This window comes from Bacteroides sp. 14(A), assembly GCF_000526555.1.
In the GTDB taxonomy this organism is placed as follows: Bacteria; Bacteroidota; Bacteroidia; order Bacteroidales; family Bacteroidaceae; genus Bacteroides; species Bacteroides cellulosilyticus.
On the sequence record NZ_JAGH01000004.1, the window covers coordinates 115,344 to 173,014 of the forward strand.

Genomic DNA, 57,671 nt, shown 5'->3' on the forward strand with positions numbered 1-57,671 from the left:
AAGTAATCACTTCTATAGATAGATAAAGACGAGAGGGCACTTACTTGAAAGTGTCCTCTCTTTTTTTTATATTTGGGTAGAATCTTGGGGAATAAAGTGTGCTTTTTTATTTTATGATTATCTTTGCAGAATAGTGGTTGAATGTGGTGGCTCTGAATCTACCGCGTTCTGAATGGTATAAATAATTAAATGTAGATTTACTATGCGAAACATTATTAAGAATTTGGGAAGCATTATGTTGCTGATCTGTTTGTCTCTCATCTTGCTGACCGGATGCAGTCGGAAGTCTCAACTGAAATTAGCAATAGAAATGGCTAATAAGCAGTGTCCTATGAGTATAGGAACGACAGGCGAAATATCGAGTATTACTTTTGATGGAACGGATGTGATATACAGTCTGTTGATGAATGAAGACTATCTGGACTTGGATGCCTTGGGGAAGAATACCGATGCAATGAAGTCTGCTGTAATGGTTATGTTCAAGAATCCGAAAGGGGAAATAAAGTCAATGCTGAAAATGGTGGTGGATACTAAATCCGGTATTAGATTAATATATAAAGGAAAGTCTACCGGCAAAGAAGTGGAATGTAGACTGGACACTGAAGAACTGAAACGCATCTTGAACCAGAAGGGAACGGAAAAAGAGAGTGAGCGGCAGAAGTTGGAAGAACTGGTGAATGTTACCAATGTGTCATGTCCGATGACGATAGATGAGGCTACCATTCTTAATAAGTTAACGATAGAGGCGGATAAAGTGGTATACAATTATACGATTGATGAAGAAAAAGTAGCAATGGCTGCTTTAAAGAGTAATGAGGAGCAGATGAAACAGAATATAAAGGGGGCTTTGAATGTATCCGAACCTTCCTTAAAAATGTTCCTGGAAGCATGTGTGAAGGATAATAAAGGGATAGCATACCGATATGTAGGTGATACCTCTGGTGAAAATATAGAATACCTTTTTACTGTTGTTGAACTAAAAGAGCTTCTGTCCAAATAAATAAGGATTGTTCAGAATGTATTGCTAATGGAAAAGTTTGAATTACATATACTGGGCTGCGGTTCTGCGCTGCCTACTACCCGTCATTTTGCCACTTCGCAAGTGGTGAATGTGCGTGACAAACTTTATATGATAGACTGCGGAGAAGGATCGCAATTGCAATTCCGCAAGTCCCGACTGAAGTTTTCCCGCTTGAATCATATTTTTATTTCTCATCTGCATGGAGATCATTGCTTTGGTTTGTTGGGATTGATATCTACGCTCAATCTGCTGGGGCGTACGGCTGAGTTGCATATTCATTCACCGAAAGGATTGGAAACCCTATTGGCTCCGATGCTAAGTTTCTTTTGCCGGCAAATGACGTATAAGGTTCTTTTCCATGAGTTTGAGACGAAAGAACCCGGAATGATCTATGAAGACCGTTCTCTGACAGTGACTACCATTCCATTGCGTCATCGTATGCCTTGTTGTGGCTTTCTGTTTGCAGAGAAGCAGCGGCCCAATCATATCATTCGGGAGATGGTCGACTTTTATGAAGTGCCGGTATATGAGTTGAATAGGATAAAGAATGGAGAAGACTATGTGACTCCGGAAGGTAAAATCATTTCCAATTCTTTACTGACACGTCCGTCTGATCTACCGCGTAGTTATGCCTATTGTTCGGATACCATCTATATGCCTGAGATTGCAGAACAGATAAAAGGAGTAGATTTGCTATTCCATGAGGCCACTTTTGCAAATGCAGACTTGCCTCGTGCCAAAGAAACTTTTCATACTACTGCTGCTCAGGCGGGAGAGATAGCCAAGGCGGCAGGAGTGAAGAAATTGGTGATCGGGCATTTTTCTGCCCGCTATGAAGATGAGAATGTTTTGCTTAAAGAAACTTCGGATGTTTTCCCCGAAACAGTGCTGGCTAAGGAAACGCTGTGTTTGGAGGTATAAATGATAATCACTAACAAATTATCATTTAACCGTCTGTTTTTTGTTTTATCGAACCGAATGCCGTATATTTGTACGGAATAATCTGAAAACATAGGCTTATAGATGAGAAAGTTACTCTACTGTTTTTTCTTTTTGTTGACTTTTTCGTCGCAGTCCGTGGCATGGGCGCAGGACGGTCGGAAGCAGGAAACGGCTCAGAAAGAGCAGCCGTCTTCTACTATTGTGCTGACTGTTTCGGCAGAAAACCGGGTACGTGTGCAGAATGCAGAACCCGGCTCCCAGATGGAAGTCTACAATATTGTAGGCGTGAAACTTACCACGATACGCATTGACTCTACGGATGTCACCGTTCAGGTGAATTTGCCTAAAGGTTATTACATCTTTAAGATTGGGAATGTCGTGCGGAAAGTGGTAATCAAATAAACGAAACGGAATAGATACTTATGAATCCTTCCTATAATGAACGCGAAGTGTTGGAGCTTCTACAAGATGAAAGTACACAAAAGCGAGGGTTTGAGTTGATTGTTGCGCAATATAGCGAACAATTATACTGGCAGATCCGTCGTATGGTGCTTTTGCATGAAGATGCCAATGACTTACTTCAGAACACGTTCATTAAGGCATGGACCAATATCGATTATTTCCGTGGAGATGCGAAGCTTTCTACCTGGCTCTATCGCATCGCTTTGAATGAATGTTTGACTTTCCTAAATAAACAACGCGCTGTAACTACTGTTTCTATCGATGATGAAGATGCTTCTGTACTTCAGAAGCTGGAAAGCGATCCCTATTTCTCCGGTGACCGGGCACAGAAGTCGCTACAGAAAGCACTGCTTACACTGCCGGAAAAACAACGTATGGTATTCAACTTAAAGTATTACCAGGAAATGAAATACGAGGAGATGTCCGACATCTTCGGCACATCTGTCGGCGCTCTGAAAGCCTCTTATCATCATGCCGTGAAAAAAATCGAGAAGTTTTTGGAGGGAGAGGTTTAAACCTTTACCCCAAAACATAGTCTAACCTAACAGAGAGGAAAAAAGCTTATGAAAGAAGAAGATAACATATTGAAGAAGGTAGGGAAGGAAAATGTTTTCCGAGTTCCTGACGGATACTTTGAGAATCTTACTTCAGAGGTGATGAGCCGGCTTCCCGAAAAGGAAACACCTGCAATTATTAAGAGAGAACCTACGAAGTGGGAGAGAATAAAGCCATGGGTATATATGACTGCCATGTTTGCCGGCGCAGCATTGATTATCCGCGTTGCTTCTACTGACCGTACACCTGTTAACAACCGGATGGCGATGGACGAACCTGAAACCGAAGTTGTTTCTGATGAATATATCAGTGCTGTGCTGGATAATTCTATGCTGGATGATTATTCGCTGTATGTCTATCTCACAGACGCCGGTGCAGAGTGATGTGAGTAACAACTTAACTGTATGAGAAGAAAATGAAAAAGCTGATTGTTTTGTTTATTGTGATGTGCAGTTTCATCCCCTTGTCATGGGCTATGGACGGATGTAATCAACATTTGTCTCCTGACGAATTCCGCGCCAAGCAGAAAGCGTATATCACTGAGAAAGCCGGATTGACTAAGGAAGAAGCCGCTAAATTCTTTCCTGTTTATTTTGAATTACAGGACCGCAAAAAGCAACTGAATGACGAAGCATGGAACTTACTTCGAAAAGGAAGGGATGAAAAGACGACCGAAGCGCAATATAATGAGATTTTAGAAGGCGTATATGATGCCCGTATTGCTACCAACCGTCTGGAGAAAACTTACTATGAGAAGTTTAAGAAGATACTTTCGAACAAAAAGATATATTTAGTACAGCGTGCTGAAATGCGTTTTAACCGTGAGTTGCTGAAGGGGATGCATCATAAAGGTGGAGAACCTCAAAAACCGCAAGGAAAGAAAAAATAAAATAGGCATAAAAGGGAAGAAGTTGACAAGGGGACAAGGGCCATGCGGTATGATAATGCAAGCCCCTTGTCCCCTTGTTCTTTTGTTAATTTACCCTTTTCCCCCTTGTCAACTTCTTTCCTTGTCAACTTCTCTCTCCAGCTTTTTAGCTTCGTTCCAGATGGCGTCCATCTCCTCCAGAGTCATATCATGCAGGTTTTTGCCTTCCTTGATGGTATGTGCTTCCAGATAATTAAAACGGTTGATAAACTTCTGGTTGGTGCGTTCTAATGCATTATCCGGATTGATCTTGTAGAGGCGTGCGGCATTGATGAGGCTGAATAGTACATCCCCGAATTCGGCTTCTGCCTTGTCCTTATCCATGTTGGCCACTTCTGCCTGAAACTCCTGGATTTCCTCTTTTACCTTATCCCACACTTGTTCCCGTTCTTCCCAGTCGAAGCCGACGTTGCGGGCTTTGTCCTGAATACGGTAAGCTTTGATGAGTGAAGGAAGGGCGGCAGGAACACCACTCAACACACTCTTGTTTCCACCTTTCTCTCTTAACTTCAGTTGTTCCCAGTTTTCGGAAACTTGTCCGGCAGTATCGGCTTTTACGTCACCGAACACATGGGGATGGCGGAAGATTAATTTCTCGCAAAGGTGATCGCATACATCTTTCATGTCAAAATCGCCTTTCTCGGAACCTATCTTTGCGTAGAAAGCTACGTGTAGCAAGACGTCTCCCAGCTCTTTGCAGATATCATTTTTATCGTCACGTATCAGGGCGTCACAAAGTTCATAAGTTTCTTCAATGGTGTTGGGACGCAGACTTTCGTTAGTCTGCTTGCGGTCCCAGGGACATTTCTCGCGGAGTTCGTCGAGTATGTCCAGGAAGCGTCCGAAGGCTTCCATCTGTTCTTTTCTTGTATGTAACATATCTTTATAGGGTTATTTATTGCAATGTGTATAATAGGATATAAGCAATCCGACTACTTCGGAGTAGTTCTTGCGGCCACTTTGTATCTTGTTTCCTTTCAGGTACAGGTCGTATATCCAGTCTTGTATATCTCCGATGAGTGGACTGTATTTTTCCGTCCAGTATTCCTGATTACTTTTAGCCAGTTCAATGATTTCAGGGCGTATCCGGTTGAAGAGCTCTTTGTATTCTTCTTCATCCATCAGTCGGCGGGCATTGACAAGTACATGTCCCAGCACTGAAAAGTATCCGCAGAAACGGATACCTCGCGCTTGCGAACGGGTACAGACCTGATAAGCGTAGAAGTTAGCTTCCGCCTCGCTGGAGATGCCCAATAAATGTGCCAGTTCATGCGCATACGTGGCAGGATACTGTGAAGGGAGCAGATCTCCATTCAAGGTAAATTCGCAGAAGAAAGGTCCCATGCTACCGGTGACGCCCACCATGGAAATCAGCGGAGTGAAAAGCATTGTCTTCACCCGTGGTGACTTATGGAAAGGATGATGTACACCCAGCGTATCACTGATCTGATTGTATCCGCGAACAGTTTCCCGGCGGATAAGGTCCTTATTGATGGTAGTTACATCTACATACGATCCATTCAATTTGTCAACGTAATCATCAACAAAGTTCCGGAAGTTTTCGGGAGTATATGCAGTGTAAGGAATCTCTGTTCGCTGGTAGAAATTGGGCTGTGAATAATTAAGTCCCCAAGCCAGATAGAACCAGACGTATATCCATAACAGATATTCAATATCATTCAGCAAGATGCGTTTCCACTTTTTCTTCTGAAAGCGGCGGGCATAGGCAGGGTAGAGGAGTACGCCCGCAATGCTGAGGGCTATGAATAAGTCGCCTATGGCAAAGGGAATGAGGCGGGAGAAAGACGAAAGAATATAAGCTATGACAGGATATACGCTGTGTGCATATATTCTTCCCATAGCCGGAATGAGCTGTGTGGCCCAGACTACTAACAAGAGTGTGCATAGCACGATATAACGAATCTTCAGCTTATATTTCATCGCAAATTTATTTGAAAGGCAAAAATATACATTTATTAAATGTCACGTAGGAAATTAGCTTTATATTTGCAAAAAAACTATTAATAAGCAACTTAAGTAACGACATTAGACACTGTAATTATGACTGATCAAAATGACATTGAACGCTATTGCCGTAATTGCGTTTCACGCGATTTCGTGAATGGCAGAGGACTGGTTTGCAAGCGTACCGGGGCTATTCCTGCATTTGTAGGTGAATGTGAAAGCTATCAGAAAGATGAAGAGCTGGAGAAAATGGCTCCCACTCCTAAGCCTGAAGATTATTCGGGATATGTAGACAGGGAGAAACTGTTGGCTGAGGAGAATTTACCGAAAGCTGTATTGTTCGGAGTGCTGGCATGCATTGCAGGTGCTGTGGCTTGGGCTTTGATCTCTATTTCTACCGGATACCAGATGGGATATATGGCCATTGGTGTCGGTTTCCTGGTAGGATTTGCGATGCGCCAGGGGAAAGGAATACGCCCTATATTCGGCATTATTGGTGCTGCTTTGGCGTTGATAAGCTGTGTGATGGGAGATTTCTTCTCTATCGTAGGTCTGGTGGCCAAAGAATATGAAGTCTCTTTTATGGACGTCCTTTTCGATGCCAGTTATGGTGAAGTGATGTCTGTGGTAATAGAAAATATGGCTTCCATGACAATCGTATTTTATGGAATTGCTCTTTATGAAGGTTATAAATTGTCGTTCTCTGCACAGAAAGCGCCGGAGGGTGGCAAGATTTGAATTTAATTTAGTAATTTTGCGCCCGTTATTCGCGATAAAATAAATTATATACAGATTTAAAAGATATGGAATTAGCAAGTAAGTACAACCCTGCTGACGTAGAGGGAAAGTGGTACCAGTATTGGTTGGACCACAAATTATTCAGTTCAAAACCCGATGGTCGTGAGCCTTACACCATCGTCATTCCGCCCCCTAACGTCACCGGCGTGCTCCACATGGGACACATGCTTAATAATACCATTCAAGATATTCTGGTACGCCGTGCCCGTATGGAAGGTAAAAATGCCTGCTGGGTACCGGGTACTGACCACGCTTCTATCGCTACGGAAGCGAAGGTAGTAAATAAGCTGGCTGCACAAGGTATCAAGAAGACGGATCTTACCCGTGACGAATTCCTGAAGCATGCCTGGGAGTGGACAGATGAACATGGTGGCATCATCCTGAAGCAGTTGCGTAAACTCGGTGCTTCCTGTGATTGGGACCGCACCGCTTTCACTATGGATGAAAAGCGTAGCGAAAGTGTATTGAAAGTATTTGTAGACCTTTACAATAAGGGACTGATTTACCGTGGTGTACGTATGGTAAACTGGGACCCGAAGGCTTTGACTGCCCTTTCTGATGAAGAAGTTATCTACAAGGAAGAGCATGGCAAACTGTATTATCTGCGCTATAAAGTGGAAGGTGATGCGGAAGGACGCTATGCTGTGGTAGCTACTACCCGTCCTGAAACGATCATGGGTGATACCGCTATGTGTATCAATCCGAACGACCCGAAGAATGAATGGCTGAAAGGTAAGAAAGTAATCGTTCCTTTGGTAAATCGTGTGATTCCGGTAATCGAAGATGATTATGTAGATATTGAGTTCGGTACAGGTTGCCTGAAAGTAACTCCTGCGCATGATGTGAACGACTATATGCTGGGTGAAAAGTATAACTTGCCAAGCATCGATATCTTCAACGATAATGGTACATTGAGCGAGGCTGCCGGTCTTTATATCGGTATGGATCGCTTTGATGTTCGTAAACAGATTGAGAAAGACCTGGATGCTGCCGGCCTGTTGGATAAGGTGGAAGCCTATACCAATAAGGTAGGGTATTCCGAGCGTACCAACGTGGTTATAGAGCCGAAGCTTTCTATGCAGTGGTTCCTCAAGATGCAGCATTTTGCAGATATGGCATTGCCTCCTGTAATGAATGACGAACTGAAATTCTACCCTGCCAAGTATAAGAATACCTATCGCTACTGGATGGAGAACATCAAGGACTGGTGTATCAGCCGTCAGTTGTGGTGGGGACATCGCATTCCGGCATACTTCCTTCCGGAAGGTGGATATGTGGTAGCAGCTACTGAAGAAGAAGCTCTGAAACTGGCAAAAGAGAAGACCGGCAATCCGGCCCTGACTATGGAAGATCTTCGTCAGGATGAAGATTGTCTGGATACTTGGTTCTCTTCCTGGTTGTGGCCCATCTCTTTGTTTGATGGTATCAACAATCCGGGTAATGAGGAAATCGATTATTACTATCCGACAAGTGACCTGGTAACCGGTCCGGATATCATTTTCTTCTGGGTAGCCCGCATGATTATGGCAGGTTATGAATATGAAGGAAAGATGCCGTTCAAGAATGTGTACTTTACGGGTATCGTTCGCGATAAGTTGGGACGCAAGATGTCCAAGTCCCTTGGTAATTCTCCCGACCCGTTGGAACTGATTGAGAAGTTTGGTGCCGATGGTGTGCGTATGGGTATGATGCTTGCAGCTCCTGCCGGAAATGACATCTTGTTCGATGACGCTCTTTGCGAACAGGGACGTAACTTCTGTAACAAGATATGGAATGCTTACCGCTTGGTAAGTGGCTGGACAATTGATGATAACCAGCCTATTCCCGAAGCGGCTAAGCTGGCGATATCCTGGTTTGAATCCAAACAGAATGAAGTTACAGCCGAGGTAGCGGATTTATTCAGTAAATATCGCCTGAGTGAAGCTCTTATGGCTGTCTATAAATTGTTCTGGGATGAATTCTCTTCTTGGTTCCTTGAAATCATTAAGCCGGCTTACGGACAAGGCATTCACAGTACGGTTCGTAATGCCGCGATTTGCTATTTTGATAATTTGCTTCGTCTGCTTCACCCGTTCATGCCATTCATTACCGAAGAGCTCTGGCAACAGATGTATGAGCGTGAGGAGGGTGAGAGCATCATGGTATGTCCTTTGAGTATGGATACTCATGTAGACAGCGAGATGATTCAGCAATTCGAAGTGGTGAAGGAAGTTATCAGTAACGTTCGTTCCATTCGTTTGCAGAAAAACATAGCTCAGAAGGAAACACTGGAATTGCAGGTGGTTGGTGAGAATCCGGTTGATGCATTCAACTTGGTTATCATGAAGATGTGTAATCTCTCGGCAATTGATGTGGTAGATACTAAAACCGAAGGTGCTGCTTCATTCATGGTAGGAACTACGGAATATGCCGTACCTCTGGGGAATATGATTGATGTAGAAGCTGAAATAGCCCGTATGGAAGCAGAATTGAAACACAAAGAAGGTTTCCTGCAAGGCGTTATGAAGAAGCTGAGCAATGAGAAGTTTGTGAATAATGCTCCTGCCGCTGTCCTTGAACTGGAACGTAAGAAACAGGCGGATGCGGAAAGTATTATCAACTCTCTGAAAGAGAGTATTGCTGCGCTGAAGAAATGATTTATTTAAGTAGGTGAGCATAATTAGTTTATATGATGGTAAATGATAATTTAGCGGCGAGGGAATGGGTACGCGGACTACGCGGATAAGGCGGACGAACGCGGACTTTAATCTTTTAGACGCGGATGACACGGATGACGCGGATTTTTAAAGCTGCGCTATACATACCGGCATATCACACCGAAGGAAAAAAGAATCCGCGTCATCCGTGTCATCCGTGTCTGAAAGATTACTTGCACGCCGAAGGAGAACCTTGCTCCAGCGCTACGCTGGTAAATTATCATTTATAGAACAAGTTAATTTTGCATGAGTACTTATCCCTAATTACTTATCCCTAAAAAATAGCCCTTGCAATATCCGATTACTGCAAGGGCTAATTTATTTTTTATAAATCAAATGCTATTACTTTTCCAGCAGTTCTTTCAGAAAAGAATCCAACTCTTCATCCAGACCTTTCAGCAATTCTTCGTTCACAAGCAACGTATCATCATCCATCAGCAGTAACTCTGCAATTGTCTCCTTTTCATCATCCACTAATACGAAAGAGTAAGGTTTCAGAATCGTCAGTTTTTCAAAGTCACCTCCGTTCTTCATGTTGTGGAGTAAGGTAGAAAGAATACGTTCTACATTTTCGTAGAAATCATCTCCGTCATAAGTCATCCATTCCTCGATAGAGACACAAGCCAGATATTCGTCTTCGTCATCAAAGATGGACAATTCGCCGGAATTCTGGTTGGCTTGCAGATGGATGTCGGTCACAATGGTTTGCTCACAGCCGCAAGTGTATTTGGCGACTGCCTGTTTAATGGCCTTTTCAAGGAGTGATAATGATGCTTGGCTCAGTTTCATAATAGATATTCTTTCTTAATGGACGTTCAAAGGTATAAAAAAAATAATTACCTCTGCATCATTTCTCTAAAAATCATTTTTAAATCTTTCCATTTGGGCGTTCAGTCGGGTCATTCCCTCCTTTCGCTCCTGCAATTCGTTCAGGTAGCGGGTTATTGCGAAGTAATTGGGGATATCCATGAGGTCTACGCCTTCCTGAGTTTTCTTCTCGTCTATTTTGTCTACATCGTATGCTACTTTCTGCGCTTTCAAGGCCCATTCTTCTGCTGTATGAATGCTGTCCTGCATTTCGTATCCTAAGGCAATGTTATAGGCGGCATACATTTTCTGCTTTCCTTTTTTCTTTTTCTCATAGGTTTGCTTCCAGAGTTCAATGGCCTTGTCCCAGTTATCTTCGCGGACAAAGACCGCGGCATCACGCATGTTTACGGAACCGCCTGTAAAGAGATAGCGGGAAGCAGTTTTCCAATGTGGCAGCATATGGCTCACGGGGATAGTGCCGGCAAATTCGGAAGCCTCTCTCAGCATCTCTTTTTCACTGATGAGTCCTGCGCCTGCCTGTGCCATACTGGGAGCTGCATGATCCCAGAAGATGCTGTCGCTGGCATTGACTGTCACCATCGGACCGTTGCGTTGGGGCAGATACACCTTTACGGTAGGATATACTTTCAGGTCAAGCGTACCTGCATATACTCCCCATTCCGGTAAATATTCGATTTTACGGATGGAGCGCATCTGTACGTTCTCCAAGGCTATCAGGAAGTCCGCATCCAGACTTTGGGTGAGCTTTTCCACTTCCTCTTTGCTAAGGGTGCTTTCGCGCGGAATCATATCATGGGCACGCAAGGCAGAGTCGCAAATAATCACTTCATCGAAATAATTCTCGTTGGCAAGTGCCTCCGCCAGTGATTCCGTGGCGATTTTGCCATCCCCATTGAAATACTTTGTCTTGCGTGCTATCTCTGTCTCATCTTTTTTCTTCTCATCGTTTTCCTCCAGAATCAGCTTGTTATCCGGGATAGGAGGCATATTATTTACCACAGCTACGCGCCTGAGGGCGGACGGAAAGCTGACTTCTGCCGGCAACATATAGTCGATGGAGAGTTGCTCTATGCTTTGGCAACCGCTGAACAGCAGAACACAGCACACCAATAGTGAGTACGAATATTTAGTCATAAGCTTATTCTTTATCTAGGAATAACAAAAATACACTTTTGTATGGATATAGAAAAGCCTCCAACAGTTTTTAACCGTTGAAGGCTTTTATTAGTGATTAGTGATTAGCGATAAGTGGTTAGCATACTAATCACTAATCACTTATCACTAACCACTTATTACATATTTTTCCCGTGGCAATTCTTGTACTTCTTGCCACTTCCGCAAGGACAAGGATCATTACGTCCTACCGTCTTTTCCGCACGAATCGGTTCACGCTTCACTTGTTCGCGCGTGTCCTGTTGGGCAGCAGCCTGTTGGTTCGGATCGCTCAGATCTTGTTTCTGTTCGCGGTATTTGCTCATATCCTGCTTCTGTTCGGGAGCGGCCTGCTGAATTTCCTGCGGTTCCTGTACCGGGATTTGTCCGCGCATCAGGATAGAAACAGTCTGGTTATTGATCTTATCCACCATTGTATCGAACAGGTTTACAGACTCCAGCTTATAAATCAATAACGGGTCTTTCTGTTCGTAGCTTGCGTTCTGTACAGAGTGCTTCAGTTCATCCAGTTCACGGAGGTTCTCTTTCCATGCTTCGTCGATAACGTGCAGCAGGATAGACTTTTCAAACGCTTTTACCACTTCCTTACATTCGCTGTCGTAAGCGGCTTTCAGGCTGCAAGAGATGTTGTACATGCGTTTACCGTCCGTGATGGGGATCAGGATATTCTCGTACATGTGTCCTTGGGTTTCGTATACCTGCTTGATTACCGGATAAGCAACCTGTGCCATGCGGTCCGTCTTGCGCTTGAACTGTTCCATTGCCACATTGAAGGCTGCTTCAGCAAGCTTTTCCTTCTTTTCGTTACGGAACTGTTCTTCGTTGAAAGGCACTTCCATGGCAAGAGTCTGCAAGAAGTCCATTTTGCAGTTTTCGTAATCGGGAGCTTCAACGGCTGCGGCAACACGGTCCCAGATCATATTTACGATATCCATTCCGATACGTTCACCCATCAGGGCGTGGCGACGCTTGGTATAGACCACCGTACGTTGCTTATTCATCACGTCATCGTATTCCAGCAAACGCTTACGGATACCGAAGTTGTTTTCTTCCACCTTCTTCTGTGCACGCTCAATGGAGTTGGAGATCATCTTGTGCTCAATCATTTCACCTTCCTTGAAGCCGAGACGGTCCATTACACCGGCGATGCGGTCGGAAGAGAACAGACGCATCAGGTCGTCTTCCAGTGACACGAAGAATACGGAAGAACCCGGGTCACCCTGACGTCCGGCACGTCCGCGCAACTGGCGGTCTACACGACGGGATTCATGGCGTTCGGTACCGATGATGGCCAAACCGCCCGCAGCTTTTACTTCCGGGCTCAGCTTGATGTCCGTACCACGACCGGCCATGTTGGTAGCGATGGTCACTGTTCCTTTCAAACCGGCTTTGGCTACGATGTCTGCTTCCTTCTGGTGCAACTTGGCATTCAATACGCTGTGCTCGATCTTGCGCATGGTCAACATCTTGCTCAGCATTTCGGAGATTTCTACGGATGTGGTACCCACCAGGACAGGGCGTCCGGCTTGTACCAACTGTTCGATTTCTTCGATGACTGCTTTATATTTCTCGCGTTTCGTCTTGTAAACGCGGTCGTTCATGTCTTTACGGGCGATGGGGCGGTTGGTGGGGATCACCACTACATCCAGTTTGTAGATGTCCCAAAGTTCGCCTGCTTCCGTTTCGGCAGTACCGGTCATACCCGAGAGTTTGTGGTACATACGGAAGTAATTCTGCAACGTAATGGTGGCGAATGTCTGTGTGGCGGCTTCCACTTTTACGTTTTCCTTGGCTTCGATGGCCTGGTGCAGACCGTCGGAATAGCGGCGGCCTTCCATGATACGGCCTGTCTGCTCGTCCACAATCTTCACTTGACCGTCGATCACAACGTATTCGTCATCTTTCTCGAACATGGTGTAAGCCTTCAGCAACTGGTTGATGGTGTGTACACGTTCGGACTTGATGGCATAGTTGGTCATCAGTTCATCTTTCTTGGCCAGGCGTTGCTCGTCCGTCAGACTGGTTTCGTTTTCCAGTTCGGAAAGCTGTGCGGCGATGTCGGGCAATACGAAGAGGGTAGGATCTTCCGAGTTACCGGTGATCAGGTCCACACCTTTATCTGTCAGGTCTACACTGTTCAGCTTTTCTTCGATGACGAAGTACAACGGGTCGGTAGCTTCGTGCATACGCTTGTTGTTCTGCTCCATGTAGATCTCTTCGGTCTTCAGCATACCTGCCTTGATACCTTGTTCACTCAGATATTTAATCAATGCCTTGTTCTTGGGCAGTGCCTTGTGGCTGCGGAACAAAGCAAGGAAACCTTCTTCCTGATCTTTCTTGTCGCTGGAAGCAATCAGGCGCTTGGCATCGGCAAGATATTGGGTAGCCAGTTTCTTCTGTGCTTCCACCAGACGTTCTACGAGCGGACGCAATTGCTCGAACAACTGGTCCTCACCTTTGGGGACGGGACCGGAAATAATCAACGGAGTACGGGCATCGTCAATCAATACGGAGTCCACCTCATCGACGATGGCATAGTTGTGCTGGCGTTGTACGAGGTCTTTGGGGCTGATGGCCATATTATCACGCAAGTAGTCGAAACCGAATTCGTTGTTCGTACCGAAGGTGATGTCTGCCAGATAAGCCTGACGGCGTGCGTCGGAGTTGGGCTGATGTCTGTCGATGCAGTCCACACTTAAACCGTGGAACATATAGAGCGGGCCCATCCATTCGGAGTCACGTTTGGCCAGATAGTCGTTTACGGTCACCACATGTACACCGTTTCCGGTCAGTGCGTTGAGGAATACGGGGAGGGTAGCCACCAATGTCTTACCTTCACCCGTTGCCATTTCGGCAATCTTACCTTTATGCAATACGACGCCACCGAACAACTGTACATCGTAGTGTACCATGTTCCAGACAATTTCCGTACCGCCGGCTTGCCAGTGGTTTTGCCAGATGGCTTTGTCGCCTTCAATGCGTACGAAGTCTTTCGTGGCAGCCAGGTGACGGTCGAATTCGGTAGCCGTCACTACGATTTCCTCATTTTCGGATAAGCGTTTGGCAGTTTCTTTCACAATAGAGAAAGCTACCGGCAGTACTTCTTCAAGAGCTTTTTCGTAAGTTTCCAGTATATCCTTTTCTATCTTATCTATCTGTGCGAAAACTTCTTCACGGTTTTCCAGTTCGATTTCTTCGATACCAGCTTTGAGTTCTTCCACCTTGGCGCGTTGGTCGGCGGCAGAATTGCGGATATATTCTTTCAGTTCTTCTGTCTTGGCGCGTAAGGCGTCGTTATCGAGTTGGGCAACTTCCGGGTAAGCGGCTTTGATCTTGTCCACCCACGGCTGAATTTCTTTCATGTCGCGTGTGGATTTGTTGCCGAAAATCGAGCTTAAAAATTCATTAAATCCCATTTTATATCTATTTTTATTATTATTTACTAAGTTGATTGAGTGCGCAAAGTTACTGATTTTTATACAGATTACACATTTTTGCGCTGTTTATTTGATGTAGACTTTCACCACAGAGGGCACAGAGTTTCACTGAGTTTTCTTTCTTCAATTAATGAAGGAAGTCTATTGGCCATTAGAGGTATAAAAACTCTGTGAAACTCTGTGTGCTCTGTGGTGAGTAAACCTCAGAAATTCAGTGGAGTCTCTGTGCAAGCATTCGGAGCGCGGATGCGCATCACACTTGACAGGGTGGGGGCTACGCGGGTAATATTGACGGGAACCCGGATCGTTTCGGGCTTCACTCCACCGCCCAGGAAGATGAGCGGAGCAGGAACATTGGCATGACGTACCACGCGGTTATCGGTGGCATTTTCTTCCACGATAGTCCAGCCGGGCAATACGTCTATCAGTAAGTCGCCCGAACGTTTGCGATGAAAGCTGTTCCGGGCAAGTTCTATCTGGGGCGACCAGGGGCCCAGCAGCAGGCGGTGGGCTGAATACGCCTCGTTCACTCCGCTGAATTGTATCAGGAAGTCGGCGGACTTGTCTTGAATTTCCGCCAGATTCAGCTGCTTGTTCTCTATTAATTTATGGTTGAGATAAATTTGCTGGTTGTGATAAGTCTCTACGTACTGTCCTTCGCCATACGTGGCCATGAGATACATGTTCAGCAGGGTAGCGCAGCGGTTCAGGTAGAATTCTCCGCCGGGGATGCGGTACAGGCCGAGATCGGGAGCTTCCGGATCGGCATAGCCCGTAGAGGTGATGCAGAAGACGACGTTGTGCAGACCTACTTTGCGGTCGATGAGGTCGAGCAGTGCGGCAATGCTGCGGTCGAGGCGTACATACGTGTCCTGCATTTCCATGGCACATTCCTGCGTACTTTTATGGTTGTAGTTTCCGGCGTAATAGGTCAGTGCCAGCAGGTCGGGTATCTCATCTTTGGCGATGGTGCTCTTTTCCAGAAGTTCTTCTGTCAGCAGGTTCACTTCGTCGTTGATGAACGGGCTGGTGAGCAGTCGGCGGAATTTATTGCGTCGTTCGCTGTCGAACTTATATTTGAAGGGCTGGTCCCGCCATTCGGGCAGGAATGTATATTTGTTGATGGGGTGTGCTGGTTCCCATACCATGTCGCGGATGCGGAAGTCGGGTGATTTCCGTTCGTTGTACTGGCTTACCCACCACGGGAACTCGCTGTAATATGTAGTGCTGCACCATTTGCCTGTGTTCTCATTCAGCCAGAAAGCACCGTTTCCGGTATGTCCGGCAGCCAGTACGGCCGCGTCGCGCGAGGGGGCGATGGCATACACCAGGCCTTTGTTGCGGGTGGCTACTTTCAGTTCGTCGGCAATGGTAGAGGTCAGTAATTGGGAGGGAGAAGAGTTTTCGTCGGTGAAGTTGCCCATAAATGCGCCGTCGTCCACGCAATTCACGGGGCGCAGGGTGCTTGCATCCATCCAGTACTGGGATATGATGCCGTTCATCGAAGGCGTCGTGCCGCTGTAGATGGCAGCGATGGCAGAAGCGCGGTCTGTTCCGTTGAAAGGGAATTCGGTCTGGTAGAACACTTTCCCTTCGCGCATCAGTCTTTTGAAACCTTTCTCTCCGTAGAGGGTTGAGAATGCTTCCATATAGTCGGTGCGCAGTTGGTCAATCGTCAGCGTAACCACTAATTTAGGTGTGGCAGGCAACGGTTGTGCTTGCAGACCGGTGAAAGTAAGTGCGAGTATGGAAGTAATCAGTCCCTTTTTCATTTATCTCTTTTTCAATGTCAAAATAAGATTGCTTGCTGAACGTACCAGCAAACAAAGTGCCAAAGGTAATACAGCTAAGTCAATTCTTTGCGGTATTATCGCCCAAAGCAGTATAAAAAGTGTTAAAACAGCGCAATTCGTCCTCATGTACCAGCTTTTCTGCCGTTTTCTCACCTTATTTATCATCCACGGGAGGCAAAATAAGTGCAGGGGATGGAATACGAACAGCAGGTAATTGGGGCTTACTGCGGGGTGTTGGGAGAACAGGGCGAGGAAGGCGAGGATGCACCCGGCTATTCCGGCACAGAAGAACAGGATTAGGTCGAGTCCCCAGAGGGTTTTCCCGCGGCGGATGCCGTAGATGGTAGCGGCTGCCACCAGCACAAACAGCAGCAGGGCCGATTGCATCGGGGTGATTCCTCCGGAGCGGTGGTCGGCATCAGTCAGTCCGGTTACCACTATTTTCTCTTCGGAGGATACGAGGGGACGTGCCTGGCCTTCGTTGTCTACAATCCGGGCTGTGTTGAAGAAGTCCTGCACATAGAAGGGGACGAACATCATCAGTCGTCGGTTGATGGGTTGGTCGGCTTTGCTGCCCATGCACAGGTCCATGCCGAAGCGTGACCATGGATGACCTTCACTATATTTATGCAGCAAATCGCGGAAAGTGACTCCCGTGTCGGTATCGGTCATATTGTCAGCATACTGCAAGGTGCCGTCGATGGCGGCCTCTATCTGGTCGCGCGGACGGGTGGCGCAGTTGTCGTAGAAGAAGTTATAGCGATATATGCGGTTTTCGGGCCGGTAGTTTTCCTGAAGCAGGTTGAAGAGGTGTTCTTTTTCTGCTTGGGTGAGGTTCAGGGTCTGTTGCCAGACGTCCCGTCCCAGGTAGTTGTACTCGGAGGCGAAGTGCTCGTAATTGGTTACGCCTAGTTGATAGTCCGTCTCTCCCAGGGCGAAGCGGAAGATGAAGTTGGGGGCGTTGAAATTGAACATGCCGTAGTTGAAGACGGCGTCAATGCCCCGGGTGAAGTTTTCGTAACGGATGGCGGTATGGCCAAACAGGGAATAGATTTCCCCGCCCGAGGCGCAGGTCAGCAGGCTGATGCGGATGGAGTCGGGGGTAGCTTCTTGCGGCGTTTGCGGCTGGGCGGAGGCCGTGGACGGGCAGAGGAGGCGGAGGAGGAAATATATGAGAATGAGTAAGTTTCTTTTCATGCTGCAAAGTTATAAACTGGAAAATTCTGAATAGGTGAGAATTTGTATTGTAGTTTCCATATTCTTCTGCTTTTTAGTTTTCACAAAAGTACATTTTTTTAAGTTAGGGCGCAATGAAAAGATAGTTAATTATGCGAATCAGGGGGTGAGTTTGATTTATAACGGAAAAGAAAAGAACAAAAGTGATTAGTGTTTGGTGATAAGTGATTAGCGCCATTTGGTATATTATTTTTTAGACGCGGATGACACGGATAACGCGGATTTAAAAGGCTGCGCTATAAAAGTGGATAAAAAAAGATCCGCGTTATCCGTGTCATCCGCGTCTAAAAGATTATTTATCATTTAGTTCATAAAACTACAGATATGAATCAATTCAATTCCTGATTCGCATTAATTATCAATTTGAAAATAGACAAGAAATAAAACAAGCAATGTTCCGGCGATAAAGAAGCAATCTTATGATAGACAGCATTGCTTCTTATCTTCCGGAACATTGCTTCTGATCAGGGCGCTTCGAGAAAATCTATCAATAATTGCACTTGGCGCTTGCTGAAGGTCTGGTCATTTTTTCCTTCACGGCCGCCGTAGAGCTGGCGGTGCAGTTCGGGATTGACGGCGATCCACTTCCGCAGTTTTTTCAGTGCGGCTTCGGCCGAGAGGCAGGGGAAATAGAGCTGTGCGAACTCAGTCTTCAGGTATGCCTTGATTTCAAATTTATCTTCGGGAGTCTCTTTTTTATCTTCGGGAATCCTTTTCGTTTTTTCTGTTGTTTCCATGTTCTATGAATTTTAAGAATTTGTTGTTTTGAAGTTTTTAGTCTGAATTATTCGTGGAGGCTTATCGGGAAGTCCGGAACAATTGCAGACTAAGGTAGAATATTTACATAATGCAGCCATTTCCGGCCGCTTTTTTTGCCTGTGTCAGTGACAAAATGGTGACAGTGACACCTATACACCTATTTTGTGCTCTTTGTGTTGCACTTCTTATAGTTATCTCCTTCTTTTATAATAAGTTGGGCTTTGACGGCTTTTTGTATCCAGCGTTTTCCGGTTCGTGCGCAGGCTCCATTTTCCTGTACGGCCCGGACGAAATCCATGTAGGTAAAAACTCTTGGCATGGATGCAAGGGTGTCCTCAAGCTGGTGGAACTTGTGCATGCTCACGGGCGGCAGACTGGTGTCGGGCAGCGAGGTGCTGAGCAGAAGACTGTGTTCGAGCAGCGTGTGGGCGATGTCCATGGCTGTCCGGAAATCATCGTCCGTGCAGCAGTATTCCTTCGCGTAAGCGTAGTCGGTGTATTTCCGGAAAATGGTGAGAATGGCTGCCAGGCGCATGGCAAGCAGTCCGTTGCGGTAAACGATACCGCTTGAAGATTCGCGTCCTTCCAGCAGGGTGCGTCTCAGCAGGAGGCTGAAGTGGGCGGTATGTTGTTGCCACTGTTGGGGACTGAAGGTGACGAGGGTGGGCGACTGGAGCAGCAGCTTGTGCATTTCAAACAGTTCGCTTCCCAACCCGTAGAAGTAGCTGTGCAGGTCCACTTCCCCTTCCTGGGGTGCGCACGATTCCCACAACTGGCTTTGCTGGCGGGTGTAGATGCCGAAGCGGCTGTAGAGTCCCACTTCGAGCGAACGGAAGAAGTTGCGGAACTGTTCCTGCGTACCGGCGATGCTCAGTGCCAGGTGGGGGTGGCGAACAACGATGGGGTCGCCGTCTATCTTGTAAGAAGAGGAGACTTCTTCGTGATGGGCCGCCTTACAGAGGATGTCTTCGTATTTGCCGCAATCTTGTCCCAGCGAGGAGACCAGGGTGTTGATTTCGGTAGTAGTCATGCAGCAACCTATTTCGCCGGCAGCGGCAAGGCTCTGTATGAGCCGGCTCTTACTGGTGGTGGCTGAGATTTTGAGGTATTGCGCCTGGGGCTCTTCCGGTTTCAGGTCGAGGTTGGGCAGGCGTTTGGCGTGCCGGGCCTGCTGCTGTTCCTGCTCCCAGGCCAGTAGTTTCTGATCGTATTCCTTTTTCTGTTCGCGGCGCAGCCGGTCGTAGAACTCCTGCGTGGCGTCCAGCAGTATGGATGTGAACCCCAGCGCACCTTTTCCGGCTCCTGCGGGTGCTACGACGGCAAGATAGAAATGGGGCGAAAGCAGTGACTTCTTATAGAAGAAACTGACGTGGGGAAAGAGGGCGCTACAACTGTTCATGCTGCCCAGCAGCATGAGGTCGCGTTCGCGCTTGTCGGTGGCATGCGTGCAGCAGCGTTTCAGAAATTCGGGCAGGCGGGTGTAAACTTCCTCGGGGATGTATGGGGAAGCGGCCCGTAATTCGTTGTTTTTTTCTAACACTTCTTCGGGTGATTCCTCCTCGTTTGCAACCGAAAAAGGTGCATAGGTGTCACTGTCACCGAAATGGCACCGATTCGTCTCTTTTTCTTCCTTTTTCTTCTGAATAATGAACTGATAACCAGATACTACACGTTTTTGTATATCTTGCATCGTAAAATCGGTAGCGGCGTAATGCTGCGCGAAAAGTTCGGTGAGCTTTTTTGTTTCCTCCTGCGAAAATCCTTTACTTGCTGCCGCACGTCCCAACTTCAGGGCAAGGTCGTTCCGACTACCCCGGATGAAGGGGTTGCGGTGTTCGAATTCATCGAGGAAGTTGGCTATGAAGCCATTTTCCGATGGGGCGTTACCCGGGGCGATTGTTGCTTTCGTTTCTGCCTCTGTTACTTTCGTTACGCTTTCCGCAGGCATTTCGAAGGCGATTGCACCGGGATTGTAGTAGGCTTCGGGATGCCAGGAGTAGAAACAGGGCTGCGTCAGTATCTTGCATTTATCATCGTACGGGTGACCTACGTGTGCGCTGACCGCTCTGCCTACGGCTGCATAAAGCTGTTCGTAATTTTTCTGCACGTCTTCGGGACGGACGTGTATCAGCATTTTGTTTCCTTCTTCGGAGATGCTGATAAAGGAGGCGGCAACAAAGGGGAGCGATTGGGAGAGGAGGAAGATTTCCCGGGTGCGTCCGTTGCTGTGGTCGAGGTCGATGCAGAGCAGTTCGCTGTGTTGTTGCAGGTCTTTTACGGCGTGTCCGTTGCTGCATACGCCTGCGGGGATGATGCACGGCATACCGTCTTTCAGTTTTTGTGCTTCGGCTTCATGTCCGGGCAGGGCTTTCAGGCGACGGTAGTCCTGCACTACTTGCCTGAAGCGGTCGCTGCGTACCGTGTCAATAAAATCGTGGATGCTGATGGTGTGTGGTGCTTTGCTCCGCACGCTTGGGAATTCGGAAACCAGGGGTTCCCGATTTACTGTATTTTCCATATCTGTTTATGTTTTACAGTCGTGCATTGGCACTATTGCCTTTACACGCCTCGAAGGTATGGAAAACATTTTTTTAGATACTTTGCGCTTTTGTACACTTGCCTTTTTTAATGTTTTGATTATCAGTACGGAGGAACGGTTGAAGTGTACAAAATGCTTTTTTGGATAAATTTAACAGCTACAAGATACAACTGCTTTTAAGTAACGCTTAAAAAATAGGTTGGTACATAAGAAAGTGAGGCGAGTAAGTTTATAAATGATAATTTATCGGCGAGGGAATGGGTACGCGGACTACGCGGATAAGGCGGACGAACGCGGACTTTAATCTTTTAGACGCGGATGACACGGATGACGCGGATTTTTAAAGCTGCGCTATACATACCGGCATATCACACCGAAGGAAAAAAGAATCCGCGTCATCCGTGTCATCCGTGTCTGAAAGATTACTTGCACGCCGAAGGAGAACCTTGCTCCAGCGCTACGCTGGTAAATTATCATTTATGTACCAACTTGTTTTTAAGCGTTACCCAATTCTTTTCCTGCTTTTTTCTTTTTTGCAATCAGCGACGAACTTGTCTATTTCTTTGCTGAGTTGCTTCAGTTCCCTGCATGCCTGGTCGCTTAGTTCGTGTTCCCTGTTCAATTTTTCCGGGTATTCTTTTATTTGTCTGATGGCTTGCAGTTCGGCTTTACCGGTTGTCTCGCAGTGTTTGTAAAGGATGTCTTCCTGTGTGTCAGTAGTTAGCTGGCTGTTCTTTTTAAACTCATGGTTATGTGTATTTAAAATATTTGATTCTGCAAAGGTAAATAGATTTATGCAGGTTGGGGAATAATCCGGGGTAAAAGTAAAAATAAATAAGGTAAAGTACGGATAAGTTCGACCCGGTACGTCCCGGTACATCCCGTTTCGTCCTTTCGTTTTTGGTCTCTGAAGTACCTTTGTTGTGTCCTCAAAGTGGGGATCCTACGGAAGGTTTCGGGTAAGACGTCGCCTTGTATCAGTTTCCGTTCGAAACTATTTTCTTCTTTTTTAAACTCAAAAAAATTATGTCAGTAACATTTAAGAAAGTATTACGTAAAGACCCTTTCCATAAAGATGGTACGGGTAAATACTACCCTCAATTAATCGTTTGGGGAAAATCGGCGACACTGGAAAGTATTGCTGTTCAGATGAAAGAATCCAGTTCGCTCACTCTGGGTGATATACAGAGTGTGATAACCAACTTCGTTGGTGCTATGCGTCGTGAGCTTTTCAATGGCCGTTCGGTAAACATCGACAACTTCGGTGTATTCAGCCTTTCGGCTACTACCGAAGGTTCGGAGAAGAAGGACGACTGTCAATCTACCAAGATCAGATCCGTCCGTATCAACTTCCGTGCTTCCAGCAGTATTCGTCCGCAGGTGGCTGCCACGCGTGCCGAAGACCGTATGGACTTCGTGGATCTGGAGTCGCAGTTGAAGGCTGCCGGCAGTGGTTCGGGCAGTGGCGAAGGTGGCGGCAACGAAGGCGGTGACGGAGGATTGGACGAGAATCCGCTGGGATAGGCTCTGAAACCGTAGTCTTCGGAAATTAAAAATTAAACACTTATCACTAAGTTACATGAGAACAATCGATCACATCGTTATTCACTGTTCCGCCACACGCGAAGACCGTTCGCTGACTGTGGCCGAACTGGAGGAAAATCACCGTTGCCGTGGCTTCCGCGGTATCGGCTATCACTACTACATCCGTAAGGATGGCACGGTAATCAATACCCGTGCTTTGGAACTTGTCGGGGCGCATGCCAAGGGCCATAATTCTCACTCGATAGGCATCTGCTATGAGGGCGGTCTGGATGTCCGGGGGCGTGCCAAAGATACCCGTACACCTGAACAACGCTCTGCGCTCCGGCTGCTTGTGCATCAACTCCTGAAACGCTTTCGGAACAATGTCCGTATCTGCGGGCATCGTGACCTCAGTCCGGACCTGAACGGTGACGGAGTGATAGAGCCGGAAGAATGGATTAAGGAGTGTCCGTGCTTCGAAGTGAGCAGGGAACTGTGATTTCCACTCTGTGACAATCATTTTTTTTAATTGCGTGGAAAGGAGGTGTGGAATTATGGCAATCAAGAAATCTCTTTGGAGAATGATCTTGAAAGTAGCTGTCGCGGTGGTAACGGCGATAGCGGGTGTGCTGGGCGTAAATGCGATGACCTTGTAATGCGCTCTGATAATGACTTCTAATTTTCTGTAAACCGGCAATCCGGATGCTGGTTTGCAGAAAACGATATTAAACTACAAACAATAATGGATATGAAAAATATATATCGAATTATACTTATTATTATACTATGCACCGGTGTATTGCCGGTATGTGCACAAAGCAATTATTATGCTGCGATGCCTGATGTGACACCGCCTTCACCTACTTCCCGTGTATTTCAGAAGTTTCTGGGCTATCCCATTTCTCATGCGACGGGAACCATTGACATTAGTATCCCCCTATATACTGTGGAAGCTTACGGCTTGTCTCTCCCCTTGACTTTGAAGTATCATTCTTCGGGGGTAAGAGTGCAGGATCCTGTCGGTGTGGTGGGACGTAACTGGGCTTTGTTTCCGGGATTTAAGATATCACGGACGATTATGGGCAAACCGGATGAGGTGTATCCGGTGGCAGATGTCAGCGGAAATCTGACACGCGATGACTATATCTATATGTCTTCTCCTTATTCAAATGATTGTGATTGTTGGAATGAGCGCGGACATATTTATCCGTGTATGGACGGCCAGTATGATGTCTTTCAAATAAATATGCCTGGTATGGACGCTTCGTTCATATTACAACGTGTAAACGGGGTGGATGTAGTGAAACAGATATCGGATACTCCTTTAAAGATAACTCCTAAGTTGGATAATTCTACCAACTTTATCAGTACACGACTCTATGGTTTTGAAATTCTGGATGACAAAGGTATACGGTATGCCTTCGGGGAGAAGAATCCTGTACATGGTTTATCTAGTCCACAAAAATATGTTGAATATCAGCCTTATGGTTCTTGCTTTTGCGGTTGGATGCTTCGTGAAATCATTTTCCCCGGTAATGAAAAAATCTCGTTCACATACCAATCGGTAAGAGAAGATGTCCCAACTTTCAATCATACCTTATCGGTATTAGACAATGGGAAATCGATGTGGCTGGCTGGCTGTTTTCATAACGATATGATAGATAGCTCCACTGGCTCTGACAGTTCTTTTTGGCGTATACTTGGAGGTGATGGATACCAGATAAATGAAGGAAGAGACTCCCCTTATTCTTATATAAACAGGTCGTTGGTTCCTGATAGTATTATTATTCCAAACGGTTTGATTGATTTAAACTATTCAGAAGGTAAGTTGGCTTCTTTGAACGTGAAACAATCGTCAGGTATACAAGTGAGAAATGTACAGTTTACTTATGATACAACAACGGGTAACCTGCTGAAGAAAGTGAATATCAACGGTGAGGGCAATTATCTGTTTACCTACAAAAATGAAAGTTCTTTTAGTTATTTGCGTTCCGGTTTCGATTGGTGGGGTTTTTATAATGAAGCGGATTTCGGGGATGCTGACCTTCCCAATATAAATCTTGAAATACGGAAGACCACGGGTTCGTTGAATGTTCCTGTCAACCGAACTATCGGTAATCGTGCCAACAGGAAGCCTAATGCTGCGTATATGGACACATATTCATTGACAGAGATGCTCAGTCCGACAAAGGGAAAATTGAAAATTAGTTATGAACCACACCGCTTTACGGTAAAAAGAAAAGAGGAAATAGGTGGAGGGTTACGTGTGAAATCTACTGAGTTGTATGATCCGGTGTCAGGTAAGACAATCGTAAAAAACTATACTTATGAAGATGCGCATTTTATAGGTACGGATTATCCTGATGAGAAAAGTCTGATAACTACCAGATATATATGTCCTCTTGATGATGGTGGTTGCAGAGTACGCCAACGTACGCTTTCTGTATTTTCCGGTTTTCCAAATGTTCGGGGAAATACAAATCCTGTATGGTATGGCAAGATTACTGAAGTTGCCTCCGATTGGAAAAAAGTCTATCAATATGATTTTCGACCGGATGAATATGATAATGTTATTTTTGATGATTTATCCCCTGATTATTCATTGAATAATGAGTGTTTGCTTTCTGCAATGAATAGAATGTTATATCCGATTCCTTGGTTATTATCAGAAAACTTCTATAGGAAATCGGGAAATATTTATGAGAAAGTGCAATCGTTGACCAATATGTATGAGAAGTCTGAGATGAAAATGCCGGCAGCTATAGTAACCCCTTATCAATTCGGACTGAATGGCTACTCGAGCTGTCAGTTTATGGAAAAGCTGATAGCTTGCCCTAGTTATAATTATTGTGATGTATATGGATCTCCGGTAAAGTCTTTTCCGTATTATATAGCTACAGGCTATCATCGCTTGAAGTCCACTTGTAAAACCACTTATCAATCGAGTGACAGTATTGTTGAGAAGTCTGTTTTTGTCTATGATACGGAGCGTCCGTACAATATAATAAGTAAATCATCTTTGTGTAGCGGAGGTGCGGAGCAGGTGGAGAGAACCTATTACAGTAATAACACTATACCGGATAAAGAATCTCTGACAACATCCCAGCGAAGTGCCATTCAGCTATTGACTTCGCGAAATTATCTGACCACGCCTGTACAGCAGACTATGGAGAAAAAGGATAAACGGCTATACAGTGTATTGAGAGGATATAGCAGTAGCTTGTCTTCCGGGATGGTGGTGGAAGATCAGTATTACTGTAAAGGTACGGATAAGTACGAAAAACGAATCAGTTATAATAAATATGATATTTATGGTAACCCTGTATATATCAATAAGGATGGTGCTGAGAAGGTTGTATATTTGTGGGGATACAAGGGGCAATACCTGCTGGCTGAAATCAAGGGGGCAACTTACGAAGAAGTTAAAAAAGCGCTAACGATGGATCCAGCTTCCATGTCGTCGTGCATACTTCCTTCTATGCCTCTGTATCTGAATATGATAGATAATTTGTATAAAGCTTTGCCTTCTGCCCTGATTACCTCCTATACTTACCATCCCTTGATTGGGGCAAGTGGCATAATTTCTCCCAATAAAGCCAAAACGACTTTTGAATATAACAGCGATAGTCAGTTGATTCGCATAAAGGATACGGAAGGAAAGACAATGGAGGAATATCAATATCATTTCCGGCCATAAATGCAGTATGATCATATAAAAATAGTATTATGAAACGATTATATATTTTGATTTCATTTCTTTGCCTGATAGGTGCAGCTACAGCGCAAAATAGTAACCAGAATTATGTGGTTACGCGTACTATGCTGAATGAAAGCAGTAGTTCTTACTTAGATGTAGTGAAATATTATGATGGTTTGGGACGTTTGTGCCAAACCGTGCATAATCAGGTGACTCCACAGAAAAATAATCTGCTGGATCTTTCGGAGTATGATGAATCGGGGCGGGACGTTAAAGACTGGCTGCCCGTATATTCATCCTCTGCTTATTTGTCTGCGTCTGCTTTTTCCTCGACTGCTTCCGGTAATTATGGCTCAACGGCCCGTCCTTTCAATCAGTCGGTGTACGAGGCTTCTCCGTCCGATCGGCTTGTGGCGCAATATGGCCCGGGAGCGAAGTGGAGTGACAAACCGATGACCACTGATTATATGCTGAATGGCTCCTCTGAGGCATTAAGCTGTGTACACTATTCGGTAAATGGTAGCACCTTAGTGAATGGGGGAAGTTATGCCACCGGTGAATTGTATGTGGTCCGTACACAGGATGAAAACGGCAACACGGCCTCTCAATTTACGGATAAGCAAGGACATACCGTATTGGTTAGTCAGTTGAATGGAACTGTACGTCATGATACTTATTATGTGTATGATGACTATGACAATCTTTGCTATGTGCTGCCACCTGCAATGGATGGTAATATTTCTACGGCCAGTCTAAATCTTTATGCCTACCAGTATAAATATGACAGGCGCAATCGTTGTGTTTGGAAGAAGTTGCCCGGTGCGGATGCTGTGTCATACGTTTATGATTTGAATGATCGTCTTGTTTTTTCCCAGGACGGAAATCAGAAAAGTCGGGGAAAATGGATGTTCTATTTGTATGATGACTTAAGCCGCCTGGTTGTGCAAGGGGAATGTGCTAATACGAATACTTCTACAGCGTCCGCTCGTTCTGTTGCCTGTACTCGCGTCAATACGGCTACGGGTTTAGGAAACAGCGGATATTCATCCGATTTTGCTTTAACTGCTCCGGTTGTGTATTTGGTGAACTATTATGATAATTATGATTTCCGTACATTGCCGGGTTTTAATAACAGCTTTTTTTCTGCTGAAACAGTGAGTGCTAAAGGTTATTTGTCGGGGAGTGTCATTACTGTTTTAGGAAGTGATACGAAGTTATATTCAGCCAACTATTATGATAAGAAAGGGCGGGTAACAAAGACTGTTTCAAGCAATCTGTTGAGTGGCTATGAAACAACAACTACGATATATACTTTTACCGGTAAACCTGCAAGCGTGAAGCATGTACACATGGCGGCCGGAAAGACTACGCAGATGGAGATATATACCTATACTTATGACCATGCGGAACGACTGACGAAGGTTGAACATTCGTTGAATGGAGTGAAGGTTACGCTTGCTGCCAATACTTATGATGAACTGGGGCGATTGTCGGGCAAGTCATTGCATGGTTCGGCAAGTAATAAGTTGGCGTATGCATATAATATACGTAACTGGATAGAATCGATATCATCAGGTGGATTATTCAATATATCATTGTATTATGGCTATAATGGAAATGTATCCCGTATGGTGTGCCGATGTCCGGGGGATAACAAAACTTATGGATATAACTTCGCTTATGATAATTTGTCACGCCTCACCTCGGCACAAAGTCTGATTGGTGGCGTAATAACTCTGGGCTACGCGACCAACTATAGTTATGACAAGAATGGGAATTTATTGCATTTGCGGCGTGGCGGACAAACCGGATTATCCGGCACTGGAATCATTGATAATTTGTCTTTTACATTAAATGGTAACCAGCTTAAATCCGTCAATGATGACGCTACGGCTACGGCTTCTAACGGCTTCGAATTCAAGGATGGTGCCAAGCTTGCTACAGAATATATGTATGATGCCAATGGCAGCTTAATAAAAGATTTGAATAAGGGAATCGAAATTCAATATAATTTATTAAATTTGCCAAGTCAGGTCAAGTTCTCGGATGGAAGTACCATCACTTATACTTATGGTGCGGATGGAGTAAAGCTTCGCACGGTGCATAAAATAGGAGGTGTTACTACCACTACCGATTACTGCGACAATGTGATCTATGAAAATGGTACGGTTAAACAATTGCTGACCGAAGAAGGATATGTCTCTCTGTCTGATAAGAAATATCACTATTACCTGAAAGATCATCAGGGAAATAATCGGGTGGTAACTGATCAGGCCGGTGGGATGGAGGAAGCCAACTACTATTATCCTTTCGGAGGTGTCTTCTTAAGTAACGGGAATGATGTTCAGGCTTATAAGTATAACGGGAAGGAACTGGATACAAAGAAGGGACTGAACTGGTATGATTATGGGGCGAGAGAGTATGATGCGGTGCTGGGAAGATGGCATGTGATGGATCCTTCTAGTGAAAAATATTATGGAGTGAGCCCTTACACGTATTGTAAGAATAATCCAATTCTCAGGATCGATATTGATGGGAAAGATGACTATGTAGTGAATAAGAATGGTTATGTGTTTTTTTGGAAAAATACAAAATATGAAGATAAGGGAGATCGAGTTTATTATTTTGATGGAGAACATAAACCGAAGCAGGTAAGCGGAAAGCCGATAACTATAATGGATAATAAATTAATGCCTAGAATGGTTGAAAATCAAGGTAAAGAAGGACAAACTACGACTTACGGACAAACCAGCAACATTCATGATGCTGCAAATCTCTTTAAGTTTGCAGCGGATAATAGTGTTGTTGAATGGAAATTGGACGTATATGAGAATGAAAATGATGGGCCGACAGCTATTATTATTACAGACCATAAAGAAGGCTCTGTGGAAAGTGGAAATAATGCAAAAAGAAGGACGGCTGTGAATGGTCGCAAAAAAATAGATATTCATTCTCATCCTGGCGATGAAAGCCAGGGAGCTTCTGCTTCTGATATGAAATATATTAATAGCAGAAATAATGCAGTTTATTTAAAGAGGGACCGAACGTTGCATGATTATAATTCAAAGAAAAGCAATATAACAACTATTCATATAAATACGATCGAAGATTTGCAGAAGTATATACAAGACAGACTAAAAAAATAGCTTGTATGAGAAATGTATTATTAATATTATTACTTATTTCTTTGCCGGGTTGTCAACCCGGCAAAGAATCCCCTGCTCGTTCTACTGCTTTACGGGAAGTTAAGCGTATGATTGATCAAGATTCTTTTCCTGCGAAGTATATCATTATGTATGAGGAACCATCGAATGACATCGGTTCTATCTATATGATAACACCGGCTAACTCTCCATTGGTGGAAGGGAGTTTGGAAAGACCGGAGAAAGTGATAAAGTACAAGGATAGGTATATCTGTTTAATGAATCCTATGGAATCAACTGATATGCCCAAAGAAAAATTGATTGAGATAACGGATTATCCGAATGATACAACAACAGGTCCTGTATATGATGAAATATGGTATATAGGGGTGTCTAAAAATGGGAAGAAACATTCCTTAGTTTCTGCAACATATAAGTCTTACCTCACTTATCGTTATTATTCTTTTCCTCAACTCTTGGAATATACATTCGAAGATTATGATTCGACCCATTTACCACGCTTTATATTGGCTTCATATTCTTTAGTTGTGGATACTTCATATGTTCCCAAAGGAACATTTATTAATCATATCCAACGCATTGATGGAGAAATATATTATTCCAATGTTTTAGATGAGTATTTTAAAGAAAACAAAGATAGTATACATAAGGACTTTTTTGCAGTATTAAATGGAAAAGATACACTTAAACTAAATATTGTAGATACGATAACACAACATCTTTATTTTGAGAGTGCGAATAATGTTGCTTTCTTTAGATCGCTGACAAAGAATCCTTGGGATAAATTATACGATTTGTTTCGTGACTCGACTTTTTACTTTTGTAATGAAAAAGGAACATATACAAGGTGTTCCATTCCGTATAGTGACTTTTTTGGCCTTTTTAGTATAAGAGTTAGTATAAGAGATGGCTCTTATATTGTAGATTGGCTTTATAGAAGGGGGATAAAGCAGAGTCTGAAAGATTTAGACGGTAGCTATAATGAATGGGATGCAAATTGATTTCATTTATAGGATTCAATGATGGTTTTGTTGGTATGATATCCCCTGTCTCTTACTCCGAAATATGGGTAGAGGCAGGGAATATTTATTCTCCTCCCTGTCCTACAATACGGACGGCTTGAACGGCATGAGATGCTACAACGGCAATATCCTTGGACTGAAACGCTACGGGTGCCAAGCTTGCTACTAAATATACGTATGATGCCAATGGCAGCTTAATAAAAGATTTGAATAAGGGAATCGAAATTCAATATAATTTATTAAATTTGCCAAGTCAGGTCAAGTTCTCGGATGGAAGTACCATCACTTATACTTATGGTGCGGATGGAGTAAAGCTTCGCACGGTGCATAAAATAGGAGGTGTTACTACCACTACCGATTACTGCGACAATGTGATCTATGAAAATGGTACGGCTAAACAATTGCTGACCGAAGAAGGATATGTCTCTCTGTCTGATAAGAAATATCACTATTACCTGAAAGATCATCAGGGAAATAATCGGGTGGTAACTGATCAGGCCGGTGGGATGGAAGAAGCCAACTACTATTATCCTTTCGGAGGTGTCTTCTTAAGTAACGGGAATGATGTTCAGGCTTATAAGTATAACGGGAAGGAACTGGATACAAAGAAGGGACTGAACTGGTATGATTATGGGGCGAGAGAGTATGATGCGGTGCTGGGAAGATTTACGACGATGGACCCTTCTTCAGAGAGTTATTATTCTACCAGCCCTTATGCGTATTGTGGCAATAATCCTGTTAATCGTATAGATCCGACCGGTGCAGACTGGTATCGAGTTAAAAGTAGTGAGGAAAAGTGGGAGTATGTTTGGGATTCAGATATTCATTCTCAGTCTGAACTTGATAAATTAAAAAATGATGCAACTTATTTAGGTAAAACTTATATAGATGAAAATAAAACTTACTATAGTTTATTTGGTAGCAAGGTAAATGCAGAAACTTTAGAAGGTAGTATTTATCAACTTATAGATAAAGGCATAATTGCTACGGCAGAATATAACCAAGAGGAACAAGTTTCTTGGGGAGGGGAAGATATTCCTAAGCCTAAGGTAGACTTCTCAATAGAAGAGATAACCGCTTCAAATAGTAAATATCTTGGTATTGACTCTCATCGAAATGAGTACAATATTAGTTATGAAAATAGTGCGAAGGGAGTGTACCGGGTTGTTAACGGTGAGGGCTTAATGAAAGCGTCGATGAGAGATTGGATTGGAGATAGTGATATGCCCAAACATATTGGAGGTTGGCAAAGTGGATCCCGAATGTACCATATTCGTTTTATGAATAAAGGAGGATATGATATTGTTCATTTACAATTCTCTGCTAAGAATGCTAATGCGTTATTGCAAAAATATAATAAATTATTTTCAAGATAGAATGAAGAAGAATGTTATATATCTCGTTTTCTTTTTTTTTACTTTTAGGTTGCGTTAGTTCTCGCCCGGAAAAGGATGTGGCTATCCATGATTTGCAATATGATTTATCTCGGTATATAAAGGATTATTATTGTATATATTTGAAATATCCAACTGTAAATGAACTTTGTGATTTTTGTTGGGATATTGTGAATAGTGCCAATGAATATCGTTTTAGGACATATTGTGAATATCAAAACGAAGAAAGACTTAATATAAATGGGACAGGTGCGGAATATCTTCTTTCTTTTTTGAAAGAAAATCATGATAATATCCTTTTTCAAAAGGAAGGTCAAATATTAGTAATCCTATGGCAGTCGAAGCTTTTGCAGACAGTCCATTTGAATTATTGTGATTTAATCAACGAGTCTTATAATAGATGGAATTTCTTTTCCTTCTTTGATTCATTAGGGAATTATAAAAGGATAGATAATGATGAGGAAGATTTCATTGCTATGAGGAAAAAGGTAAAACAGAAATATCAGTCTGTTGACAATGGGCAGGGTGAAATATTGAAACCTTATTTGATTAGATATGATAGAATTTCTAAATATGCTTTTTTATGCCCTCAGGATTCTGAAATAGCAAGTAAACCATATTTAAAGGATTTCGAGATTTTATTAGATTCATTTCTTTTAAAAAAGAAAATGCAAATGATACAATTTGTATCCTTCATTCCTCCGTTTGATTCTGAACATAAGGATTTTTAATCCGTTATCTAATTTTCCCTGTCTCTGAAAGCGAAATGATTTTAGAGGCAGGGCTTATTTATTGTCCTTTGTTGGAAAATCTCAACTAAATAGTTTATTTGTCCTTACTCGTTTATATGTTTACATTTGTATTCGTTATCCAATAATTTACATAAAAAGATTCCAACAGAGTGCTATTCCCAAGAAAAATAGTATTTTTGGAAGAATTATTGAAAAGGATACCTTTGTATATAACTTTAAAAAGAACCGACTATTATGATGGAAAAAAACACTGGTTATTTTGAAACCATGTACTCACGTCCTGTTATCTCTAGTTCTTCTTTCAAATCAATAATGAAACATAATTCACAAGGGAATATGATATATAGAATAAAAAGATAGCTGTATGAAAAATATAAAATGGTCTCCTATATTAGTTCTATTTCCGTTTATAATAACGTTACATACTTTATGGAGAATATATATTTGTGCATGGACTGCATTTAGCTTTTATGTTATAATAGGATTTATTGCGATAATGCTTATTGTACTTTTATTAGATCGCTTTTTGGTAATGTGTGTAACGGCAAAGATCGTTTGGCTGACTGAAACGCTGGTTATATTATTTGTATTGCTTATATTCTTTAGTAAATGTACATAATGATAGATTCTAAAGTATTACTATTTAGGAAACCCTAATTAGCTAATCATCTGATGGTGATTTGGATTAAAACTCAAGTTCACCAAGTAATATAGACACTAAATTATATTACGAGAATAAGAAAGAAAATAGTAAAATTAAAAAAGTTGAAATGGAACAATTAAACAAGGAGTATAAAATTTATGAATAAAAAATGAGAGGCAAAAAGATGTTTTATTTGGTGATAGTAGATACAAGACAGACTAAAAAAATAGATTGTATGAGAAATGTATTATTAATATTATTACTTATTTCTTTGCCGGGTTGTCAACCCGGCAAAGAATCTCCTGCTCGTTCTACTGCTTTACGGGAAGTTAAGCGGTTGATTGATCAAGATTCTTTTCCTGCGAAGTATATCATTATGTATGAGGAACCATCGAATGACATCGGTTCTATCTATATGATAACACCGGCTAACTCTCCATTGGTGGAAGGGAGTTTGGAAAGACCGGAGAAAGTGATAAAGTACAAGGATAGGTATATCTGCTTAATGAATCCTATGGAATCAACTGATATGCCCAAAAATAAATTGATTGAGATAACGGATTATCCGAATGATACAACAACAGGTCCTGTATATGATGAAATATGGTATATAGGGGTGTCTAAAAATGGGAAGAAACATACCTTGGTCTCTACAATATATAAGTCTTACCTCACTTATTATTATTATTCTTTTCCTCAACTCTTGGAATATGCATTCAAAGATTATGATTCGACCCATTTACCACGTTTTATATTGTCTTCATATTCTTTAGTTGTGGATAGTTCATACATACCCAAAGGGACATTGTATAATCATATCCAACGCATTGATGGAAAAATATATTATTCCAATGTTTTAGATGAGTATTTTAAAGAAAATAAAGATAGTATACGTAAGGACTTTTTTGCAGTATTAAATGGGAAAGATACACTTAAACTAAATATTGTAGATACGATAACACAGCATCTTTTCTTTGAGAGTGCGAATAATGCTGCTTTCTTTAGATCGCTAACAAAAGAATCTTGGGATAAATTATACGATTTGCTTCGCGACTCGACTTTTTATTTTTGTGCTGAAAAAGGCACGCATGTCAGGCACTCCGTTCCGTATAGTGACTATTATTGGCTTTTTAGTATACACGATAATTGTTCTTATAAATATGTAGATGAGGTTTATAGAAGAGGGATAAAGCAGAGCTTGAAGGATTTATACGGTAGTTATGAAGAATGGGATGCAAATTGATTTCATTTATAGGATTCAATGTTGGTTTTGTTGGTATGATATCCCCTGTCTCTTAACTCCGAAATATGGGTAGAGGCAGGGAATATTTATTCTCCTCCCTGTTCTACAATACGGACGGCTTGAACGGCATGAGATGTTACAACGGCAATATCCTTGGACTGAAACGCTACGGGTGTCAAACTTGCTATTGAATATACGTATGATACCAATGGCAGCTTAATAAAAGATTTGAATAAGGGAATCGAAATTCAATATAATTTATTAAATTTGCCAGTTAGGTCAGTTTCTCAGATGGAAGTACCATCACTTATACTTATGGTGCGGATGGAGTAAAGCTTCGCACGGTGCATAAAATAGGAGGTATGACTAATGCAAAAGATATATTTATTATTGAGTATTTTGTTTTTTATTCAGGTAGATTGTTTGGCTCAGTCTTTTCTTCCTGATGAGAGTAATATAATGAGTTATGAAGAAATTCTAAATTTGTATCCTAAGTCATTGACATCTCATCTTCCAGCAAAAATAGATGGAATGAATCTTGAATTTTTACATTTATCTTCTCCTTTGGCAGGGCGGTTTCTAAGCTATATTCATTTGGTGTCACCTTATGACACTAAAAGTGAAAAATTGAAGAATGAGGTCGCTTTAAAAGCAAAGGCTATATATTATTTACGGGACTCTTGTTTAACAATACCTTATGATTACGAGGATATGAAAGTAAATGAATCGGATTCCGTTCGTAACCCCCGGAATACTAGTATGTTGCCAATTCCTAATTTCCGCTCTTGGGATGATGCATTTACTTTGCCATTTTATCAAGAAGCGGTTGTTTATCTCCTTGATGCAGAAAAAGGTTGTTTCCTACCTGCTGATTGTCTTACTATATCTGGAGTAGGATTACCCAAAGGATGGGAACATGGCTATACTAAGGGGGTAGCTTTTTATAAAAACTCTGTTGTTTATTGGCTTGAAGTTTGGTAAATATGTTGAGTAATATGTACTGCGCCTTACTCGTTTATATGTTTACATTTGTATTTGTCATCCAATAATTTACATAAAAAGACTCCAACCGAGTGCTATTCTCAAGAAAAATAGTATTTTTGGAAGAATTATTGAAAAGGATACCTTTATATATAACTTTAAAAAGACCCGACTATTATGATGGAAAAAACACTGGTTATTTTGAAACCATGTACCCTCCAAAGAGGCTTGGTAGGTGAGATTACGAACAGATTCGAACGTAAAGGCTTGCGTCTGGCCGGAATGAAAATGGTTCAGCTGACGGATGAAGTGCTCAGTGAGCATTACGCCCATTTAAGTGCGAAACCCTTCTTTCAGCGCGTGAAGGATTCGATGATGGCCTGTCCGGTTATCGTGTGTTGCTTTGAGGGGGTAGATGCCATTGAAGCGGTGAGGGTTTTGACCGGCCCTACCAATGGCAGGAAGGCAGCTCCCGGAACCATCCGCGGAGATTACAGTATGAGCTTTCAGGAAAATATCGTTCATGCATCCGACTCACCCGAAGCGGCTGAAGCGGAATTGAAAAGATTTTTTAAACCAGAAGAAATATTTGACTATAAACAGGCTACATTCGACTTCCTGTATGCTAATGACGAGTATTAGCGAGGAAAAAGAAAAATAAGTTTGCGATAAACTACGCTGATGTAGTAAGGAAAATGTCGACTACAGCTTTCAAATTCAATTAAAGTCGTATCTTTGTGCCCGGAAAATTAATCTTCATTCAGTGAACCTGGTTATTGATATAGGAAATACGGTGGCAAAAGTAGCTGTCTTTGATGGTGTTTCACTATTGGAAGTGGCGTATGACTCTAATCGGAATTTGGAGCATTTGTCGGACATCTATAGTAAATATCACTTTGAAAAAGCAATTGTTGCCACGGTCATCGACTTGAGCGAGCAAGTGCTGGCACAATTGGCATTACTTCCCATACCTGTGCTTTGGCTGAATGAAACGACTCCACTCCCGGTAGTGAATCTATATGAAACACCCCGGACGCTGGGGTATGATCGTATGGCTGCCGTAGTGGCTGCCAATGAACAATTTCCCGGAAAAGACATACTGGTGATAGATGCCGGCACGTGCATTACGTACGAATTTGTGGATGCCGAAGGACGCTATCATGGTGGAAATATTTCCCCGGGTATGCAGATGCGTTTTCGGGCGCTTCACCAGTTTACCGGACGCTTGCCGCTGGTGCAACGCGAAGGGCGTGAACTCCCGATGGGAAAAGATACTGAAACTGCCATCCGTGCGGGAGTTTTGAAAGGTATGGAATATGAGATTTCTGGTTACATAGTGGCTATGAAACATAAATATCCTGAACTTTTGGTTTTTTTAACGGGCGGGGATGATTTTTCTTTTGATACAAACTTAAAAAGTATCATCTTTGCAGACAGATTTTTAGTGTTGAAAGGATTAAATCGAATTTTAAACTATAATAATGACAAGATTTAGACAAACACTTTTGGTGCTTTTGCTCACGATATTATCTGGAGCGACGGTCGCTCAAAATAATACAAATTCTCCCTATACACGATACGGATACGGACAACTGGCAGACCATGGGTCAGGTAACAGTAAGGCAATGGGTGGCATTGCTTATGGTTTACGTGACAAATATCAGACCAATTTCGCGAATCCGGCATCTTATACGGCAGTTGACTCGTTAACTTTCATGTTCGACGGAGGTATTTCTATGCAAAACACCAACTTCAGCGATGGAGTAGTGAAGATGAATGCCAAGAACTCAAGTTTTGACTACATTACGATGCAGTTCCGGCTGTCAAAAAAGGGCGCCATGAGTATAGGATTGTTACCTTATTCCAATGTGGGATATAAAATGGGTAACTATCAGGAAAACACTGAAACTCCGACTTCCTCAGCCAGTACAACTTATTCCGGTGAAGGAGGCTTACATCAACTTTATATAGGCGCAGGTTTTAAAATTATTAAAAATCTTTCCGTTGGTGCGAATATTTCGTATCTTTGGGGAGACATAACACATACGCGGCAACAGTCATTTACATCTAACTCAAATATCATGCCGTTGACAACGCTTACCGGGATGGAAATTACGAGTTATAAACTTGACTTTGGAGCGCAGTACACACAGCAATTCGGTAAGAAACATGCAGCTACTTTGGGAGTCGTTTTCTCACCGGGACATAATTTGGGAAATGATGCGTATGTACAAACCCAGCTGGGCAATCAGAACACTGGATATACTACAACGCAGAAGGACACTATACTGACAATGGGTATTCCTATGACGCTGGGCGCAGGTGTGACGTATGTGTACGATGATCGTCTGACAGTGGGTGCGGATGTGATGTTCCAGAAATGGAACAGTGTGACATTCATGAATGACCCGGATGCGTTCTGTAATAAAGTGAAAGTTGCTTTAGGTGCGGAATATATTCCTAACATGATGGGTAGAAGTTATCTTTCACACATCAAATATCGTTTAGGAGCTTATTATTCTAAACCTTATTATAAGATAGATGGCGTACGTGCTGCAAATGAATACGGAGTAACTGCCGGTTTCGGTTTGCCTCTTCCACGTAGCCGTTCCGTATTGAGTGTTTCAGCACAGTATGTGAGAACGCAAGGCACGGAAAGCAAATTCTTGAACGAGAATACATTGCGTCTTTGCATTGGCGTGACATTCAATGAACGTTGGTTCTGGAAGCGTAAAGTTGAATAGTGAAGAATAGACAATATAACAACTAAAATTTAAATACAATGAAGATTAAAACGCTTGTAGCTGTCTTGCTCCTTTCGGGTGGAGTAACCAGTGTCCTGGCACAGGAAGATTGTAACAAGAACAGTAGTATTTCTCATGAAGCGGTAAGAGCTAATAACTTTAAAGATGCTTACTTGCCGTGGAAAGAAGTTCTGAAGGATTGCCCTACGTTGCGGTATTATACATACACGGATGGTATTAAAATATTAACATCTTTCTTGAATGATATAAAGGACCGTAATTCCGCTGATTACAAGAAGTATTTTGATGAACTGATGGAGGTTTTTGATTTGAGAATTAAATATACTCCGGATTTTATGCATCTGAAAGGTACTCCTTCTGTAGGCGATGTTTTGGGTAATAAAGCTATTAACTACATTGCTTATGCTCCTAATATAGATGTAAATCAAGCTTATGCTTGGTTGAAAGAATCTCTGGAAACTGAAAAGGGTGGCTCTAAAGGTCCTATCCTCCACTATTTTCTGGATATGTCTTTGAACAAATTGAAAGCTGATCCTAATCATAAGGAACAATTTATTCAGGATTATCTGACTGATTCCGAATACGCTGATGCTGCTATCGCCGCAGAAGATGACGCGAAAAAGAAAGCTGCTTTGCAACAAGTGAAAGATAACCTCGTAGCAATGTTCATCAATAGTGGTACCGCTGATTGTGAATCTTTGCAGGGTATTTATGGCCCTAAAATTGAAGCAAACCAATCAGACTCTACTTACCTGAAGAAAGCTATCTCTATCTTGAAGATGATGAAGTGTACGGAAAGCGAAGCATACTTCCAGGCTTCTTATTATATGTATAAGATTGACCCGACTGCTGATGCAGCTACCGGATGCGGATATATGGCATATAAGAAGGGTGATTATGATACAGCAATCAAATACTTTGATGAAGCGCTGACTTTGGAGAGTGATAATGAAAAGAAAGCTCAGATTGCTTATGCTGTTGCTGCCACATTATTCAATGTGAAGAAACTTTCACAGGCCAGAGGTTATCTGCAAAAAGCTATCAGTTTCAAGGAAAATTATGGTGATGCTTATATCTTGCTTGCACAACTTTATGCTTCCAGCCCGAACTGGAATGATGAGGCGGCTTTGAATAAGTGTACATATTTTGTTGTTATTGACAAACTGCAACGCGCTAAAGCTGTGGATCCCACTGTAGCGGATAAAGCAAACGAATTGATTTCAACGTATGCACGTTATACACCGAAAGCTGAAGACCTCTTTATGTTGGGTATCAAAGCCGGTGACCGCGTTACGGTAGGCGGTTGGATCGGTGAAAGCACAACGGTTCGATAAGAAATATAAATATGTTACCACAACGAAGTAACGTTCTATTTTGTAGAAGTTTGAGCATAACCATTGCCTTTGGGGCAGTGGTTATGCTTCTTTTATTTTCCGCCTGTTCCGGACGGCATAAGGATATGGGAGCTGCCATAACCGAGCGTGATTCATTGCCTGTGATGGATACGAAAGGAGTGATGACTTTAATCTCTGATTCCGGCGTCACCCGCTATCGAATCAATACGGAGGAGTGGCTGGTCTTTGACCGGAAGAATCCGCCTTACTGGGCTTTTGAAAAAGGAGTCTATCTGGAAAAGTTTGATTCTGTATTCAATGTAGATGCAAGTATAAAGTCGGATACGGCATATTATTATGAAAAGCAAAAGTTGTGGAAGCTGATGAGTAATGTGCATATTCAAAATCTTAAAGGTGAGAAGTTTGATACAGACCTGTTGTATTGGGATCAGAATAAACATACGATCTATTCTGACCGGTTTATCCGTATTGAACAACCGGACAGGATCATTACTGGTCGTGGTTTCGACTCTAACGAACAAATGACCGTTTATACAATAAGAAAACCGGAGGGCATCTTTTATGTAGATGATGATGCCACAGCTCCTGCAGACAGCGTGCAAACAGACAGTATGCCGAAAGATAGTATCAAACCGTAAATTATGGATACCTATATTTATTTATTGATTACTATGGCTTTCTCCGCTTTCTTTTCGGGTATGGAGATTGCTTTTGTTTCCGTAGACAAACTACGTTTTGAAATGGAACGTAAGGAGGGATTGACGTCTCGCATTCTTTCTTATTTCTTCCGTAATTCCAATAACTTCATATCTACCATGCTGGTAGGTAATAATATTGCGCTGGTTATTTATGGTATCCTCATGGCGCAAGTTATCAAAGTCCATCTCCTGGGCGATTTGATCTCCAATGATTTTGTGGAAGTGTTGTTGCAGACAGTCATTTCTACGCTTATTATCCTGGTAACAGGTGAATTCCTTCCTAAAACCTTATTCAAGATTAACCCCAATCTTGTATTAAAAGTATGCGCTTTTCCGCTACTGATTTGTTATATCGTTTTGTATCCGGTGTCTCAGCTGGCTTCCGGATTATCTTACCTTTTCTTGCGTCTGTTCGGGATGAAGATCAATAAAGAAGCTTCGGACAAGGCTTTTGGAAAAGTAGATCTGGATTATTTTGTCCAGTCCAGTATCGATAATGCCGAAGATGAAGAAGAACTGGATGCCGAGGTGAAGATATTTCAGAATGCGCTCGACTTCTCTAGTATTAAAATACGCGATTGTATCGTACCCCGCACGGAAATTGTAGCCGTTGACCTGACTGCCACTCTGGAAGATTTGAAAAGTCTTTTTGTTGAGTCCGGTATCTCCAAGATTATAGTGTATGACGGCAATATAGATAATGTGGTAGGGTATATCCATTCGTCCGAAATGTTCCGCAATCCTGCCGATTGGCGGAATAATGTAAAAGAAGTGCCCATTGTGCCCGAAACCATGGCAGCGCATAAACTGATGAAACTCTTCATGCAGCAGAAGAAAACGGTTGCCGTAGTGGTGGATGAGTTTGGCGGTACGTCCGGCATCGTATCGCTGGAGGATCTGGTAGAAGAAATATTCGGTGATATCGAGGATGAACATGATAACACTTCGTATGTGTGCAAGCAGATTGGTGAACACGAATATGTGCTTTCGGGTCGCTTGGAAATAGAAAAGGTTAATGAGACGTTTGATCTGGATCTGCCGGAAGAAGATGATTATATGACAGTGGGTGGATTGATCCTGAACCGTTATCAGAGTTTCCCGAAATTGCATGAAGTAGTGACGATTGATAAATTTCAGTTCAAAATTATTAAGGTTACAGCCACTAAAATAGAGCTGGTACGTCTTAAAGTGGTGGAATAATAGCAGAATGGCGTAATTTTTTAAAGAATAAATAGATGCGTATTAGCATTTTTTGTATCTTCGTGCGCTAAAATGAAGTTTGGAGAAAATATAATAAACAAATAAATCATATTAACTAAAATGGCAACATTACAAAACATTCGGTCTAAAGGACCCTTATTGGTGATTGTTATTGGTTTGGCGCTGTTCGCTTTCATTGCGGGAGACGCATGGAAGGTATTGCAGCCACACCAGTCACATGATGTAGGAGAGGTTAACGGAGAGTCACTTTCCGCTCAGGATTATCAGAGCTTGGTAGAAGAATATACTGAAGTTGTGAAATTTTCCAGAGGAACAAGTGCACTCACAGATGAAGAAAACAATCAGATTAAAGATGAAGTTTGGAGAAACTACGTTAACAATAAGTTGATTGAAAACGAAGCAAAAAAACTTGGTTTGTCAGTTTCTAAAGCAGAACTCCAGTCAATCATTGATGCAGGCGTACACCCGATGTTGCAGCAGACCCCGTTCCGTAATCCGCAAACTGGTGCTTTCGACAAAGATATGTTGAAGAAGTTCCTCGTAGATTACTCTAAGATGAATACAGCGCAGATGCCGGCACAGTATGCAGAATATTATCAGTCTATGTACAAGTTCTGGTCTTTCCTTGAGAAACAATTGGTTCAGACTCGTCTGGCTGAGAAATATCAGGCTCTGGTTTCAAAGTCTCTTTTCTCTAATCCGGTAGAAGCTCAGGATGCTTTCAATGCAAGAGCGGATCAGTCTGATATGTTGCTGGCTGCCATTCCTTATTCTTCAATCGTAGACTCTACAGTGACCATCACAGATGCAGATCTGAAAGCAGCTTATGACAAGAAGAAAGAGCAATTCAAACAATATGTGGAAACTCGTAACATCAAGTTTATTGATGTACAAGTAACTGCAAGCCCTGAAGACAGAGATGCTATCCAACAGGAAGTAATGGAATATACTGAACAACTTGCAGGTACTCCGGGTGATTATTCTACACTTGTTCGTGCTGCCGGTTCTGAAGTTCCTTACATTGATCTGTATTATACTTCTAAGGCATTGCCTACCGATGTAGCTGCTCGTCTGGACTCTGTTTCAGTAGGTGGTGTATATGGTCCTTACTACAATGCGACTGACAATACGATCAACTCGTTCAAGAAATTGGCTACTGCTTCAATGGCAGACTCTATTCAGTACCGTCAGATACAGGTGGTTGCTGAAGATGCTGCAAAGACAAAAACTTTGGCTGACAGTATCTATACTGCCATCAAAGGTGGTGCAGACTTTGCTGAAATCGCTAAGAAGTATGGTCAGACCGGTGAGGCTACCTGGATTTCTTCTGCTAACTACGAAGGTGCACAGCTGGATGGTGACAACCTGAAGTATGTGAATACAATCACTACTCTTGGCAAGAACGAAATGACCAACCTGAACCTGGCACAGGCAAATATTATTGTACAGGTGATGGATAAGAAGGCTGTTAAAGATAAATATAAAGTAGCCGTTATTAAACGTCCGGTAGAGTTCAGCAAAGAAACTTACAGCAAGGCATACAATGAATTCAGCCAGTTTATTGCTTCTAACCCGACACTGGAGAAGATGGTAGCTAATGCTGAAGATGCTGGTTATAAGCTTTTGGATAGAAACGATTTGTATAGTTCTGAACATGGTATCGGTGGTATCAGAGGTACTAAGGAAGCTTTGAGATGGGCATTCTCTGCAAAGACTGGTGAAGTATCCGGTTTGTATGAGTGTGGCGAAAGTGACCGTATGTTGGTAGTGGGTGTTTCTGCTATTGTTCCGGCTGGTTACCGTCCGTTGGCTTTGGTGAAAGACCAACTGAGACTTGAATTGCTGCGTGACAAGAAGGCTGAGAAGATTATGGCTGACATGAAGGCTGCCGGCGCTACTTCATTCGATCAATTTAAAGCTATGCCTGAAGCAGTAAGCGATTCAGTGAAACACGTAACTTTTGCAGCTCCCGCTTATGTTCCGGTACTACGTGCCAGCGAACCGCTGGTAGGCGCTTATGCATCGATTGCCGAACTGAACCAACTGAGTGCTCCGATAAAGGGTAATGGCGGTGTATTTGTTCTTCAACCGTATGCAAAAGATAAACTGAACGAAACTTTCAATCAGGAAACAGAAGAAACTACGTTGCAGAATATGCATGCCCGTATGGCAAGCCAGTTCCTCAACGACTTGTATCTGAAAGCTGATGTGAAAGATGACCGTTATCTGTTCTTCTAAGAAATAACGATAATTGAGATATGAAAAGCCGTCTGATAGAATATCAGGCGGCTTTTTCTTTATCCCTGTGTCTCATTTTCTGCGCCTGCAATTGCCTTTGTGCAACTTTATTCCTACCTTTGCAAAGATAAACTGGAAAGATTGATAGATAATTATGCCGAAACAAACTCTTTTAGGACTGACACTCACTGAATTGCAGGAGGTGGTGAAAAGACTGGGAATGCCCGGGTTTTCCGCCAAACAGATTGCTTCATGGCTGTATGACAAGAAAGTGAACTCTATAGACGATATGACCAACTTGTCGCTGAAACATCGGGATCTCCTGAAAGATGTCTACGAAGTCGGAGCGGAGGCACCTGTGGAAGCTATGCGTTCCACAGACGGTACGGTGAAATACTTGTATCGGGCAGGTGATAAGAACTTTGTAGAGGCGGTTTATATTCCCGATGAAGATCGTGCCACACTTTGCGTATCTTCTCAGGTGGGATGTAAGATGAACTGTAAATTCTGTATGACGGGTAAGCAAGGCTTCAGTGCCAACCTGACTGCCAATCAGATAATCAATCAGATAAATTCTCTTCCCGAGCGGGATAAATTGACCAACGTGGTGATGATGGGCATGGGTGAGCCTCTGGATAATCTGGACGAGGTGCTGAAAGCTCTGGAAATCATGACTGCTTCTTATGGATATGGATGGAGTCCCAAGCGGATCACGCTCTCTACCGTTGGTTTGCGCAAAGGATTTCAGCGCTTTATAGAAGAATCGGAATGTCATCTGGCTGTCAGCTTACATTCTCCGGTCGCCTTGCAACGTCGCGAACTGATGCCTGCTGAGAAATCTTTCTCTATCACTGAAATGGTAGACTTGTTAAAAAACTATGATTTTAGTAAACAGCGTAGACTATCTTTTGAATATATTGTTTTTAAGGGTGTGAATGATTCGTTGCTCTATGCTAAGGAATTGTTGAAACTCTTGCGTGGACTGGACTGCCGTATCAACCTCATCCGCTTTCATGCCATTCCCGGTGTAGACCTGGAGGGAGCGGATATGGAAACAATGACTAAACTCCGTGATTACCTGACTTCCCACGGTTTGTTTACTACGATACGTGCTTCCCGCGGTGAAGATATATTTGCCGCTTGCGGCATGCTTTCCACTGCCAAACAGGAAGAGAATAAACAAGAATTAATATAAATTATTAACTTTGGCTCGGATGATATACGTATTCTTCGTAGTTTTGTAAAAACATTAACTGGTAAGTATATGAGAAAGCAGCTGTTTTATTTAAGTCTGACTATTGTAGCAATTGCCCTTTCCGCATGTAGTGGCGGTAAGAAAGGCGTGTTTGGTGCGACTTCAAGTGGTCGTGCGTATGAAATCCTGGTAGTGGTTGATCCCGCTATGTGGGAACGTCCTGCCGGTAGGGCGCTTTATGATGTACTTGATACGGATGTACCGGGGCTTCCCCAGTCCGAACGTTCTTTCCGTATGATGTACACTTCTCCTGCCAACTATGATGCTACGTTAAAGTTGATTCGTAACATTATTATCGCTGATGTACAGGATATTTATACCCAGCCTAAGTTTAAATATGCGAAGGATGTGTATGCTGCTCCGCAAACTATCCTGACTATACAGGCTCCTGATGAAGCTTCTTTCGAGCAGTTTGTGACGGAGAACAAACAGACTATCATTGATTTCTTTACCCGTGCGGAGATGAACCGACAGATTACACAACTGGAAAAGAAGCATAATGATTATGTGACGACAAAGGTAAAGAGTATGTTTGATTGTGATGTCTGGGTACCTGCTGAACTTTCTTCTACCAAGCAAGGAGAGAACTTCTTCTGGGCTGGCACGAATGCAGCTACCGGCGACCAGAACTTTGTTATTTACTCTTTCCCGTACAGAGATAAAAATACATTTACCAAGGAATATTTTGTGCAGATGCGTGACTCTGTCATGAAGGCTAACATTCCGGGAGCGAGAGAAGGCATGTATATGGCAACTGACTCCTTAATGACCGATGTTCGTCCTCTTAATGTACAAGGAGAGTATGCGCTGGAAGCTCGTGGCCTGTGGCGTATGAAGGGGGATTTTATGGGTGGTCCGTTTGTTTCGCACATGCGTTTGGATCCGGTGAACCAACGTATTATTGTTGTGGAAGCTTTTATCTATTCACCTGATAAGTTGAAACGTAATCTGATGCGCCAGATGGAAGCCTCTCTTTACACTTTGAGAGTGCCGGGTGATAAACAGACAGGAGCTGAGATTCCATTGGGCGTGACGAAAGAGCAGAGTAAAGCTACTGATCAAGGAAAATAATATGTAAGAATGTATACGAATTAAAGAGATAACTTTCATCCGCAGATTACGCGGATTGCACAGATTTGTTTTAATCTCAATCTGCGTTATCTGCGTAATCTGCGGATGAAGATTTATCGTTGGAACTTCTGGCACATTCTTATCTAAAATGATATATATATTGAAAAATGGAAGATAATAAAATAAAAGTCGGCATTACACAAGGAGACATAAACGGTGTGGGTTATGAAGTTATTCTGAAAGCATTCTCCGACCCCGTTATGCTGGAACTGTGTACACCTGTTATTTATGGCTCCCCTAAGGTGGCAGCTTATCATCGCAAGTCACTCGATTTGCCGACGAACTTCAGTATCGTGAGCTCTGCTGCGGAAGCGGCTTACAACCGTTTGAGTGTAGTGAACTGCACGGATGATGAAGTGAAAGTAGAATTCTCAAAGGCAGATCCTGAAGCCGGAAAGGCTGCACTCGGTGCTTTGGAAAGAGCTATCGAGGAATATAAAGAGGGATTGATTGACGTGATTGTCACAGCTCCCATCAACAAGCATACCATTCAGTCGGAAACTTTTGCATTTCCCGGTCATACGGAATATATAGAAGAGAGACTGGGCAATGGTGCCAAGTCATTGATGATTCTGATGAAAGATGATTTCCGGGTGGCATTGGTTACCGGGCATATCCCTGTCAGCCAGATTGCTTCGACTATAACGAAGGAACTGATAGAGGAGAAACTGGCTATCTTCAACCAGTCGTTGAAACAGGACTTCGCTATCGATGCACCGCGCATTGCCGTACTTTCTCTGAATCCGCATGCGGGAGATGAAGGTCTGCTGGGAAAAGAAGAAGAAGAAATTATCATTCCGGCATTGAAAGAGATGTCTGCCAGAGGCATCTTGTGCTATGGACCGTATCCGGCTGACGGCTTTATGGGTTCAGGCAATTTCACTCATTTTGACGGTGTGCTTGCCATGTACCACGATCAGGGACTGGCACCGTTCAAAGCACTGGCGATGGACGAAGGTGTGAATTATACTGCCGGATTGCCTGTGATACGTACTTCACCGGCTCATGGCACTGCATACGATATTGCAGGAAAAGGTTTGGCGAGTGAAGACTCTTTCCGTCAGGCTATTTATGTGGCTATTGATGTGTTCCGTAATCGCTTGCGTGATAAAGCAGCACATGCCAATCCTTTGCGAAAACAATATTACGAAAAGCGTGATGACAGCGATAAGCTGAAACTCGATAGTGTGGAAGAAGATTTGTAGAATGACGAAAGCGGAAATACAACAAGTAAAGTTACGATTCGGCATCATTGGCAACAATGAAACATTGATGCGTGCGATAGACGTTGCTATACAGGTGGCGCCTACCGATCTGTCTGTACTGATAACCGGAGAAAGTGGTGTGGGTAAGGAAAGTTTTCCCCAGATCATTCACCAGTACAGTCGGCGTAAGCATGGTCAGTATATTGCGGTGAACTGTGGTGCCATTCCCGAAGGAACTATTGACTCGGAATTGTTCGGTCATGAGAAAGGGGCTTTCACCGGTGCCATCGGTGAACGGAAAGGATATTTTGGTGAGGCGGATGGTGGAACGATTTTCCTGGATGAAGTGGGAGAGTTGCCTTTGCCTACGCAAGCACGCCTGCTCCGTGTGCTGGAAAGCGGAGAGTTCATAAAAGTCGGTTCATCTAAAGTGCAGAAGACCAATGTACGCATTGTGGCAGCTACCAATGTAAACTTGACACAGGCTATTTCCGAAGGACGTTTCCGTGAAGACTTGTATTACCGCCTGAACACTGTGCCTATCCAGATACCCCCTTTGCGTGAACGTGGAGAGGATGCATTTCTATTATTCCGTAAGTTTGCTTCGGATTTCGCCGAGAAATATCGTATGCCTGCCATTCAGTTGACGGAAGATGCCAAGCAGCTATTGATTTCCTACTCGTGGCCCGGCAACGTGCGGCAATTGAAGAATATAACGGAACAGGTTTCCATCATTGAAACCAACCGTGAAATCAATGCTTCTATATTGAAAGGATATTTGCCGGAACAGAATACGATACAGAGGCTGCCTGCTTTATTCGGCGTCAAAGAAAACAAGAGCTTTGAGAGTGAACGGGAAATCTTATATCAGGTTCTTTTCGATATGCGTCAGGACGTGACGGAGCTGAAAAAGCTGGTACATGAGATTATGACCGAACGTGGAAACACTGCCGCTTCGGCTGTGCCTGCTGCTTATTATGCCCAACCGCCTGCCGTAGTGACTCCTGTTTCTCCGAGCGTGCCTACCATTATTCATCCTTCCATAAAGCCGTCCCACAACATTGATGAAGATATACAGGACACGGAAGAGTATGTAGAAGAGTCTCTCTCGCTGGATGAGGTGGAGAAAGAAATGATACGGAAAGCCTTGGAAAAGCATCATGGTAAACGCAAGAGTGCGGCAAAGGATCTGAATATTTCCGAGCGTACCTTATACAGAAAGATTAAAGAATATGGATTGGATTAAAAAAATAGCCTCGACAGCTTTGTTGTTGAGCATCTTACTGGTAGTAAATTCGTGTAGCATTAAGATAGGACTTGCCCCGATCAGTTCGATTGACTACTCTAAAGTAAAAACTATTTCGATAGCGGATTTTCAAAATCGTGCAGAGTATGTATATGCCCCGTTGGCTACTGAATTTAACCAGAGCCTGAAAGACTTGTTCATGCGTCAGACACGCTTGTCACTGGTCAATAGTAACGCCGATCTTGAAATTGATGGTGAGATTACCGGTTATAATCAATATAACGAAGCGGTGGATGCCAGTGGATATTCTTCAAAGGTAAAAGTTACTTTGACTGTGAAAGTTACTTTTGTGAATAATACGGATCATAAGGATGATTTCACGGATCAGCAATTCTCTGCTTTCCAAACTTATGATTCTTCTAAGCTGCTGACCGAAGTGCAAGATGAATTGATAAGCCTGATGGTGAAAGACATAACAGAACAAATCTTTAACGCAACCGTAGCTAACTGGTAATAAAAGGAATGACGCCTGTACATTTGCAACAATGGATACAGCATCCCGAGGCGTTGAATCGGGATACCTTGTACGAACTTCGTACGCTGGTAGCCCGTTATCCTTATTTTCAGTCCCTGCGATTGCTCTATCTCAAGAATCTCTATGTGCTGCACGATATCAACTTCGGTGCAGAATTGCGTAAAGCGGTATTGTATGTATCAGACCGCCGTGTATTGTTTTATCTGATTGAAGGTGACCGCTATGCCCTCCATCCCCATGCTTCCGCACATATTGTGGGAAAGGAGTTGGAAAAGGAGCCGAGCATAGACCGTACTCTTTCGTTAATAGACGCTTTCCTTGCCACTGTTCCGGAAGAACATTCACAGACAACGGAATTGGATTATGCAATGGATTATACCGCTTACCTGATACGGGATGATGAAGAAACGAACGAAACAGATTCCTCATCAACTACCCCGACGGAAGTACCGAAATTGCGTGGGCAGGATTTGATAGATGGTTTCATTCGTCAAAGCGAAACGGAGGAAGGTATCAGCCTGAAGTTACCCAAAGAAGACAACCCGCTTTTATTGCCGTTGATTGAAGAAGAAACGGATGAAGCAGAAGAGGAAAAGGTGGTTGTTGCCGACGAAACTCCCCGGTCGGCAGTAGAGGAAACAGAACAGGATGATAGCTGTTTTACCGAAACTTTGGCTAAAATCTATATCAAACAGCGCCGATATGACAAGGCTCTTGAAATTATTAAAAAATTAAGTTTGAATTATCCAAAAAAAAATGCTTACTTTGCAGACCAAATCAGATTTTTGGAGAAATTGATTATTAACGCTAAATCAAAATAACAAAATGTACTTATTCTTAGTTATCTTAATGGTGGTTGCATCCTTGTTGATGTGCTTCATTGTATTGATTCAAAATTCCAAAGGAGGCGGTTTAGCATCCGGCTTTTCTTCTTCCAATCAGATTATGGGCGTACGCAAGACTACTGACTTTTTGGAAAAAGGAACATGGTTCCTGGCAGGATTTATGGTCGTAATGAGTATTGCTACTGCCTATGTTGTTCCCACTTATTCCAGTAAAGGCGGTGATGTGATCCTGGAACAGGCACAGAAAGAAGAGAAAACCAATCCGTACAACATGCCTACTGGTACAGCTGCTCCGCAGACAGAAGCTCCCGCAGCTCCTGCCACTACTGCTCCTGCCGCTGAAGATTCAGCTAACTAAAGTTATGTGCGGATGAACCGCAAAAAGAAATAAGAGAGAGGTTGACGCCGAAAAGGTGTCAGCCTCTTTTCTTTTTATGCCAGATTTAATTACCTTTGTCGGGATTATGCAATCTGATTAATAATTAATCTAATATAGTACAATGACAGAACAATTAAAACTTAAATTGAATGACTCGAAGGCTACCCGCTGGGGAGCATTGGTGATTGTTGCCTTTACGATGATGGCAGCTTACTATGTAAACGATGTGGTAGCACCGCTGAAAACGATGTTGGAGTCGGATCTTGCCTGGACAAGTAGTGATTTTGGATTCTTCACAGGTGGATACAGTTTCCTGAATGTATTCTTCCTGATGCTGATCTGGGGAGGATTAATTCTCGACCGTTTTGGAATCCGTTTCACCGGTAAATTGTCAACCATCCTGATGGTGGGAGGTACGGCACTTGAGTATTATGCCATGACAGGACTTGCCGGTCCGGATGCACAGATCTTCGGTCTTAATGAAATTTTCGGTTATAAAGCAGGGGTATTTGTCGCGTTTGCCGGTTATTCTATTTTCGGTGTAGGTGCGGAAGTTGCAGGTATCACAGTCTCTAAAATTATAGCCAAATGGTTTAGAGGTAAAGAGTTGGCTACGGCTATGGGCGTGCAGGTAGCATTGGCACGTATCGGTTCGCAAGCAGGTTATGCAGTGGCTATTCCTTTGGCGCGTGCTTTCGGCATTACGACTCCGGTATTGGTAGGTTTGATTTTGCTGTTGGGCGGTTTGGTTGCTTTCTTTATCTTTTCAGTGATGGATAAGAAGCTGGACAAACAGATGGAAGCGGCAGCCATAGCGGCAGGTACCGAGGGGGAGGAAGAGAAATTCTCCTTTAAGGATGTGAAGAATATCCTCGTTAATCCGGGTTTTTGGTTGATAGCTTTGCTGTGCGTATTGTTCTACTCTTGTGTATTCCCTTTCCAGAAGTTTGCTTCCGAACTGATGATTATCAAATATGGTATCAATGAAAACGTAGCAGGAACTTTTGCCGGACTACCGGCCTTGGGAGCACTGATCCTGACTCCTATATTCGGCGGATTTATAGATAAGCGTGGTAAGTCGGCTTCTATTATGATATTGGGAGCTGCCATGCTGATAGGTGTGCACTTTATTTATGCTATTCCTGCCATTAACTATTGGTTGGTAGCTATTGGTTTGATGATTATTCTGGGTATTGCTTTCTCTTTGGTGCCGTCTGCTATGTGGCCGGCAGTTGCCAAGATATTCCCGGTGAGCCAGTTGGGTACAGCTTATGCATTGATCTTTTTCATCCAGAATATTGGTTTGTGGGGGATTCCTACGCTGATTGGTAAAGTACTTGATGTCTATTGTATCGTAGGCAAGAAGGCAGATGGAACGAATCTGTACGATTATACGATACCGATGTGCATCTTTACCGGTATTGCCTGCTTATCTCTTGTGGTAGCCTTTATGTTGAAGAGAGCAGATAAGAAGTATGGCTATCAACTGGAGGAACCTAATATTCAAGGATAAGTAAAAACAACTTATGGATATGGAAACACCTGAAGGAAAAGTCAGTCTGCTGGATGCTATTCCGGTTCGTTGCGACCACATCCTGACCGAATGGGAGGGAGATTACGCTGTAATCTCCTATCCCCGGTTCAAGTATGAGTGGATGCGCAGGCTTTTACTGCCGAAGAGTATGTCTCCTGATATTCATGTCCGCCTTGAAGAACACGGCAGTGCTGTGTGGCGGCTGATAGATGGGCGGCGCACGGTACGGGAGATTATTTCACTGCTTGCCGTTCACTTCCAATCTGATGAGAATTATGCTTCGCGAGTCACGACTTATGTGATGCAACTACAAAAAGATGGATTTATAAAATTAGGGATAGGAAACTAAACAAAGAAGGCTGCACGATTCATTTACCGTGTAGCCTTCTCTTATTTATTCTACTTTTTCAGTTCTTTAATTACCGTCTCTGTCTACTTTTACCAAAGCTCCCGTATTCGTATCGAATAATACCTTTATAACAGAATTCTTGTTGAATAGAACGGGGGCGAGGTATTCTACCACACCGAATTGCGTAATAGGTATTTCTGCATTATACAGTTCCTCATTGTGATAGTCTAATGTTACACGTGCTCTGCCCGGTACATTGTAGGCAATGCCATCCACTTGTTTCTTGGGATCGGCTTCGGGGATATTAATGCTTTTAAGATTGGCTATTGTAATGTAGACCGGTTCACCTGCCAAGTCGTTGTTTGCTACGATACCCAGTTTCTTAGAGAAGCGGAAGGCAACTTCATGCTTCATCTCTTTGGGGACGATGCGAATGGTGTATATCTTCTCTTCTGTGGTCACTTTACCTGCAAACATTTCCGTCATGGCACGTTCCTGTAAAGTCAGGTTGTCCAGCATGAGCTTCAGTTGTGCACCGTCTTTGGGCATATTGTCTGCTTCACCGCGCAACAGGGCATTCTTACTTTCACGGATACTGTAGATTTCTTTGGCTACCAATTCCGCCATTTTAGCCGTTGAGTTTGACATCAGGATTTCTTCTGTGAGGAAGTCTCGGGGATTGACGTTCGGAGTGTTACCTGTAACTTTGGGTTGAATGGTCGGAGTTGTCTTACGTTGTCCGCTGCCCAGCGGCATGTTGATGGAGTAGACAATACCATCCTTACTCAACTCGATAAGCGGGGCTACGGTTTTGTCTTTCATCTTCACGAAATATACGTTTTCTTTATCGGGTACACCGATTACTTCTGTCTGCATCTTGTCCAGTGTCCAATAAGTTTCCGGTTCGGAAGAGACGTTGTTCAGCCGCAGATAGCGTTCGGCATACTTGGAGAATTCTCCGGGAGTGTAGGTATGTTTGGTGGCTTGTACGGTAAGTTCGATTTCCGTTTTCGGAAGTACATAAGTTACGCCGTAATCCTTGCCACGTGTAACACCTGCCGTCACTTCTGTTTGCGCTATGGCAGAAACGGAGAACAACAGGGCTGAGAGTAATACTATATTCTTTTTCTTCATAAGTCGCGTTATTTAAACGATTTCGGTTAAGGGACAAAGTTAATGAAGTTATTTTTGTCAAGAGTAGAATTACGGAATATTAACAGAATCGACCGTTTAAGGGAGGTATCGGTGCTTTTCGCTTCATAAGATGGTATGTTTTATCTCATTAGATAGTATGTTTTGCCTCGTTAGATAGTATGTTTTACCTCATTAGATAGTTTGTTTTGTCTCAATAGATGATGTCATTTGACTTGAAGAAGTTTGTTTTTGCTCTGAAAAGGTATCGGATATAAAAAAACAGGGAGAAGCAAATGCTTTTCCCTGTTACTATCTGTGTCCCCGAATCTAAATCAGGATTACGATGACAAATATACGAAATTAAAAACCGGAAGTCAAGCTTTTACCCGGTTATTTTACGAATTGGATGCAAACAGGTTTATCAATACTGATGTCTTGATGGGTATCTGATAACAGACCTGTTACGGAATCTCGTTGGAATACCTGAATGACATGACTGTCGCGGCAGGCGGCCAACAGATATTTCCCGTTCGGGGTGATAATAAAGTTACGCGGATGAATCCCCGTCAACTGATAGCCTACCTTTGCCAACATGCCGGTTTCCGGATTTACTTCGAAGATGGCAAGACCGTCACCTTTCAGGCGATTGCTGGCATACAGGTATTTCCCGTCGGGACTGAGATGTATATCGGCACTGCCACGCGCACGAAGTGTGTCGGCTGCAATGGTCTGTATCTTTTCCAGTTTGCCATCCAAGTAGCTGAAAGCGGTGATATTACCGGATAATTCGCTGATAAGATACGCGTACTTGCCGTTCGGGCTGAAGGTGAGATGACGTGGACCGGAGTTAGGATCTACGTCAATGGCTTCGGCAGAAGGGTGGGGGATAATGCTCTTCGGATGTATGACAAAGCGCAGGATGCGGTCGGCACTGAAGTCAGTGGCAAAGATATATTTTCCATCCGGAGAGAAGACAGTGCAATGTACGTGGGGTGTTACCTGTCTTTCAGCGTCCGGTCCGCCGGTACTGCCTTCAAAAAGCGTATCGACAGGCTCTAATGAACCGTTCTTTTTCAGCGGGAAGATAGACATGCTACCTCCGCTATAGTTGGCTGTGAGTACTTCTTTTCCATTGGTGGCAACGTAGCAGGGGTCGGCTCCCATAGTGGGCTGGCGGTTCAACAAACTGAGTTTCCCTGTTTCCTTATCGAAGGAGAAAGCATTGAGAGCAGCTGTTGCGTCATTCATTTCGCTGACGGCATAGACAAACCTTCCATCTTCTGAAGGGATGAGATAAGACGGGTTGAGCACTTCGATGGAACTGAGCGAGGTGGCAAGTCCCGTTTCCTGGTTGAAGCGGAAGGTGTAAATACCTTTGCTGTTTCCATCGGTGTACGTACCTACCAGCATGGCGAGTTCGTCACTTCCGTTGTTTACGTTTCCCGCTTTGCGGGGTGCGCAGGCTGTCATTGCTAATCCAAGCATACAGAAAAGAAGAGATTTCATTAGTGATTAGTATTTAGTTAATCGTTAATTTTCACTTCCGCCACTCCTACACGGTCATCATTCAGCACAATGCGCAAGTCGCTGGCAGTAGTTCCTTTGAACGTATATGAAATCAACTTTCCGTATTCGCTGACTGTACCCGAATAAACTGTCAGGAATTGTCCGCCGCCACTTGAAAGCTGGATTTCAAACTCCGCCGGCAGACCGTTGCCTCTGCTGAATGCAATGGAAACACCATCTACCTTGGAGCCGTTCTCCAAGGCAAAGGTAATATAATCTCCTTTATTTCCTTCCCAAACAGTATTCATTTTTTTATCGAGCACGTTCATTACACTTTCCGGATTGGTGCTGGCAGTTACGGGAGCATCCGGTTTTGCCTGTGCTTGCATGGGGGCGTTTGGATCTTCTACTGTCAATTTTCCACTCAGGCGGATGTCTTCGGAAGAAGCACCTACCATAATGCTGAAGTCTCCCGGTTCCACCACCCATTCCATGTGCTTATCCAGTAATTCCAGCTGTTTGCGGTCGAGGGTGAAAACTACCTCTTTCGTTTCTCCCGGTTGCAGGTGGATACGCTCAAAGCCTGCCAGATTCTTTTCGTAAGTGGTAACGCTGCTCAGGATGTCACGAACATACAACTGAACCACTTCATCGCCTGCACGTTTTCCGGTATTTGTTACTTTGCAGCGTACAGTTGCCTTTTGGTTCGGTGTAATCACTTTCGGACTGATTTCGATGTCGGAATACTCAAAGGTGGTGTAACTCAGACCGTATCCGAATGAATAGAGTGCACCGTTGACACGTGACATGTTTCCATCCAGCCCCGGATTCTTTCCACCGTCAATCTGTGAAGAAGGTTTGCAGGGAAAGTTAAAAGGTATTTGTCCGACACTTTTCGGGAAAGTGACTGTCAGTTTTCCACCCGGGTTATAATCTCCGAAGAGTACATCGGCTACTGCTGTTCCACCTTTGGAACCCGGGTACCATGCTTCTAAAATAGCGGGAACGAACTTGTCCGCCCAATTGATGGATAGCGGGCGACCGTTAATCAGTACCAGTAGGACGGGCTTTCCGGTTGCTTGTACAGCTTGAAGCAGTTTCAGTTGTCGTCCTGGGAGTTCGAGACTGCTGCGCGATTTGTTTTCACCGCAGGTACGCTGTCCGCCTCCTAATACGACTACGGCTACATCTGCCTGGCGTGCATTTTCTACTGCTTTATCGATTTCAGCTTGTTCGCTATCTGTCATCGGATAGTCGATAAGTTCGCTTTCCGGCCAGTTGGCGTCTACGAGGTCACAGCCTTTGGTATAGAGCACTTCTGCTTTGCCTTCAGCTTTTTGGCGAATGCCTTCCAGCACTGTGGTTACTTCTACTGCCAAAGGACCGTAGTGTGTCAGTGCGTATCCTTCTTCATCCGCATTGGGGCCGCAAACTGCTATCTTCTTCACGTTGTTGATATCCAATGGCAACACGTTGTTTTCATTCTTCAATAAGACGAGGCTTTCGCGTGAGGCTTGCAGTGCAAGAGATTCATTCTCAGCTTTCTCTACTTCTTTATCAGCCCTTGCAAGGTCAGTCTGATAGGGAGCATCGAACAGCCCTACGAGGAATTTTACACGCAGAATGTCACGTACACGGTCGTTAATGACTTCTTCGCTTAGTCCGCCCTCTTTTACCAATTCTCGCAAAGGCAATACATATGAGTCCGGTGACCGGAAGGTGCAACGTACATTCAGACCGGCTTCTACACTTTGACGCACGGCTTCTTTCATGTCTTTGGCGGTGCTGTGTTTGGTATAGAGATATTCAACGGCATCACTGTCCGAAACCACATATCCCCGGAATCCCATCTCGCCACGCAGGCGTGTAGTCAGCCAATAATAACTGCCTTGTATGGGGACACCGTCGTAATCATTGTACGAGCTCATCACTCCCAATAGTCCCGCTTCCTTTATCACCCGTTTGAAGGGGTAGACATGTATCATTTCCACTTCGCGTGGTGACATTTGCGGGTCTACACGTGCCATACCTTCGCGGGCACCCTTGTTGTTACTGTAAGCAATGAAATGCTTTCCGGTTGCTGCTACCTGATGGTTATGTTGCATGCCGCGTACCATTTCAATACCCAGTTCGGCAACGAGGTAAGGAGATTCCCCATATACTTCCTCATAACGTCCCCAACGCTGGTCACGGCCGACATCGAGGATGGGAGCATAGACATTGGTATATCCCAACATACGGGCTTCCCGTCCGGTGATTAATCCTACCTGGCGTATCAGTTCGCGGTTCCAGGTATGTCCCAATCCCAGTTGTGTGGGGAAATTGGTTGCACGGTAACTTTCTACTCCGCGGATACCTTCGTTCGTAAAGTCTACGGGGATGCCGAGGCGCGTTTCTTCTATGAAGAAGCGTTGTACTTCATTCAGTGCCCAGGCATGGCGGGATGCCGGCCATACATAGGGATTATCCGATGGGGGAAGTCCCCATTGTTGGAAACCGTTCAGGTGTTCGTCGATGGCACCGATACCGTCTTTCCAAAGCATTTGTTTCCATTCGGGGGTGGGGAGGTCGTCCTTTAGTACACGTTTGTAACCGTAGAGGGTTACCATCTGGCAAGTCTTTTCTTCCAGTGTCATCTGGCTGAGCAGATCTTCGATACGTGCATCCAGCGAGGCATTCGGATCTTCGTATACATCCTTCACTCCGTTTTTGTTGAAATC

At 43.5% G+C, this 57,671-nt stretch carries 47 protein-coding genes (2 of these 47 cut by a window edge); 35 read left to right on the forward strand and 12 right to left on the reverse strand.

All coding sequences use genetic code 11. The annotated features are described in order from the left end of the window. The 7 genes from rpsA to K429_RS0119420 form a co-directional block, all read left to right on the forward strand. On the forward strand, nucleotides 1–6 hold the end of the coding sequence (gene rpsA, locus K429_RS0119390; protein ID WP_007212914.1) for a 30S ribosomal protein S1. Its footprint begins 1,791 nt before the window's first position; the window shows 6 of its 1,797 coding nt (coding positions 1,792–1,797); its start codon lies beyond the left edge, outside the window; the stop codon is at nucleotides 4–6. A gap of 196 nt (nucleotides 7–202) precedes the next feature. Beyond that, nucleotides 203–1,000, forward strand: coding sequence for a hypothetical protein (locus K429_RS0119395; protein ID WP_029327755.1), 798 nt, complete (start codon nucleotides 203–205; stop codon nucleotides 998–1,000). Between the two features lie 27 nt (nucleotides 1,001–1,027). Further along, nucleotides 1,028–1,942 carry a ribonuclease Z gene (locus tag K429_RS0119400; RefSeq protein WP_029327756.1) on the forward strand — a complete coding sequence of 305 codons (915 nt, stop codon included), beginning with the start codon at nucleotides 1,028–1,030 and terminating at the stop codon, nucleotides 1,940–1,942. Between the two features lie 102 nt (nucleotides 1,943–2,044). Further along, on the forward strand, nucleotides 2,045–2,365 hold the full coding sequence (locus K429_RS0119405) for a T9SS type A sorting domain-containing protein (RefSeq protein ID WP_007212918.1): 321 nt from the start codon (nucleotides 2,045–2,047) through the stop codon (nucleotides 2,363–2,365). A gap of 20 nt (nucleotides 2,366–2,385) precedes the next feature. Next, entirely contained in the window at nucleotides 2,386–2,940 is a 555-nt protein-coding gene (locus K429_RS0119410) for an RNA polymerase sigma factor (RefSeq protein ID WP_007212919.1), read from the forward strand. A gap of 48 nt (nucleotides 2,941–2,988) precedes the next feature. Next, the gene (locus tag K429_RS0119415) at nucleotides 2,989–3,363 is read left to right on the forward strand and encodes a hypothetical protein (protein WP_007212920.1); all 375 of its coding nucleotides are present in this window, start codon (nucleotides 2,989–2,991) and stop codon (nucleotides 3,361–3,363) included. A gap of 32 nt (nucleotides 3,364–3,395) precedes the next feature. After that, entirely contained in the window at nucleotides 3,396–3,869 is a 474-nt protein-coding gene (locus tag K429_RS0119420; RefSeq protein WP_007212921.1) for a hypothetical protein, read from the forward strand. A 108-nt stretch (nucleotides 3,870–3,977) separates the two neighbouring features. On the opposite strand, the gene mazG is transcribed toward K429_RS0119420, so the two are convergent. Both mazG and K429_RS0119430 read right to left on the reverse strand, forming a co-directional pair. Further along, nucleotides 3,978–4,787, reverse strand: a complete 810-nt coding sequence (gene mazG / locus K429_RS0119425; protein ID WP_007212922.1) for a nucleoside triphosphate pyrophosphohydrolase — start codon at nucleotides 4,785–4,787, stop codon at nucleotides 3,978–3,980. Nucleotides 4,788–4,799: 12 nt separating this feature from the next. Beyond that, entirely contained in the window at nucleotides 4,800–5,849 is a 1,050-nt protein-coding gene (locus tag K429_RS0119430) for a DUF3810 domain-containing protein (protein WP_029327757.1), read from the reverse strand. A gap of 120 nt (nucleotides 5,850–5,969) precedes the next feature. On the opposite strand from K429_RS0119430, the gene K429_RS0119435 reads away from it, so the two are divergent. Beyond that, nucleotides 5,970–6,611, forward strand: coding sequence for a hypothetical protein (locus K429_RS0119435; RefSeq protein ID WP_007212924.1), 642 nt, complete (start codon nucleotides 5,970–5,972; stop codon nucleotides 6,609–6,611). A gap of 65 nt (nucleotides 6,612–6,676) precedes the next feature. Further along, nucleotides 6,677–9,307: a valine--tRNA ligase gene (locus tag K429_RS0119440; RefSeq protein ID WP_022209192.1), complete on the forward strand. Its 2,631-nt coding sequence runs from the start codon at nucleotides 6,677–6,679 to the stop codon at nucleotides 9,305–9,307. Between the two features lie 402 nt (nucleotides 9,308–9,709). Here K429_RS0119440 and K429_RS0119445 read toward each other — a convergent pair whose 3' ends face one another. The 7 genes from K429_RS0119445 to K429_RS0119475 form a co-directional block, all read right to left on the reverse strand. After that, the gene (locus K429_RS0119445) at nucleotides 9,710–10,156 is read right to left on the reverse strand and encodes a hypothetical protein (protein ID WP_007212926.1); all 447 of its coding nucleotides are present in this window, start codon (nucleotides 10,154–10,156) and stop codon (nucleotides 9,710–9,712) included. Nucleotides 10,157–10,222: 66 nt separating this feature from the next. Further along, entirely contained in the window at nucleotides 10,223–11,332 is a 1,110-nt protein-coding gene (locus K429_RS0119450) for a DUF6340 family protein (protein WP_007215611.1), read from the reverse strand. A 158-nt stretch (nucleotides 11,333–11,490) separates the two neighbouring features. Beyond that, nucleotides 11,491–14,787, reverse strand: a complete 3,297-nt coding sequence (gene secA, locus K429_RS0119455) for a preprotein translocase subunit SecA (protein WP_029327758.1) — start codon at nucleotides 14,785–14,787, stop codon at nucleotides 11,491–11,493. A gap of 224 nt (nucleotides 14,788–15,011) precedes the next feature. Further along, a complete protein-coding gene (locus tag K429_RS0119460) occupies nucleotides 15,012–16,580 on the reverse strand; it encodes an alkaline phosphatase family protein (RefSeq protein ID WP_007212930.1) in 1,569 nt (522 codons plus the stop codon). After that, nucleotides 16,581–17,798, reverse strand: coding sequence for a DUF4105 domain-containing protein (locus K429_RS0119465; protein WP_007215613.1), 1,218 nt, complete (start codon nucleotides 17,796–17,798; stop codon nucleotides 16,581–16,583). Nucleotides 17,799–18,301: 503 nt separating this feature from the next. Continuing rightward, nucleotides 18,302–18,574, reverse strand: coding sequence for a DUF4248 domain-containing protein (locus K429_RS0119470; protein ID WP_007212935.1), 273 nt, complete (start codon nucleotides 18,572–18,574; stop codon nucleotides 18,302–18,304). 179 nt (nucleotides 18,575–18,753) lie between these two features. Further along, nucleotides 18,754–21,114 (reverse strand): DUF3987 domain-containing protein, encoded by a 2,361-nt coding sequence (locus tag K429_RS0119475; protein WP_029327760.1) that lies wholly within the window; start codon nucleotides 21,112–21,114, stop codon nucleotides 18,754–18,756. A gap of 1,047 nt (nucleotides 21,115–22,161) precedes the next feature. Here K429_RS0119475 and K429_RS0119485 point away from each other — a divergent pair. The 26 genes from K429_RS0119485 (at nucleotide 22,162) to K429_RS0119610 (ending at nucleotide 52,311) form a co-directional block, all read left to right on the forward strand. Beyond that, nucleotides 22,162–22,659 (forward strand): HU family DNA-binding protein, encoded by a 498-nt coding sequence (locus K429_RS0119485; protein ID WP_029327762.1) that lies wholly within the window; start codon nucleotides 22,162–22,164, stop codon nucleotides 22,657–22,659. Between the two features lie 55 nt (nucleotides 22,660–22,714). Further along, the gene (locus tag K429_RS0119490; RefSeq protein ID WP_007212939.1) at nucleotides 22,715–23,158 is read left to right on the forward strand and encodes an N-acetylmuramoyl-L-alanine amidase; all 444 of its coding nucleotides are present in this window, start codon (nucleotides 22,715–22,717) and stop codon (nucleotides 23,156–23,158) included. Nucleotides 23,159–23,213: 55 nt separating this feature from the next. Then, nucleotides 23,214–23,315: a smalltalk protein gene (locus K429_RS30370; RefSeq protein WP_229098857.1), complete on the forward strand. Its 102-nt coding sequence runs from the start codon at nucleotides 23,214–23,216 to the stop codon at nucleotides 23,313–23,315. 92 nt (nucleotides 23,316–23,407) lie between these two features. Beyond that, nucleotides 23,408–26,356 carry a hypothetical protein gene (locus K429_RS0119495; protein WP_231501897.1) on the forward strand — a complete coding sequence of 983 codons (2,949 nt, stop codon included), beginning with the start codon at nucleotides 23,408–23,410 and terminating at the stop codon, nucleotides 26,354–26,356. Nucleotides 26,357–26,385: 29 nt separating this feature from the next. Further along, entirely contained in the window at nucleotides 26,386–29,502 is a 3,117-nt protein-coding gene (locus tag K429_RS30985) for a DUF6443 domain-containing protein (protein ID WP_029327765.1), read from the forward strand. Between the two features lie 5 nt (nucleotides 29,503–29,507). Beyond that, nucleotides 29,508–30,521: an Imm65 family immunity protein gene (locus K429_RS0119505; protein WP_029327766.1), complete on the forward strand. Its 1,014-nt coding sequence runs from the start codon at nucleotides 29,508–29,510 to the stop codon at nucleotides 30,519–30,521. 227 nt (nucleotides 30,522–30,748) lie between these two features. Then, nucleotides 30,749–31,918 carry an RHS repeat-associated core domain-containing protein gene (locus tag K429_RS31325; RefSeq protein WP_029327767.1) on the forward strand — a complete coding sequence of 390 codons (1,170 nt, stop codon included), beginning with the start codon at nucleotides 30,749–30,751 and terminating at the stop codon, nucleotides 31,916–31,918. 77 nt (nucleotides 31,919–31,995) lie between these two features. Further along, entirely contained in the window at nucleotides 31,996–32,667 is a 672-nt protein-coding gene (locus K429_RS0119515) for a hypothetical protein (protein ID WP_155923448.1), read from the forward strand. An 899-nt stretch (nucleotides 32,668–33,566) separates the two neighbouring features. Beyond that, on the forward strand, nucleotides 33,567–34,574 hold the full coding sequence (locus K429_RS0119525; protein ID WP_081750928.1) for an Imm65 family immunity protein: 1,008 nt from the start codon (nucleotides 33,567–33,569) through the stop codon (nucleotides 34,572–34,574). 369 nt (nucleotides 34,575–34,943) lie between these two features. Next, nucleotides 34,944–35,555 (forward strand): hypothetical protein, encoded by a 612-nt coding sequence (locus tag K429_RS0119530; protein WP_007212950.1) that lies wholly within the window; start codon nucleotides 34,944–34,946, stop codon nucleotides 35,553–35,555. Nucleotides 35,556–35,732: 177 nt separating this feature from the next. After that, nucleotides 35,733–36,197 (forward strand): nucleoside-diphosphate kinase, encoded by a 465-nt coding sequence (gene ndk / locus K429_RS0119535; protein ID WP_007212951.1) that lies wholly within the window; start codon nucleotides 35,733–35,735, stop codon nucleotides 36,195–36,197. Between the two features lie 121 nt (nucleotides 36,198–36,318). Further along, a complete protein-coding gene (locus tag K429_RS0119540) occupies nucleotides 36,319–37,050 on the forward strand; it encodes a type III pantothenate kinase (protein WP_007212952.1) in 732 nt (243 codons plus the stop codon). Beyond that, the gene (locus K429_RS0119545; protein WP_007215627.1) at nucleotides 37,037–38,299 is read left to right on the forward strand and encodes a hypothetical protein; all 1,263 of its coding nucleotides are present in this window, start codon (nucleotides 37,037–37,039) and stop codon (nucleotides 38,297–38,299) included. Before K429_RS0119540 ends, K429_RS0119545 begins: the two co-directional genes overlap by 14 nt. Nucleotides 38,300–38,337: 38 nt before the next feature. Continuing rightward, nucleotides 38,338–39,654 carry a M48 family metallopeptidase gene (locus K429_RS0119550; protein WP_029327770.1) on the forward strand — a complete coding sequence of 439 codons (1,317 nt, stop codon included), beginning with the start codon at nucleotides 38,338–38,340 and terminating at the stop codon, nucleotides 39,652–39,654. An 11-nt stretch (nucleotides 39,655–39,665) separates the two neighbouring features. Beyond that, complete coding sequence (gene lptC, locus K429_RS0119555; protein ID WP_007215629.1) at nucleotides 39,666–40,313, forward strand: LPS export ABC transporter periplasmic protein LptC; 648 nt, start codon at nucleotides 39,666–39,668, stop codon at nucleotides 40,311–40,313. Nucleotides 40,314–40,316: 3 nt separating this feature from the next. Then, a complete protein-coding gene (locus K429_RS0119560; protein WP_007212957.1) occupies nucleotides 40,317–41,573 on the forward strand; it encodes a hemolysin family protein in 1,257 nt (418 codons plus the stop codon). 120 nt (nucleotides 41,574–41,693) lie between these two features. Next, the gene (locus K429_RS0119565) at nucleotides 41,694–43,832 is read left to right on the forward strand and encodes a SurA N-terminal domain-containing protein (protein WP_029327771.1); all 2,139 of its coding nucleotides are present in this window, start codon (nucleotides 41,694–41,696) and stop codon (nucleotides 43,830–43,832) included. Nucleotides 43,833–43,986: 154 nt separating this feature from the next. Further along, a complete protein-coding gene (gene rlmN, locus K429_RS0119570; RefSeq protein ID WP_007212960.1) occupies nucleotides 43,987–45,027 on the forward strand; it encodes a 23S rRNA (adenine(2503)-C(2))-methyltransferase RlmN in 1,041 nt (346 codons plus the stop codon). Nucleotides 45,028–45,096: 69 nt separating this feature from the next. Beyond that, nucleotides 45,097–46,158, forward strand: a complete 1,062-nt coding sequence (locus K429_RS0119575) for a DUF4837 family protein (RefSeq protein WP_029327772.1) — start codon at nucleotides 45,097–45,099, stop codon at nucleotides 46,156–46,158. 167 nt (nucleotides 46,159–46,325) lie between these two features. Further along, on the forward strand, nucleotides 46,326–47,423 hold the full coding sequence (gene pdxA / locus K429_RS0119580) for a 4-hydroxythreonine-4-phosphate dehydrogenase PdxA (RefSeq protein ID WP_007215631.1): 1,098 nt from the start codon (nucleotides 46,326–46,328) through the stop codon (nucleotides 47,421–47,423). Nucleotide 47,424: 1 nt separating this feature from the next. Then, complete coding sequence (locus K429_RS0119585) at nucleotides 47,425–48,669, forward strand: sigma-54-dependent Fis family transcriptional regulator (RefSeq protein ID WP_007212963.1); 1,245 nt, start codon at nucleotides 47,425–47,427, stop codon at nucleotides 48,667–48,669. Continuing rightward, entirely contained in the window at nucleotides 48,656–49,183 is a 528-nt protein-coding gene (locus K429_RS0119590) for an LptE family protein (RefSeq protein WP_007212964.1), read from the forward strand. The genes K429_RS0119585 and K429_RS0119590 overlap by 14 nt, the downstream gene beginning before the upstream one ends. An 8-nt stretch (nucleotides 49,184–49,191) precedes the next feature. Next, nucleotides 49,192–50,025, forward strand: coding sequence for a hypothetical protein (locus tag K429_RS0119595; RefSeq protein ID WP_007212965.1), 834 nt, complete (start codon nucleotides 49,192–49,194; stop codon nucleotides 50,023–50,025). 4 nt (nucleotides 50,026–50,029) lie between these two features. Further along, nucleotides 50,030–50,407 carry a preprotein translocase subunit SecG gene (gene secG / locus K429_RS0119600; protein WP_029327773.1) on the forward strand — a complete coding sequence of 126 codons (378 nt, stop codon included), beginning with the start codon at nucleotides 50,030–50,032 and terminating at the stop codon, nucleotides 50,405–50,407. 142 nt (nucleotides 50,408–50,549) lie between these two features. Beyond that, nucleotides 50,550–51,941 carry an MFS transporter gene (locus tag K429_RS0119605; RefSeq protein WP_007212967.1) on the forward strand — a complete coding sequence of 464 codons (1,392 nt, stop codon included), beginning with the start codon at nucleotides 50,550–50,552 and terminating at the stop codon, nucleotides 51,939–51,941. 19 nt (nucleotides 51,942–51,960) lie between these two features. Continuing rightward, complete coding sequence (locus K429_RS0119610; RefSeq protein ID WP_022209054.1) at nucleotides 51,961–52,311, forward strand: PqqD family protein; 351 nt, start codon at nucleotides 51,961–51,963, stop codon at nucleotides 52,309–52,311. Nucleotides 52,312–52,377: 66 nt separating this feature from the next. Here the strand turns inward: K429_RS0119610 and K429_RS0119615 are convergent, their stop codons facing one another. The 3 genes from K429_RS0119615 to K429_RS0119625 form a co-directional block, all read right to left on the reverse strand. Then, nucleotides 52,378–53,445: a DUF4831 family protein gene (locus K429_RS0119615; RefSeq protein WP_029327774.1), complete on the reverse strand. Its 1,068-nt coding sequence runs from the start codon at nucleotides 53,443–53,445 to the stop codon at nucleotides 52,378–52,380. Between the two features lie 390 nt (nucleotides 53,446–53,835). Continuing rightward, a complete protein-coding gene (locus K429_RS0119620) occupies nucleotides 53,836–54,951 on the reverse strand; it encodes a lactonase family protein (protein ID WP_029327775.1) in 1,116 nt (371 codons plus the stop codon). A 17-nt stretch (nucleotides 54,952–54,968) separates the two neighbouring features. Beyond that, a protein-coding gene (locus K429_RS0119625) for a beta-glucosidase (RefSeq protein ID WP_029327776.1) crosses the window boundary here: on the reverse strand, nucleotides 54,969–57,671 show its 3' portion. 126 nt of this gene lie beyond the right edge of the window; only the last 2,703 of its 2,829 coding nucleotides appear in the window; the start codon falls outside the window, past its right edge; its stop codon occupies nucleotides 54,969–54,971.

Excerpts from the sequence above, each read along its gene's own strand:
- K429_RS0119395 (WP_029327755.1), top strand. The coding sequence starts at position 203 with ATGCGAAACATTATTAAGAATTTGGGAAGCATTATGTTGCTGATCTGT.
- K429_RS0119400 (WP_029327756.1), top strand. The coding sequence starts at position 1,028 with ATGGAAAAGTTTGAATTACATATACTGGGCTGCGGTTCTGCGCTGCCT.
- K429_RS0119405 (WP_007212918.1), top strand. The coding sequence starts at position 2,045 with ATGAGAAAGTTACTCTACTGTTTTTTCTTTTTGTTGACTTTTTCGTCG.
- K429_RS0119410 (WP_007212919.1), top strand. The coding sequence starts at position 2,386 with ATGAATCCTTCCTATAATGAACGCGAAGTGTTGGAGCTTCTACAAGAT.
- K429_RS0119415 (WP_007212920.1), top strand. The coding sequence starts at position 2,989 with ATGAAAGAAGAAGATAACATATTGAAGAAGGTAGGGAAGGAAAATGTT.
- K429_RS0119420 (WP_007212921.1), top strand. The coding sequence starts at position 3,396 with ATGAAAAAGCTGATTGTTTTGTTTATTGTGATGTGCAGTTTCATCCCC.
- mazG (WP_007212922.1), bottom strand. The coding sequence starts at position 4,787 with ATGTTACATACAAGAAAAGAACAGATGGAAGCCTTCGGACGCTTCCTG.
- K429_RS0119430 (WP_029327757.1), bottom strand. The coding sequence starts at position 5,849 with ATGAAATATAAGCTGAAGATTCGTTATATCGTGCTATGCACACTCTTG.
- K429_RS0119435 (WP_007212924.1), top strand. The coding sequence starts at position 5,970 with ATGACTGATCAAAATGACATTGAACGCTATTGCCGTAATTGCGTTTCA.
- K429_RS0119440 (WP_022209192.1), top strand. The coding sequence starts at position 6,677 with ATGGAATTAGCAAGTAAGTACAACCCTGCTGACGTAGAGGGAAAGTGG.
- K429_RS0119445 (WP_007212926.1), bottom strand. The coding sequence starts at position 10,156 with ATGAAACTGAGCCAAGCATCATTATCACTCCTTGAAAAGGCCATTAAA.
- K429_RS0119450 (WP_007215611.1), bottom strand. The coding sequence starts at position 11,332 with ATGACTAAATATTCGTACTCACTATTGGTGTGCTGTGTTCTGCTGTTC.
- secA (WP_029327758.1), bottom strand. The coding sequence starts at position 14,787 with ATGGGATTTAATGAATTTTTAAGCTCGATTTTCGGCAACAAATCCACA.
- K429_RS0119460 (WP_007212930.1), bottom strand. The coding sequence starts at position 16,580 with ATGAAAAAGGGACTGATTACTTCCATACTCGCACTTACTTTCACCGGT.
- K429_RS0119465 (WP_007215613.1), bottom strand. The coding sequence starts at position 17,798 with ATGAAAAGAAACTTACTCATTCTCATATATTTCCTCCTCCGCCTCCTC.
- K429_RS0119470 (WP_007212935.1), bottom strand. The coding sequence starts at position 18,574 with ATGGAAACAACAGAAAAAACGAAAAGGATTCCCGAAGATAAAAAAGAG.
- K429_RS0119475 (WP_029327760.1), bottom strand. The coding sequence starts at position 21,114 with ATGGAAAATACAGTAAATCGGGAACCCCTGGTTTCCGAATTCCCAAGC.
- K429_RS0119485 (WP_029327762.1), top strand. The coding sequence starts at position 22,162 with ATGTCAGTAACATTTAAGAAAGTATTACGTAAAGACCCTTTCCATAAA.
- K429_RS0119490 (WP_007212939.1), top strand. The coding sequence starts at position 22,715 with ATGAGAACAATCGATCACATCGTTATTCACTGTTCCGCCACACGCGAA.
- K429_RS30370 (WP_229098857.1), top strand. The coding sequence starts at position 23,214 with ATGGCAATCAAGAAATCTCTTTGGAGAATGATCTTGAAAGTAGCTGTC.
- K429_RS0119495 (WP_231501897.1), top strand. The coding sequence starts at position 23,408 with ATGAAAAATATATATCGAATTATACTTATTATTATACTATGCACCGGT.
- K429_RS30985 (WP_029327765.1), top strand. The coding sequence starts at position 26,386 with ATGAAACGATTATATATTTTGATTTCATTTCTTTGCCTGATAGGTGCA.
- K429_RS0119505 (WP_029327766.1), top strand. The coding sequence starts at position 29,508 with ATGAGAAATGTATTATTAATATTATTACTTATTTCTTTGCCGGGTTGT.
- K429_RS0119525 (WP_081750928.1), top strand. The coding sequence starts at position 33,567 with ATGAGAAATGTATTATTAATATTATTACTTATTTCTTTGCCGGGTTGT.
- K429_RS0119530 (WP_007212950.1), top strand. The coding sequence starts at position 34,944 with ATGCAAAAGATATATTTATTATTGAGTATTTTGTTTTTTATTCAGGTA.
- ndk (WP_007212951.1), top strand. The coding sequence starts at position 35,733 with ATGATGGAAAAAACACTGGTTATTTTGAAACCATGTACCCTCCAAAGA.
- K429_RS0119545 (WP_007215627.1), top strand. The coding sequence starts at position 37,037 with ATGACAAGATTTAGACAAACACTTTTGGTGCTTTTGCTCACGATATTA.
- K429_RS0119550 (WP_029327770.1), top strand. The coding sequence starts at position 38,338 with ATGAAGATTAAAACGCTTGTAGCTGTCTTGCTCCTTTCGGGTGGAGTA.
- lptC (WP_007215629.1), top strand. The coding sequence starts at position 39,666 with ATGTTACCACAACGAAGTAACGTTCTATTTTGTAGAAGTTTGAGCATA.
- K429_RS0119560 (WP_007212957.1), top strand. The coding sequence starts at position 40,317 with ATGGATACCTATATTTATTTATTGATTACTATGGCTTTCTCCGCTTTC.
- K429_RS0119565 (WP_029327771.1), top strand. The coding sequence starts at position 41,694 with ATGGCAACATTACAAAACATTCGGTCTAAAGGACCCTTATTGGTGATT.
- rlmN (WP_007212960.1), top strand. The coding sequence starts at position 43,987 with ATGCCGAAACAAACTCTTTTAGGACTGACACTCACTGAATTGCAGGAG.
- K429_RS0119575 (WP_029327772.1), top strand. The coding sequence starts at position 45,097 with ATGAGAAAGCAGCTGTTTTATTTAAGTCTGACTATTGTAGCAATTGCC.
- pdxA (WP_007215631.1), top strand. The coding sequence starts at position 46,326 with ATGGAAGATAATAAAATAAAAGTCGGCATTACACAAGGAGACATAAAC.
- K429_RS0119585 (WP_007212963.1), top strand. The coding sequence starts at position 47,425 with ATGACGAAAGCGGAAATACAACAAGTAAAGTTACGATTCGGCATCATT.
- K429_RS0119590 (WP_007212964.1), top strand. The coding sequence starts at position 48,656 with ATGGATTGGATTAAAAAAATAGCCTCGACAGCTTTGTTGTTGAGCATC.
- K429_RS0119595 (WP_007212965.1), top strand. The coding sequence starts at position 49,192 with ATGACGCCTGTACATTTGCAACAATGGATACAGCATCCCGAGGCGTTG.
- secG (WP_029327773.1), top strand. The coding sequence starts at position 50,030 with ATGTACTTATTCTTAGTTATCTTAATGGTGGTTGCATCCTTGTTGATG.
- K429_RS0119605 (WP_007212967.1), top strand. The coding sequence starts at position 50,550 with ATGACAGAACAATTAAAACTTAAATTGAATGACTCGAAGGCTACCCGC.
- K429_RS0119610 (WP_022209054.1), top strand. The coding sequence starts at position 51,961 with ATGGAAACACCTGAAGGAAAAGTCAGTCTGCTGGATGCTATTCCGGTT.
- K429_RS0119615 (WP_029327774.1), bottom strand. The coding sequence starts at position 53,445 with ATGAAGAAAAAGAATATAGTATTACTCTCAGCCCTGTTGTTCTCCGTT.
- K429_RS0119620 (WP_029327775.1), bottom strand. The coding sequence starts at position 54,951 with ATGAAATCTCTTCTTTTCTGTATGCTTGGATTAGCAATGACAGCCTGC.